The organism is Sellimonas caecigallum (assembly GCF_019754295.1).
Taxonomy (GTDB): Bacteria; Bacillota; Clostridia; order Lachnospirales; family Lachnospiraceae; genus Sellimonas; species Sellimonas caecigallum.
In genome coordinates this window covers 57,672-115,342 of the sequence record NZ_VIRV01000006.1, presented here as the reverse complement: position 1 = coordinate 115,342, position 57,671 = coordinate 57,672, and the positions used below count along the sequence as shown (strand labels likewise).

53 protein-coding genes and 5 tRNA genes (2 of these 58 cut by a window edge) are annotated in these 57,671 nt (G+C 46.6%); 52 read left to right on the top strand and 6 right to left on the bottom strand.

The window, feature by feature from the left end; genetic code table 11:
- The 10 genes from FLB61_RS06115 to FLB61_RS06070 form a co-directional block, all read left to right on the top strand.
- Positions 1 to 575, top strand: partial view of a SufB/SufD family protein gene (locus FLB61_RS06115; protein ID WP_221919664.1) — the 3' portion only. It extends 349 nt beyond the left edge of the window; only the last 575 of its 924 coding nucleotides appear in the window; its start codon lies off the left edge, out of view; the stop codon is at positions 573 to 575.
- A 188-nt stretch (positions 576 to 763) separates the two neighbouring features.
- Positions 764 to 1,162, top strand: coding sequence for a metal-dependent transcriptional regulator (locus FLB61_RS06110; RefSeq protein ID WP_087198932.1), 399 nt, complete (start codon positions 764 to 766; stop codon positions 1,160 to 1,162).
- Positions 1,163 to 1,262: 100 nt separating this feature from the next.
- The gene (locus FLB61_RS06105; protein ID WP_221919663.1) at positions 1,263 to 2,444 is read left to right on the top strand and encodes an iron-containing alcohol dehydrogenase; all 1,182 of its coding nucleotides are present in this window, start codon (positions 1,263 to 1,265) and stop codon (positions 2,442 to 2,444) included.
- A gap of 130 nt (positions 2,445 to 2,574) precedes the next feature.
- Positions 2,575 to 2,952 carry a RidA family protein gene (locus tag FLB61_RS06100; RefSeq protein ID WP_087198934.1) on the top strand — a complete coding sequence of 126 codons (378 nt, stop codon included), beginning with the start codon at positions 2,575 to 2,577 and terminating at the stop codon, positions 2,950 to 2,952.
- A gap of 11 nt (positions 2,953 to 2,963) precedes the next feature.
- Entirely contained in the window at positions 2,964 to 3,812 is an 849-nt protein-coding gene (locus FLB61_RS06095; protein WP_221919662.1) for an Mrp/NBP35 family ATP-binding protein, read from the top strand.
- Positions 3,809 to 4,264 (top strand): GAF domain-containing protein, encoded by a 456-nt coding sequence (locus FLB61_RS06090; protein ID WP_087198936.1) that lies wholly within the window; start codon positions 3,809 to 3,811, stop codon positions 4,262 to 4,264. The genes FLB61_RS06095 and FLB61_RS06090 overlap by 4 nt, the downstream gene beginning before the upstream one ends.
- Before the next feature lie 103 nt (positions 4,265 to 4,367).
- Positions 4,368 to 5,690, top strand: a complete 1,323-nt coding sequence (locus FLB61_RS06085) for a putative DNA modification/repair radical SAM protein (protein WP_087198937.1) — start codon at positions 4,368 to 4,370, stop codon at positions 5,688 to 5,690.
- A 7-nt stretch (positions 5,691 to 5,697) separates the two neighbouring features.
- Positions 5,698 to 6,471: a TIGR03915 family putative DNA repair protein gene (locus FLB61_RS06080; RefSeq protein ID WP_087198938.1), complete on the top strand. Its 774-nt coding sequence runs from the start codon at positions 5,698 to 5,700 to the stop codon at positions 6,469 to 6,471.
- Positions 6,472 to 6,603: 132 nt separating this feature from the next.
- Entirely contained in the window at positions 6,604 to 6,831 is a 228-nt protein-coding gene (locus FLB61_RS06075) for an HPr family phosphocarrier protein (protein ID WP_087198939.1), read from the top strand.
- A 113-nt stretch (positions 6,832 to 6,944) separates the two neighbouring features.
- Positions 6,945 to 9,317 (top strand): ATP-dependent DNA helicase, encoded by a 2,373-nt coding sequence (locus FLB61_RS06070; RefSeq protein ID WP_221919661.1) that lies wholly within the window; start codon positions 6,945 to 6,947, stop codon positions 9,315 to 9,317.
- A 48-nt stretch (positions 9,318 to 9,365) separates the two neighbouring features.
- Here the strand turns inward: FLB61_RS06070 and FLB61_RS06065 are convergent, their stop codons facing one another.
- Entirely contained in the window at positions 9,366 to 10,238 is an 873-nt protein-coding gene (locus FLB61_RS06065) for a LysR family transcriptional regulator (RefSeq protein ID WP_204244025.1), read from the bottom strand.
- 89 nt (positions 10,239 to 10,327) lie between these two features.
- Between FLB61_RS06065 and FLB61_RS06060 the strand changes: the two genes are divergently transcribed.
- The 9 genes from FLB61_RS06060 to FLB61_RS06020 all read left to right on the top strand — a co-directional run bounded on the left by FLB61_RS06060 (position 10,328) and on the right by FLB61_RS06020 (position 18,833).
- Positions 10,328 to 11,041, top strand: coding sequence for a TIGR01906 family membrane protein (locus tag FLB61_RS06060; RefSeq protein ID WP_221919660.1), 714 nt, complete (start codon positions 10,328 to 10,330; stop codon positions 11,039 to 11,041).
- 93 nt (positions 11,042 to 11,134) lie between these two features.
- Complete coding sequence (locus FLB61_RS06055) at positions 11,135 to 14,896, top strand: phosphoribosylformylglycinamidine synthase (protein WP_087198943.1); 3,762 nt, start codon at positions 11,135 to 11,137, stop codon at positions 14,894 to 14,896.
- Between the two features lie 180 nt (positions 14,897 to 15,076).
- Positions 15,077 to 15,526 carry a MarR family winged helix-turn-helix transcriptional regulator gene (locus FLB61_RS06050; RefSeq protein WP_087210470.1) on the top strand — a complete coding sequence of 150 codons (450 nt, stop codon included), beginning with the start codon at positions 15,077 to 15,079 and terminating at the stop codon, positions 15,524 to 15,526.
- A 1-nt stretch (position 15,527) separates the two neighbouring features.
- Positions 15,528 to 16,961 carry an MATE family efflux transporter gene (locus FLB61_RS06045; protein WP_221919659.1) on the top strand — a complete coding sequence of 478 codons (1,434 nt, stop codon included), beginning with the start codon at positions 15,528 to 15,530 and terminating at the stop codon, positions 16,959 to 16,961.
- A gap of 99 nt (positions 16,962 to 17,060) precedes the next feature.
- The gene (gene gdhA / locus FLB61_RS06040) at positions 17,061 to 18,395 is read left to right on the top strand and encodes an NADP-specific glutamate dehydrogenase (protein WP_087198946.1); all 1,335 of its coding nucleotides are present in this window, start codon (positions 17,061 to 17,063) and stop codon (positions 18,393 to 18,395) included.
- 84 nt (positions 18,396 to 18,479) lie between these two features.
- Positions 18,480 to 18,552 (top strand) — tRNA-Val (locus tag FLB61_RS06035).
- Positions 18,553 to 18,579: 27 nt separating this feature from the next.
- A tRNA-Met gene (locus tag FLB61_RS06030) sits at positions 18,580 to 18,653 on the top strand.
- A gap of 5 nt (positions 18,654 to 18,658) precedes the next feature.
- Positions 18,659 to 18,731: transfer RNA gene (locus FLB61_RS06025), tRNA-Val, on the top strand.
- Between the two features lie 28 nt (positions 18,732 to 18,759).
- Positions 18,760 to 18,833 (top strand) — tRNA-Met (locus tag FLB61_RS06020).
- A 44-nt stretch (positions 18,834 to 18,877) separates the two neighbouring features.
- Here the strand turns inward: FLB61_RS06020 and FLB61_RS06015 are convergent.
- Positions 18,878 to 19,513, bottom strand: a complete 636-nt coding sequence (locus FLB61_RS06015) for a TetR/AcrR family transcriptional regulator (protein ID WP_221919658.1) — start codon at positions 19,511 to 19,513, stop codon at positions 18,878 to 18,880.
- 239 nt (positions 19,514 to 19,752) lie between these two features.
- On the opposite strand from FLB61_RS06015, the gene FLB61_RS06010 reads away from it, so the two are divergent.
- The 24 genes from FLB61_RS06010 (at position 19,753) to FLB61_RS05895 (ending at position 45,221) form a co-directional block, all read left to right on the top strand.
- Positions 19,753 to 20,082, top strand: coding sequence for an SCP2 sterol-binding domain-containing protein (locus FLB61_RS06010; RefSeq protein WP_087198987.1), 330 nt, complete (start codon positions 19,753 to 19,755; stop codon positions 20,080 to 20,082).
- Positions 20,083 to 20,133: 51 nt separating this feature from the next.
- Positions 20,134 to 21,072: an alpha/beta hydrolase gene (locus tag FLB61_RS06005; protein ID WP_221919657.1), complete on the top strand. Its 939-nt coding sequence runs from the start codon at positions 20,134 to 20,136 to the stop codon at positions 21,070 to 21,072.
- Positions 21,072 to 22,472 (top strand): condensation domain-containing protein, encoded by a 1,401-nt coding sequence (locus FLB61_RS06000; protein ID WP_221919676.1) that lies wholly within the window; start codon positions 21,072 to 21,074, stop codon positions 22,470 to 22,472. Before FLB61_RS06005 ends, FLB61_RS06000 begins: the two co-directional genes overlap by 1 nt.
- Positions 22,473 to 22,486: 14 nt before the next feature.
- Positions 22,487 to 22,717 (top strand): acyl carrier protein, encoded by a 231-nt coding sequence (locus FLB61_RS05995; protein ID WP_087198989.1) that lies wholly within the window; start codon positions 22,487 to 22,489, stop codon positions 22,715 to 22,717.
- A gap of 11 nt (positions 22,718 to 22,728) precedes the next feature.
- Positions 22,729 to 24,237, top strand: a complete 1,509-nt coding sequence (locus tag FLB61_RS05990) for an AMP-binding protein (RefSeq protein ID WP_221919656.1) — start codon at positions 22,729 to 22,731, stop codon at positions 24,235 to 24,237.
- A gap of 106 nt (positions 24,238 to 24,343) precedes the next feature.
- A complete protein-coding gene (locus FLB61_RS05985) occupies positions 24,344 to 25,057 on the top strand; it encodes an ABC transporter ATP-binding protein (protein WP_087198991.1) in 714 nt (237 codons plus the stop codon).
- Positions 25,050 to 26,666 carry a hypothetical protein gene (locus FLB61_RS05980; RefSeq protein WP_221919655.1) on the top strand — a complete coding sequence of 539 codons (1,617 nt, stop codon included), beginning with the start codon at positions 25,050 to 25,052 and terminating at the stop codon, positions 26,664 to 26,666. Before FLB61_RS05985 ends, FLB61_RS05980 begins: the two co-directional genes overlap by 8 nt.
- A gap of 96 nt (positions 26,667 to 26,762) precedes the next feature.
- Positions 26,763 to 27,110, top strand: a complete 348-nt coding sequence (locus FLB61_RS05975) for a hypothetical protein (protein ID WP_221919654.1) — start codon at positions 26,763 to 26,765, stop codon at positions 27,108 to 27,110.
- Positions 27,107 to 27,655: a 2-C-methyl-D-erythritol 2,4-cyclodiphosphate synthase gene (gene ispF, locus FLB61_RS05970; protein WP_330625516.1), complete on the top strand. Its 549-nt coding sequence runs from the start codon at positions 27,107 to 27,109 to the stop codon at positions 27,653 to 27,655. Before FLB61_RS05975 ends, ispF begins: the two co-directional genes overlap by 4 nt.
- 4 nt (positions 27,656 to 27,659) lie before the next feature.
- Complete coding sequence (locus FLB61_RS05965) at positions 27,660 to 28,811, top strand: GNAT family N-acetyltransferase (RefSeq protein WP_221919653.1); 1,152 nt, start codon at positions 27,660 to 27,662, stop codon at positions 28,809 to 28,811.
- Positions 28,812 to 28,848: 37 nt separating this feature from the next.
- Complete coding sequence (gene cysS / locus FLB61_RS05960) at positions 28,849 to 30,255, top strand: cysteine--tRNA ligase (protein WP_087198996.1); 1,407 nt, start codon at positions 28,849 to 28,851, stop codon at positions 30,253 to 30,255.
- On the top strand, positions 30,240 to 30,692 hold the full coding sequence (locus FLB61_RS05955) for a Mini-ribonuclease 3 (RefSeq protein WP_087198997.1): 453 nt from the start codon (positions 30,240 to 30,242) through the stop codon (positions 30,690 to 30,692). Before cysS ends, FLB61_RS05955 begins: the two co-directional genes overlap by 16 nt.
- 1 nt (position 30,693) lies before the next feature.
- Positions 30,694 to 31,446 carry a 23S rRNA (guanosine(2251)-2'-O)-methyltransferase RlmB gene (gene rlmB, locus FLB61_RS05950; RefSeq protein ID WP_087198998.1) on the top strand — a complete coding sequence of 251 codons (753 nt, stop codon included), beginning with the start codon at positions 30,694 to 30,696 and terminating at the stop codon, positions 31,444 to 31,446.
- Between the two features lie 17 nt (positions 31,447 to 31,463).
- Positions 31,464 to 32,075 (top strand): sigma-70 family RNA polymerase sigma factor, encoded by a 612-nt coding sequence (locus tag FLB61_RS05945; protein ID WP_087198999.1) that lies wholly within the window; start codon positions 31,464 to 31,466, stop codon positions 32,073 to 32,075.
- 188 nt (positions 32,076 to 32,263) lie between these two features.
- Complete coding sequence (locus tag FLB61_RS05940; protein WP_246599131.1) at positions 32,264 to 34,840, top strand: M64 family metallopeptidase; 2,577 nt, start codon at positions 32,264 to 32,266, stop codon at positions 34,838 to 34,840.
- 293 nt (positions 34,841 to 35,133) lie between these two features.
- Complete coding sequence (rbsK, locus tag FLB61_RS05935) at positions 35,134 to 36,024, top strand: ribokinase (RefSeq protein WP_087199001.1); 891 nt, start codon at positions 35,134 to 35,136, stop codon at positions 36,022 to 36,024.
- A 1-nt stretch (position 36,025) separates the two neighbouring features.
- Positions 36,026 to 36,436 carry a D-ribose pyranase gene (rbsD, locus tag FLB61_RS05930; protein WP_087199002.1) on the top strand — a complete coding sequence of 137 codons (411 nt, stop codon included), beginning with the start codon at positions 36,026 to 36,028 and terminating at the stop codon, positions 36,434 to 36,436.
- Between the two features lie 13 nt (positions 36,437 to 36,449).
- Complete coding sequence (locus FLB61_RS05925) at positions 36,450 to 37,940, top strand: sugar ABC transporter ATP-binding protein (RefSeq protein ID WP_221919652.1); 1,491 nt, start codon at positions 36,450 to 36,452, stop codon at positions 37,938 to 37,940.
- On the top strand, positions 37,933 to 38,868 hold the full coding sequence (locus FLB61_RS05920) for an ABC transporter permease (RefSeq protein WP_221919651.1): 936 nt from the start codon (positions 37,933 to 37,935) through the stop codon (positions 38,866 to 38,868). Before FLB61_RS05925 ends, FLB61_RS05920 begins: the two co-directional genes overlap by 8 nt.
- Before the next feature lie 18 nt (positions 38,869 to 38,886).
- Positions 38,887 to 39,810: a D-ribose ABC transporter substrate-binding protein gene (locus FLB61_RS05915; RefSeq protein WP_221919650.1), complete on the top strand. Its 924-nt coding sequence runs from the start codon at positions 38,887 to 38,889 to the stop codon at positions 39,808 to 39,810.
- 132 nt (positions 39,811 to 39,942) lie between these two features.
- On the top strand, positions 39,943 to 40,941 hold the full coding sequence (locus FLB61_RS05910; protein ID WP_221919674.1) for a LacI family DNA-binding transcriptional regulator: 999 nt from the start codon (positions 39,943 to 39,945) through the stop codon (positions 40,939 to 40,941).
- Between the two features lie 180 nt (positions 40,942 to 41,121).
- The gene (locus tag FLB61_RS05905) at positions 41,122 to 41,622 is read left to right on the top strand and encodes a MarR family winged helix-turn-helix transcriptional regulator (RefSeq protein WP_087210435.1); all 501 of its coding nucleotides are present in this window, start codon (positions 41,122 to 41,124) and stop codon (positions 41,620 to 41,622) included.
- A complete protein-coding gene (locus FLB61_RS05900) occupies positions 41,603 to 43,336 on the top strand; it encodes an ABC transporter ATP-binding protein (protein ID WP_221919649.1) in 1,734 nt (577 codons plus the stop codon). Before FLB61_RS05905 ends, FLB61_RS05900 begins: the two co-directional genes overlap by 20 nt.
- On the top strand, positions 43,329 to 45,221 hold the full coding sequence (locus FLB61_RS05895) for an ABC transporter ATP-binding protein (RefSeq protein ID WP_087199009.1): 1,893 nt from the start codon (positions 43,329 to 43,331) through the stop codon (positions 45,219 to 45,221). The genes FLB61_RS05900 and FLB61_RS05895 overlap by 8 nt, the downstream gene beginning before the upstream one ends.
- A gap of 94 nt (positions 45,222 to 45,315) precedes the next feature.
- Here FLB61_RS05895 and FLB61_RS05890 read toward each other — a convergent pair whose 3' ends face one another.
- From FLB61_RS05890 to FLB61_RS05880, 3 genes are all read right to left on the bottom strand, one after another.
- Positions 45,316 to 45,819, bottom strand: a complete 504-nt coding sequence (locus FLB61_RS05890; protein ID WP_221919648.1) for a DUF6512 family protein — start codon at positions 45,817 to 45,819, stop codon at positions 45,316 to 45,318.
- 122 nt (positions 45,820 to 45,941) lie between these two features.
- Positions 45,942 to 46,014 (bottom strand) — tRNA-Thr (locus FLB61_RS05885).
- A gap of 101 nt (positions 46,015 to 46,115) precedes the next feature.
- Entirely contained in the window at positions 46,116 to 47,162 is a 1,047-nt protein-coding gene (locus FLB61_RS05880; RefSeq protein WP_221919647.1) for an alcohol dehydrogenase, read from the bottom strand.
- 568 nt (positions 47,163 to 47,730) lie between these two features.
- Here FLB61_RS05880 and FLB61_RS05875 point away from each other — a divergent pair.
- From FLB61_RS05875 to ilvC, 7 genes are all read left to right on the top strand, one after another.
- Positions 47,731 to 49,392 (top strand): glutamine--tRNA ligase/YqeY domain fusion protein, encoded by a 1,662-nt coding sequence (locus FLB61_RS05875; protein ID WP_087199015.1) that lies wholly within the window; start codon positions 47,731 to 47,733, stop codon positions 49,390 to 49,392.
- Positions 49,393 to 49,400: 8 nt separating this feature from the next.
- Entirely contained in the window at positions 49,401 to 50,798 is a 1,398-nt protein-coding gene (gene pdxR, locus FLB61_RS05870; RefSeq protein ID WP_221919646.1) for a MocR-like pyridoxine biosynthesis transcription factor PdxR, read from the top strand.
- A gap of 111 nt (positions 50,799 to 50,909) precedes the next feature.
- On the top strand, positions 50,910 to 51,134 hold the full coding sequence (locus FLB61_RS05865; RefSeq protein WP_087199019.1) for a hypothetical protein: 225 nt from the start codon (positions 50,910 to 50,912) through the stop codon (positions 51,132 to 51,134).
- A gap of 189 nt (positions 51,135 to 51,323) precedes the next feature.
- A complete protein-coding gene (locus FLB61_RS05860) occupies positions 51,324 to 52,058 on the top strand; it encodes an SIR2 family NAD-dependent protein deacylase (RefSeq protein WP_221919645.1) in 735 nt (244 codons plus the stop codon).
- 78 nt (positions 52,059 to 52,136) lie between these two features.
- Entirely contained in the window at positions 52,137 to 53,945 is a 1,809-nt protein-coding gene (locus FLB61_RS05855) for an ABC-F family ATP-binding cassette domain-containing protein (protein ID WP_221919644.1), read from the top strand.
- A gap of 111 nt (positions 53,946 to 54,056) precedes the next feature.
- Positions 54,057 to 54,593: an acetolactate synthase small subunit gene (ilvN, locus tag FLB61_RS05850; protein WP_087199026.1), complete on the top strand. Its 537-nt coding sequence runs from the start codon at positions 54,057 to 54,059 to the stop codon at positions 54,591 to 54,593.
- A gap of 74 nt (positions 54,594 to 54,667) precedes the next feature.
- Positions 54,668 to 55,684: a ketol-acid reductoisomerase gene (ilvC, locus tag FLB61_RS05845; protein WP_087199028.1), complete on the top strand. Its 1,017-nt coding sequence runs from the start codon at positions 54,668 to 54,670 to the stop codon at positions 55,682 to 55,684.
- 135 nt (positions 55,685 to 55,819) lie between these two features.
- Here the strand turns inward: ilvC and rpsT are convergent, their stop codons facing one another.
- Positions 55,820 to 56,083, bottom strand: a complete 264-nt coding sequence (rpsT, locus tag FLB61_RS05840; RefSeq protein WP_087199031.1) for a 30S ribosomal protein S20 — start codon at positions 56,081 to 56,083, stop codon at positions 55,820 to 55,822.
- 175 nt (positions 56,084 to 56,258) lie between these two features.
- On the opposite strand from rpsT, the gene gpr reads away from it, so the two are divergent.
- Complete coding sequence (gpr, locus tag FLB61_RS05835) at positions 56,259 to 57,245, top strand: GPR endopeptidase (RefSeq protein ID WP_221919643.1); 987 nt, start codon at positions 56,259 to 56,261, stop codon at positions 57,243 to 57,245.
- Between the two features lie 79 nt (positions 57,246 to 57,324).
- On the top strand, positions 57,325 to 57,671 hold the beginning of the coding sequence (gene spoIIP / locus FLB61_RS05830; protein ID WP_221919673.1) for a stage II sporulation protein P. It continues 823 nt past the right edge of the window; 347 of the gene's 1,170 nt are visible here — the first part of the coding sequence; the start codon lies at positions 57,325 to 57,327; the stop codon falls past the right edge of the window.

Here is a 57,671-nt window from a genome sequence, read left to right as displayed (position 1 = left end):
TCCACATCGGGAAAAACGCGGTCGTGCGCTACGAAGAAAAGCATTACGGCGAAGGGGAAGGAACCGGCGCAAAAGTGCTCAACCCAGTGACAGACATCCACATCGGAGAAGGATCCACCTTTATCATGGACACGGTGCAGATCAAAGGGGTTGATTCCACCGTCCGGGAGACGAACATCTCCATGGAAGCAGAAAGCAAACTCCACGTGACAGAGAAACTCATGACACACGACCAGCAAGAAGCAGTATCCAATATGACAGTCACAATGGACGGAGACGGAACCTCCGCACAGATCATCTCCAGATCCGTCGGAAAAGGGACATCCAGACAGACATTCCACCCGATAGCTGTCGGAAAAGCTGCCTGCCACGCACATATCCAGTGCGACTCCATCATCATGGATCAGGCGCAGGTACGCTCCATACCAGAAATCGATGCCCGGAATGTAGACGCACAAATCATACACGAAGCAGCCATCGGCCGCATCAACAACGAACAGCTCCTGAAACTCCAGACATTCGGAATGAATGAAGAAGAAGCAGAAGCTGTTATCATCGAAAACTTCCTGAACTAAACAAATTTGATAAAGGGGGACGGGTTCCGGCTAACCGGAACCCGTCCCCTAATCTTTCACGAAGGACTTTCGTATGTGGGGAGGTCATCCGGTCGAGATAAAACAGAGCATTTTTGTTTGAACTCCGACTCCGTATATGGTATCCTAGTATCATATCAAGATTAAGATTGCAGAAGGGAGGCGTCTCAGTGAAAATACAGAAATCTGCGGAGGACTATCTTGAAACAATCCTGATGCTGGGGAAGAAAAAAGGGAATGTCCGTTCCATTGATATCGCCACTGCTCTTTCTTTTTCAAAGCCAAGTGTCAGTGTTGCCATGAAGAACCTGCGTGAAAACGGCTACATTTTGATGGACAGGGACGGTTTTATCGCACTGACAGAAAAGGGGCATGAGATCGCTGAAAAAATATATGAGAGACATACCTTGCTTTCCAGTTTTCTGATGTATCTTGGAGTGCCAAAAGAGATTGCGGCAGAGGATGCATGCAGACTGGAACATGTGATCAGTGAAGAAAGCTTCGAGGCGTTAAAAAAACATGTATATACGCACAAAGAAGTGATGGAATTGAAAGATGAAAAAGAATGAAGTTAAGATGGAAAGGGTGGCAGCTGTATGAAAGCTGGCATCCTTTTCTTTATATCCATATCCGCACATGACTGCGGGTGTGGGAGAAAGGAGAGAACACATGCAGAATTTTACTTATTGTGTACCGACGGAGATCCTTTTTGGAAAGGACACGGAAAAAGAGTGTGCAAAAGAGATACGAAAACACGGTGGCAGCCGTGTCATGATCGTGTACGGAAAAGGCAGCGTCGTGAGAAGCGGTCTGCTCCAGCGGATCAAGGACGCACTCAAAGAGGAGGAGCTTTTCTTTACAGAACTTTCCGGTGTCAGGCCGAATCCGAGGCTTGCTTTGGCGGAAGAAGGTGTGAAAAAAGGAATCGCGGAAAGGGTGGACTTCATCCTGGCAGCAGGGGGAGGAAGCGCCATTGATACGGCGAAAGCCGTAGCCCATGGGATCGCCAATCCAAATGTCACGCTCTGGGATATATGGACGAAGAAAGTACCTCTTGAGAAGAGCCTGAAAGTGGGAGTGATTCTTACTATCGCCGCTGCCGGAAGCGAGACGAGCGATTCCGCAGTCCTGACAAATGAAGCCATTGGGAAAAAGATGGGACTTGGAACGGAGCTGAATCGTCCGGCCTTTGCCATCATGAACCCGGAGCTTACCTATACATTGCCGAAATATCAGATTGGCTGCGGGATCGTGGACATCATGATGCATACGCTGGAACGCTATTTCATCCCGGATCAGTCAAACCGGATGACCGACGAGATCGCAGAGGGACTTTTAAGGACGGTCATTGAAAGTGGAAAGAAAGCGATGGAAGACAGTACGGATTACGACGCCATGAGTGAGCTGATGTGGTGCGGAAGTCTGTCTCACAGCAATCTGACCGGACTTGGAAGAGCGAAAGACTTTTCCGTCCACAAACTGGGACACGCATTGAGTGCACGGTTTGACTGTGCCCACGGGGCCAGCCTTTCAGCCGTGTGGGGATCCTGGGCCGAGTATGTGTATGAGAAAGACAAGGGCCGGTTTGCGCATTACGCGAAAGCGGTCTGGGGGATCGTTGCGGAAGATGAGGACAAGGCTGCAAAAGCCGGTATCCAGGCAACTATCGATTATTTCCGCAGTATCGGAATGCCGACCTCCTTGCCGGAACTTGGGATTGGTATCCAGGCGGAGAGTGTCCTGGAAGAGCTTTCCCAGGATGCGACTATGGGGGACACGGTCCGCCTTTCCCTGCTCCGCCCTCTCGATGCGGAAGATGTGTGCAGGATATTCAGAATGGCAAACCGGTAACGGAATGAGAAAGATGGCATTTTCGGCATCGTGATTTTGGAAAGAGAATTGCAAAATGACCGGGAAAAGTGTTATACTATAGCAAGATACAGCAATGCTGTAAAATGGACAGAAAAAGGAGAGATAGAAGATGAAAGTAGTATCTACAGAAAAAGCACCAAAAGCATTAGGACCGTATTCACAGGGATATGTTCACAATGGAATGTTCTACTCAGCAGGACAGATCGGTATCAACCCAGAGACAGACGCTGTGGAATCCGATACGATCGAAGGACAGACAGAACAGGTCTGCAAAAACCTGGCGGCTCTTCTGGAAGCAGCAGGAACAGATTTTGATCACGTTGTGAAGACGACATGTTTCCTGAGCGATATGGGAAATTTTGCAGCTTTCAATGAAGTATATGCGAAATATTTCACATCCAAACCGGCAAGAAGCTGTGTTGCAGTGAAGACACTGCCGAAAAATCTCCTCTGTGAAGTCGAACTGATCGCAGTGGTAGAAGAATAGAGGTCTTGACAATGACGGAAGAAATGAAACAGGAACAGGAAGGCTGCCCTTCAGAAGGCTGTGCTGGATGCTCTCACGCATCTACATGCAAGAGCGCGAAAAAAGATTTTAAGAAGCCGGCCAACCAATATTCAGCCATTAGAAAAGTGATCGGAGTCATCAGTGGGAAAGGCGGAGTCGGAAAATCCATGGTTACGGCTTCTCTGGCCCGGATGGCCATTGAAAAAGGATATACGGCGGGGATTCTGGATGCAGATATTACCGGCCCGTCAATTCCGAAAATGTACGGAATCCATGAACAGGCGCTTGGAAATGAAGAGGGAATGCTCCCGTGTGTGGCGCAGGATGGAACGAAGATCATGTCAGTCAATCTTCTCCTTGAGAAGGAGGATACCCCGGTCATATGGAGAGGACCGATCATTGCCGGTGTAGTGACACAGTTCTGGACGGACGTTATGTGGGGAGATGTGGATTACCTCTTTGTGGACATGCCGCCGGGAACCGGAGACGTGCCGATTACCGTCTTCCAGTCTCTTCCGGTGGACGGAGTTGTCATCGTGACATCGCCGCAGGATCTGGTAAGCATGATCGTAAAGAAAGCATATCATATGGCAAAAGACATGGATATCCCGGTACTTGGCATTGTGGAAAACTTCAGTTATCTTGAATGCCCGGACTGCGGACGAAAGATCGAAGTGTTTGGAAAGAGCCACATTGAAGAGATTGCAAAAGAGCTTTCCATCCCGGTACTCGGAAAGATGCCGATCGATCCGAAGCTTGCCGAGGCGGTAGAAAAAGAAGCGTTTTACAGCGTGAAGAACGAATATTTGAATGGTGCAGAGAAGGTTTTGGAATCATGACAAATTATGATTTGCTCAAAGAGCAGCTTCAGGCACTGACCGGTTCAGAAAGACATCCGATCCCAAATCTGGCCAACGCATCGGCGCTCATCTATCATGCCCTTCCGGATCTTAACTGGGCGGGATTTTATCTCATGGATAATGAAGAGCTTCTGCTCGGGCCATTCCAGGGAAAGACGGCGTGTATCCGCATTCCGAAAGGAAGAGGGGTGTGTGGTACTGCTGTTTTGGAAGAACGGATTTTACGAGTGGATGATGTCCACACATTTGAGGGACATATCGCCTGTGATTCAGCGTCCCGTTCCGAGATCGTACTTCCGATCTTTGACGGAGAGAGAGTCGTCGGAGTTCTGGATATCGACAGTCCGAAAAAAGGACGGTTTTCCAAAGAAGATGAGGAAGGACTCTCAGAGCTTGTAAAAGTGCTGGAAAAGAACTGTATATGGACATAAAAAGTTTGCGTGAAAGCGCAAACTTTTTTTTCTTGCAAACATCGAACATATGTGCTATTCTATAATAAAAAAGAACGTATGTTCTGATTTGGGAGTGAGATAGATGCAAGGTGTCCGCATTCAGCAGGAGATGTCTCTTTTTGAAAAACTGAATATTTTGTCCGATGCCGCAAAGTATGACGTGGCCTGCACATCCAGCGGCACGGACCGCAGAGGAGACGGCAAGGGAATTGGAAACTGCAAGGCGGCGGGGATATGCCACAGTTTTTCAGCCGACGGCAGGTGTATCTCTCTTTTAAAGATCCTCTTTACCAATGAGTGTATTTTTGACTGCAAGTACTGTATCAACCGGGCGTCAAACGACGTGAAGAGGGCTTCTTTCACGCCGGATGAGGTCTGCAGACTGACTATTGAGTTTTACCGGAGAAACTATATAGAAGGGCTTTTCTTAAGTTCCGGTGTACTGAAAAGCCCCGATTACACGATGCGGCTGATTTACGAGACTTTATGGAAGCTGAGACAGGAGTATCATTTTCAGGGATATATCCATGTGAAAGCGATTCCGGGGGCCTCTCAGGAGCTCATCCAGATGACGGGCTTTCTGGCGGACAGGATGAGTGTAAATCTGGAGCTCCCAACGGCCGAGAGCCTCAGAAAACTGGCGCCTCACAAGAGCAGGAAGAACATTCTTGGGCCTATGCGGCTCGTCCAGAATAAAAGAGAGGAGAACAAGCAGGAGATCGCGGTATACAAACATGCGCCCCGGTTTGTCCCGGCAGGACAGAGCACGCAGATGATTATCGGAGCTACGCCGGAGAGTGATTACCAGATCATCCATGTGGCAGAGTCTTTGTATCAGAAATTTCAGTTAAAAAGAGTATTCTATTCGGCCTTCATCCATGTGAATGAGGATGCAAGTCTTCCGGCCAGAACCGATGAAGGCCCGCCCCTTTTGAGAGAGCACAGACTATATCAGGCGGACTGGCTGCTTCGTTACTATCATTTTTCCGCGTCGGAGCTTTTGTCGGAAAAGCAGCCGAATTTCAATGTGCTTCTGGATCCAAAGTGCGACTGGGCGATACGCCATCTGGAGTGGTTTCCGGTGGAGGTCAATCGTGCGGATTATCAGGTACTTCTTCGGGTTCCGGGAATCGGGTATACGTCAGCCAGGAGGATCGTGAAGGCCCGAAAGTTTGGAAGCCTCGACTTTGAGGATCTCAGGAAGATGGGGGTTGTCTTAAAGCGAGCACTCTATTTTATCACGTGTAAAGGGCGGATGATGTATCCGGTTAAGATGGAGCAGGACTATATTCTTCGGAATATCCTGGATCCGAGGGAAAAGCTCCCAGGAGGACTCGGGGAGATGGGATATCGGCAGCTGTCCCTGTTTGACGATGTGAATTTTCGGGAGGTAAAGGCAGAGTGAGTGGAAGATGTTAAAAAGAAGATTTATCTGTACTGACACGACAATTGGAATACTGTCTGCGATTTACGATGCATGGAAGATGGACCGTACAGATACGGAGGCAGGGATTCCATTGTGGGGGACTGTTCAGCACGAGATGTTCTGCGAGTATTATGAGGTGGAGGAGAATGAGCGAAAGGCCGGGGCGGTCAGAAAGCTGATCAGAGAGAGGCTTGGAAAACAGGCTTATTCGGATATCAGCTACGCGATTCTTTCTAAAGACGAAGACAAAGGGACGGCGATCCTTCAGACGATGGTTGCGGCAAGGGAGCTTGCGGACAGTCACAGGATCATGGAACATTTGTCACATCCGGCGGTGCGCAGAGTCTTTGAGATGAGCCGGAATGTGGGGCGGGAAGCACACTACTGGGAGGAGTTCCTTCGTTTCCGGGAGATGAAACCGAAGATTCTGTATGCGGAGATAACCCCTCAGAATCAGGTGCTTCCAGCTATTGCAGATCATTTTGCGGACAGATTTCCGCTGGAGGATTTTGTGATCTATGACAAAAATCATGCGTCGTATATGATCCATCCTAGACAGAAAAAATGGATGTTTATGACGGATCACGAACAAAAGTGGGAGGCGGCAAAGGAGCTTTCTGAAGAGGAAGAGGCGTGGTGTACTCTGTGGAAAGGATTTCGGAAGAGCATTTCTATAAAGGACAGGGAGAACAAAAAACTACAGACACAGAATATGCCTCTTCGCTACAGGGGAGATATGCCGGAGTACGGGAAGTCTTGAAACTGGCTGCTTTTGAACGAATTTGACAAAAAGAAGGCCAAACGGATGGAAAATCTTGGTGGATTAGAAGATTGATTTTACGATTTCCTGATGGCATAATACATGTAACACAGGAAAGGAGTGAAAGAAAGCATGGAACATAAACGTGAGATACGCCTGACTGCAAGTGATGTGAAAGAGTTCGTTACATCTGCTGAAAAATGCGATTTTGATATCGATGTATTTTATAATCGTTTTATTGTGGATGCAAAATCGATCCTCGGTGTGTTAAGCCTGGATCTGACGAAAACTCTGACTGTGCAGTATGCAGGGATCAATCCGAATTTTGAGGCAACTTTGAATAAATTCTGTGTTGCATAGCAGCAAGTGAAACAGGAGAAGCTTTTGCAAAGTCACTGTTATAGTGGCAAGCAAAGGCTTCTTTTGTTATAATAAAAAAAGTGACTGAAAATATGCAGAGAGAATGAGATATCATGGATAAAGATGAAAAAAGACAAGAACGCGACTTTGTGAGGATCTCTGTGAGGAACCTCGTGGAATTTATTCTGAGAGAAGGAGATCTGGACAACCGTATGGGAGGGAAGACGGACAAGGATGCGATGCTCCTTGGAGCTAGGATCCACAGAAAGATCCAGCGGCAGATGGGATCTTCCTACCATGCAGAAGTACCGCTCAGGATCACAGTGCCATGCGGGAAGCTGGATATCGTTGTGGAGGGGCGTGCAGACGGGATCATGGATGAGGACGGAAAGATCGTCATCGATGAGATAAAAGGAATACTGAAGGAGCTTGAAAGTCTGGAAGATCCGGTCCCGATCCATCTTGCACAGGCGAAATGCTATGCGTACATTTATGGAAACGAAAAGCAGGCCAGAGAAGTAGATGTGCAGATGACCTACTGCCAGATGGAGACAGAAGAGATAAAAAGATACAGACAGACCTTTTCCTTGGAGGATTTGGAAGCGTGGTTTTTGGATCTTGTGCATCAGTACGAAAAGTGGGCGGTATTCCAGATAGAGTGGAGAAAGAAGAGAAATGCTTCTATTAAAAGAGTGGAATTTCCGTTCCCATATCGGGAGGGACAGAGAGATCTGGTTGTATCGGTCTACCGGTCTATCCTTCGGAAGAAGAAACTTTTTATCCAGGCGCCAACTGGTGTCGGTAAGACAATCGCTTCTATATTTCCTTCGGTCAAGGCAGTGGGGGAAGGATTGGCGGAGAAGATTTTTTACCTGACTGCAAAGACCATTACCCGGACAGTAGCCGAAAAGACCTTTCAGACATTGAAAGACCAGGGACTGGCATATAAAGTTATCACGTTGACGGCAAAGGAAAAGATCTGCTTTTGTGGGAAGGCAGAGTGCAATCCGGATGCATGCCCGTACGCCAAGGGACATTTCGATCGGGTCAATGATGCGGTATATGACATGCTTACACATACCGATGATATGAGCCGCTCAGCCCTAGAGGAGTATGCAAGGCGCTACGATGTGTGCCCTTTTGAGATGTCACTTGATCTGGCTACATGGGTAGATGCTGTCATCTGTGACTATAATTATGTATTTGATCCGAATGCCCACCTGAAACGTTTTTTCGGGGAAGGGGGAAAGAAAGAGTACCTGTTTCTCATCGACGAAGCCCACAATCTTGTAGAGCGCGGGAGAGCTATGTACAGCGCTTTTGTCTGCAAGGAGGATTTCCTGGAAGTGCGCAGGATAGTCCAGAAGAGAGATGAGAAGTTCTGCAAAGCTCTGAGCAGCTGCAATGAAACGCTGCTGGCTTTAAAGAGAGAGTGCGACCGGTATGCAGTGTACGAAAGTGTCTCCCACATCGTAGTCCGCTTGATGAATCTGTTGACGGAAGCAGAACGGTTCATGGAGGAATGTGGGGATGAAGAGGTGCTTGAGAAGGTAAGGGATCTGTATTTTTGTGTCAGGGACTTTCTCAGTATCCATGACCGGCTGGATGAGAACTATCTGATCTATACGGAGATTGCGGAGGACGGACGCTTTTATGTGAGGCTTTTCTGTGTGAATCCTGCAGTCTGCTTAAATGAATATCTGAACTACGGTGTGAGCACAGTGTATTTTTCTGCCACGCTGCTGCCCATCGGATACTATAAGAAGCTTCTGAGCACAGAGACGGACGATTATGCGGTATATGCCCACACGCCGTTTCCAGAGGAGAACCGGAGGGTGCTGATCGGGATGGATGTGACGACGAGATATACGAGGCGAAGCAAGGAGATGTACCGGAGATTTGCCGAATATATCTGGAAAACAGTAAAAGCACGACCTGGAAATTACATTGCTTTTTTCCCGTCATATCAGTTTCTGGAAGACGTGTACGAAGAGTTCCAAAACCTTGATGAGAAAGGGGAAGTATTCTGCGTCATCCAGGACTCTGGTATGAGCGAGGAGGAGAGGGAAGAGTTCCTTGCCTTTTTTGAAGAGGAGCGTACCGGAAGCCTGATCGGTTTCTGCGTGATGGGCGGCATTTTTTCAGAGGGGATTGACCTTACGGAGGAGCGGCTCATCGGTACATGGATCGTGGGGACAGGTCTTCCCCAAGTCTGCCTTGAACGGGAACTTCTGAAACAGTTTTTTGATGAAAAAGAGATGAACGGATTCGACTATGCGTACCTTTACCCGGGGATGAATAAGGTATTGCAGGCGGCGGGAAGGGTTATCCGCACGGACACGGACCGCGGGATGATCTACCTTTTGGATGACCGGTTCTGCCAAAACCACTATCGGAGTGTGTTTCCCAGGGAATGGAGATACGTCACAGCGTGTCGAGTGCGGGATGTGGAACGGGAAACGGCCGCATTTTGGCAGGATGCGTAAATGCGGCCGCTGGAAACGCCGGTGCAGGTGCACAACAACAGCACAGCGCTAAAAGTATTCAAGAAATGTTTTCACAGATTTCGGCATTGGGATCCGATCGTTATAAGCTACCAGGATCTGGCGTTCCGGGAGCTCTTCTTTCGTCTCCACAACGAAGAGTCCAGAGGAATCTTTTTCCAGACAGTAGTCCGGGATAAAGGCAATCCCAAGTCCGATTCGCGCCAGGTCGATGAGCAGGTCATTGCTGCTAAGCTCGATCTCCGGAACGAGGTCAAGCTGATATTTCTGGAACAGATTGTGCAGAAATTCGCTTGTCGTGCTTTTGCGGTCCAGCATCAGGATCGGCTGATCCAAAAGCTCCCGGAAGGAAAGTTTCTTCCCTTTCAAATGGGAGAAAGAATCATTTGCCACAAAGACATCGCGAAACGTCTTGATCCGTTTCATGGCAGAAAGATTGCTGATGTGCATGTTCGGATGGTTGATAAAGATCAGGTCCACCTGACCATTTTCCAGAAGATCCACGCATTTGATGGATGTCTGGTTTGTCACTTTGATGTGGGCGCCCGGGAATGACTCGTGGAACTGCCTCAGATAGTTTACAAGGTAATACCGGCAGATCGTGTCGCTGGCTCCGATGCGGATCTGGCCCCCTGTGGTGGAGGATTCCAAAAGCTGGGTCTCTCCGCGTTTGATCAGATTCATGGCTGGCTCCACGTGCCGGAGCAGGATTTCTCCTTCCGGTGTGAGCTGTACTTTTTTCGTGCTGCGGATAAAAAGAACCTGATCCAGTTTCTTTTCAAGCGCCTTGATGGACTGGCTTACTGCGGACTGAGAGATGTATAGCTGTTTGGATGCTTCAGAGAAGCTCAGTGTGGTCGCCACGTGGTAAAATACTTTATATAATTCATAATTAATATCCATCATTAGCCCTCCTTATAAATCTAATTTAATTATAAGTAAGGTTGGGGAAAATTACAAGAACAAATTGCGGAGAAAGGGGAAGGATAATTATGAGGAAAAAGAGATGGGCATCTGGTTTCTTCAGCGGGCTGTCTGCCCTTTCGCTGATCGTGATCCTGCTCATGACAGCATTTCAGATCGGCATGTACGGAGATTTCGGATTTTATGAGAAAGAGTATAAAAAGTATGAGATTCAGAATGATCTTCCGATGGAAATGGAGGACATCATGGATGTGACAAAACAGATGATGGCTTACCTGAAAGGGGACAAAAAGGAGCTTTCCGTCTATACAACCATCGGCGGGGAACGCCAGGATTTTTTTAATGAGCAGGATCGGTTCCACATGGGCGAAGTAAAGGAGCTCTTTCTGGGAGGATTTGCGCTGCGCAGATACGCGGCGGCAGTATTTGTGGTCTCCATCGTGGTTCTTGTTCTCATGAAAGCAGATCTAAGAAGGCTGCTTCCGAAAGCGTATGAGATCACGGTAGGTATTTTCCTTGGGCTTTCGGCTGCCTTCGGCGTCGCTATCGCCCTGAATTTTAATCGGTGCTTTGTGCTCTTTCATGAGATTTTCTTTGACAATGATCTGTGGATCTTCGACCCGGCGGAGGATTACATGATCCGGATGCTGCCGGAAGGATTTTTCTTTGACATGACACTGCGGATCGGAGGGCTCTTCATCGGCATGCTTTTCTTCTTCCTTTTGATCAGTGTCGCAGTTCAGGTGTACGACAGAAGAAAAATTAGAAAGTCTTATAAATAAATTTAATTATATTAATTATACTTATCAAGAAAAGTATGATAAACTAAAGACAGAAACGTGAATGAAAACAGTGGAAAAGAATGGAGGATATTCATGAGCGGTGTAAAACGTGTATATGCAGAAAAAAAGAAGGAATTTGCAGTACAGGCGAAAGAGCTTTGGCATGATATCAGAAGCTATCTCGGGATCCGGACCGTCACGAACGTGCGTGTGCTGATCCGTTATGATATCGAGAATCTTTCGGATGAAACTTTTGAAAAAGCGTTGGGCGGAGTGTTTGCAGAGCCGCCTGTAGACTGTTTATATAGAGAAGAGTTTCCGGTCAAAGATACAGAACGGGTATTTTCCGTGGAGTATCTTCCGGGACAGTTTGACCAGAGAGCGGACTCTGCAGTGCAGTGTGTGCAGTTTATCAATGCGGACGAAGAACCGGTCATCCGGACGGCGACGACATACGTCATCGAAGGAGAGGTCACAGACGAAGAGTTTGACGCCATCAAGGCACATTGTATCAACCCGGTGGATTCCAGAGAAACAGGCATGGAAAAGCCGGATACTCTCGTGACAAAATTTGACGAGCCGGAAGATGTGAAAATTTTTGATGGATTCAAAGATATGGCAGAAGATGTGCTGAAAGAATTGTACGATTCACTTGGACTTGCCATGACATTCAAAGATTTCCTGCACATCCAGAATTACTTCCGGACAGAGGAGAAAAGAGATCCGTCTATGACGGAGATCCGTGTGTTGGATACGTACTGGTCAGACCACTGCCGTCACACGACATTCTCCACAGAGCTTACAAATGTGACATTTGGAGACGGCGATTACAGAGAGCCGATGGAAGAAACATACAGGGAATATCTGAACACTCACAGCGAAATCTTTAAAGGCAGAGAGGACAAGTTTGTCTGTCTGATGGATCTGGCGCTGATGGCCATGAGAAAACTGAAAAAAGAAGGAAAGCTGGAAGATCAGGAAGAGTCCGAGGAGATCAATGCATGCAGTATCGTTGTTCCGATCAAAGTGGACGGCGTGGAAGAAGAATGGCTTGTCAATTTCAAAAATGAGACACACAACCATCCGACCGAGATCGAACCGTTCGGAGGGGCTGCAACCTGTCTTGGAGGCGCCATCCGTGACCCTCTGTCAGGACGTACTTATGTATATCAGGCGATGCGTGTGACAGGTGCTGCAGATCCGACAGTTTCTGTGAAAGATACAATGAAAGGAAAGCTGCCTCAGAAGAAACTCGTGAGAGGGGCGGCTCATGGATACAGCTCATACGGAAACCAGATCGGTCTTGCAACCGGAATGGTAAAAGAAATCTACCACCCGGATTATGTGGCAAAACGTATGGAGATCGGTGCAGTTCTTGGAGCAGCGCCGAGACGTGCGGTGATCCGTGAGACATCGGATCCGGGAGATATCATCATCCTTCTTGGCGGACGTACCGGACGTGACGGCTGCGGAGGTGCAACAGGATCTTCAAAAGTCCACACAGAAGAATCCATCGAAACATGCGGAGCGGAAGTGCAGAAAGGAAATGCGCCGACAGAGCGTAAAATCCAGAGAATGTTCCGCAGAGAGGAAGTCAGCAGACTGATCAAAAAATGTAATGACTTTGGAGCAGGCGGTGTTTCCGTTGCCATCGGAGAACTTGCAGCAGGTCTTAAGGTGGATCTGGACAAAGTGCCGAAGAAATATGCAGGTCTTGACGGGACAGAGATTGCCATTTCTGAATCTCAGGAGCGTATGGCAGTTGTCGTTGATCCGAAAGATGTAGAGGCATTTTTAAATTATGCAAAAGAAGAAAATCTGGAAGCAGTGGAAGTGGCTGTTGTGACGGAAGAACCACGTCTTGTCCTGTCATGGAGAGGAAAAGAGATCGTAAATATTTCACGTGCATTCCTGGATACAAACGGAGCACACCAGGAGACGGAAGTCTTTGTGGAGATTCCGGATAAAGCTGGCTGCATGTTCGCCTGCAGGGAAGACATCCCGGATGTGAAAGAAAAGTGGCTGAACACGCTGAAAGATCTGAATGTATGCTCACAGAAAGGACTTGTGGAAATGTTCGACGGTTCTATCGGGGCAGGATCTGTATTTATGCCGCACGGCGGAAAGTACCAGATGACAGAGACACAGACGATGGTGGCAAAACTTCCGGTGCTTACTGGAAAATGTGATACTGTATCCATGATGAGCTTTGGGTTTGATCCGTATCTGTCAAGCTGGAGCCCGTACCATGGAGCAGTGTACGCAGTGACAGAATCGATCGCAAAAATCGTAGCTTCCGGCGGAGATTACAGCAAGATCCGCTTTACTTTCCAGGAATATTTCCGCCGTATGACAGAAGATCCAAAGAGATGGAGCCAGCCGTTTGCAGCGCTTCTTGGAGCATACAAAGCACAGATGGGATACGGACTGCCTTCCATCGGAGGAAAAGACAGTATGTCCGGTACATTCCAGGATATCGATGTGCCGCCGACTCTTGTATCCTTTGCAGTCGATATCGCGCAGATCGGAGATATCATCACTCCGGAACTGAAAAAAGCAGGCAATAAGCTTGTGTGGATGCGGATCGAAAAAGACGGATATGATCTTCCGGTATACGAAAAAGTCATGGAACAGTACGGAAAATTCCGCGAAGACATCCAGGAGGGAAGGATTGTATCCGCATATGCCCTTGACCGTCATGGCGTCGCTGCGGCAGTCAGCAAGATGGCATTTGGAAATGGCATGGGTCTGAAGATCGAGCACAATGTAGATCCGAGAGACTTCTTTGCACCGGCGTTCGGAGATCTTGTTGCGGAAGTACCGGCGGACAAGGTGGGAAGCCTGGCTATCAGTTACACGGTCATCGGAGAAGTGACAGAAGACGGAAGATTCTCCTACGGAAATACAGAAATTACCCTTGCCGAGGCTGAGGAAGCATGGAAGGGAACACTGGAAAAAGTGTTCGCTACCGTATCCGGCGAAAACGAAGACAAAGCTCCGGTTTCATCCGAATGCTTTGACACAAAAGATATCTATATCTGTGAACATAAGATCGCACAGCCGACCGTATTCATCCCGGTATTTCCTGGTACAAACTGTGAATACGACAGCACGAAAGCGTTTGAGCGCGCGGGGGCAAAAGTTGTGACAAAAGTATTCCGCAATCTTGATGCTTCTGATATCCGTGATTCTGTGGCAGAGTTTGAAAAAGTTATTGGACAGTCTCAGATCATCATGTTCCCGGGAGGATTCTCCGCCGGAGACGAACCGGACGGATCTGCCAAATTCTTTGCGACTGCATTCCAGAACGCGAAGCTGAAAGAGGCAGTAGAAAAACTATTAAATGAGAGAGACGGACTCGTGCTTGGTATCTGCAACGGATTCCAGACACTGATCAAACTGGGACTTGTGCCATACGGAAAAATTGTCGGACAGACGGAGGATTCCCCTACGCTGACATTCAACACGATCGGCCGCCATATCTCCAAGATGGTGTATACAAAAGTTGTCACAAACAAATCCCCATGGCTTCAGGGAGCAGAGCTTGGAGGAGTTTATACAAACCCGGCTTCCCATGGGGAAGGACGTTTTGTCGCCAGCGAAGAGTGGCTTGACAAATTGTTTGCAAACGGTCAGGTTGCAACACAGTACTGTGATCTCGCAGGGAATGTGACGATGGATGAAGAGTGGAATGTAAACGGATCTTACCGTTCCATCGAAGGAATCACAAGCCCGGACGGAAGGGTACTCGGAAAGATGGCCCACTCAGAACGGCGCAGCGACGGCGTAGCTATCAATATCTACGGAGAACAGGATCTGAAGATCTTTGAATCCGGTGTAAATTACTTTAAATAAAAGGCAAGAACAAAAGGGATGTGTTCCGGTCAAAGGACACATCCTTTCTCTTGCCCCAATCTGTAAACGTTGCTTGACAAGTCAAGAGGTTGCGCTTTATAATTTAGCGATAGAAAAGCCCGACAGACAACCCGTGGTATTTTTTCAGACAGGGCGGAAAGAATGGAAAGGAGCTTTTTTATGGCAGCCAGACAGATTGGAAAATATATATCGATATTGAACCGACAAGCTCAGCGCTATCTCCACGATGTGGTCAGCAAGTATGGGATTGGGTATTCAAGCTATTTTTTTGTCATGTACATCGGAGCGAATCCAAAGTGCAGTCAAAGAGAGATGTGTGAATCCATCGTGATGGACGAGGCGATGGCGACCCGGGAGATGCGCAAACTTTTGAAAAGCGGTTACATTGTGCGGCAGAGAAGAGCCGGGGATGCAAAGACGTATGAGATTTCTTTGTCCGAATCGGGAAAGGAGCTTTATGAAAAACTAAAAGAAAAGCTTCTGGAATGGTGGGGAACCCTCAGTGCGGAGAGCGGAGTGGATCCGGAGCTTCTCACAGAACAGCTCGGGGCGATGGCGAGAGTCGCCCACGAAAAGCTGATAGAACACAAGATGGAAGGAAACGGATAAAATGGAAAATATACAGACAGAAGAGCGGATACAGGAAAATCCTCTTGGGACGGAGCCGATCGGAAAGATTCTTGTGAGGTTCGCAGTGCCGAGCATCATTGCCATGATGGTCAGCGCCCTCTACAATATGGTAGATCAGTTTTTCATTGGAAGAAGTGTGGGGATGCTCGGAAATGCGGCGACCAACGTGGCCTTTCCTCTAACCATTACATGTACGGCCATTTCCCTTTTGTGCGGTGTGGGCGGAGCAGCGAATTTTAACCTTTCCCTTGGGCGGAAGGAAAAAGACGAGGCAGAACGTTTCGCTGGAGCGGCGGTCGGCATGGCGGTACTCGCAGGGATCATTCTGTGTGTTATCGTCCGTATTTTTCTGGAACCTCTTATCCGCGCATTTGGTGCCACAGACCAGATCCTTACATACTCTCTTACATATACAGGGATCACTTCTTTTGGCTTCCCGTTTTTGATACTGACAACCGCCGGGAGCAATCTTATCAGGGCTGATGGAAGTCCGAAGTTTTCGATGATGTGTACACTGATCGGGGCCATCATCAACACAGTTCTGGACCCGCTTTTTATATTCGGATTTGATATGGGGATGGCCGGCGCGGCATGGGCCACTGTCCTTGGACAGGTAGTGTCCGCTTGCCTTGTTATCTGGTATCTTCTGCGTTTTAAGACTGTAAAGATCCGGCTTAGGAACATGATTCCGTCCAGAAAATACTATGCGGCCATATTTTCTCTTGGCATTTCTCCGTTTTGCAATCAGCTGGCCATGATGGTCGTACAGATTGTGATGAACAATACGCTGACATATTATGGGGCAAGCTCTTCCTACGGGAGCGAGATTCCTCTTGCGTGTGCAGGGATCATCGCAAAAGTCAATATGATCTTCTTTTCGATCGTCATCGGTATCTCGCAAGGGATGCAGCCTATCGTTAGTTTCAATTACGGAGCCAAAAACTATAACCGTGTCAGAGAGACGTACAAAAAAGCGCTTACATCGGCGCTTCTTATATCTATGTGTTCCTTTTTGAGCTTTCAGATTTTTCCACGCCAGATCATCGGATTTTTTGGAAGTGGCTCGGAAGAATATTTTCATTTTGCGGAACAGTATTTTCGGATTTTTCTCTTTTTCACATTCCTGAATGGAATCCAGCCTATCACGGCTAACTTTTTTACATCTATCGGCAAGGCAGTCAAAGGGGTTTTTCTCTCACTTACGCGACAGATTATTTTTCTGCTTCCGCTGATTCTGATCCTGCCAATTTTTCTTGGGATCGACGGTGTCATGTACTCTGCGCCCATCGCGGATTTCGTTGCGGCGGTGCTGGCAGTGCTGTTTGTCAAACGGGAATTTGTGCATATGAGACGAGAAGAAGCGCTCAGAAATCAGATGGAAAGTCAAAACGCCAAAATCGAAAAAACGAAATGAAAAATTCTTGACATTGGATGTAAAATGCTTTACAGTGTTAAAGAAGAAAAGCGCCTTGCGTTTTGCTTTAAACAGTTTAGAGTATAGGAGGAAAAAACGATGTCATATGTAGATGAAGTCATTGACCTGGTAGTGCAGAAAAACCCGGGCGAACCGGAATTCCATCAGGCAGTTAAAGAAGTGCTGGAATCCTTAAGGGTTGTGATCGAGGCAAATGAAGAAAAATACAGGAAAGAAGCATTGCTTGAAAGAATTACAGAACCGGAAAGACAGCTTCTTTTCCGCGTACCTTGGGTAGATGATAACGGACAGGTGCACGTAAACAAAGCATACCGCGTACAGTTCAACAGTGCGATCGGACCATACAAGGGAGGGCTTCGTCTCCATCCGTCCGTAAATCTTGGTATCATCAAATTCCTCGGTTTTGAGCAGATTTTCAAAAATTCCCTGACAGGACTTCCGATCGGCGGCGGAAAAGGCGGTTCCGACTTTGATCCGAAAGGAAAATCCGACAGAGAGATCATGGCGTTTTGCCAGAGCTTTATGACAGAGCTGTGCAAGTATATCGGAGCTGACACAGATGTTCCGGCCGGAGATATCGGTACAGGGGCAAGAGAGATCGGATATATGTTCGGCCAGTATAAGAGAATCCGCGGTGTATTCGAAGGCGTCCTCACAGGAAAAGGACTCACATACGGCGGTTCCCTCGTAAGGACAGAAGCGACCGGATACGGACTTTTGTACTTTACAGAAGAAATGCTGAAACTTGCAGGCAAAGATATGAACGGAAAAATCGTAGCCATCTCCGGAGCAGGAAACGTAGCAATCTACGCTGCAGAAAAAGCAATGCAGATGGGAGCGAAGGTCGTGACTATGAGCGACTCCACAGGATGGATCTACGATGCAGAAGGAATCGATCTTGATGCTATCAAGGAAATCAAAGAAGTAAAACGTGCAAGGCTTACAGAATATAAAAACTACCGCCCGAATGCCGAGTACCATGAAGGCAAGGGAGTATGGTCAGTGAAATGCGACGTTGCTCTTCCGTGCGCGACACAGAATGAACTCCACCTGGAAGATGCAAAACAGCTTGTGGCAAACGGCTGTATCGCAGTGGCAGAAGGAGCAAACATGCCGACTACAATGGAAGCGACAGAATACTTGCAGGAAAATGGAGTGCTGTTTGCACCTGGAAAAGCGTCCAATGCCGGCGGTGTTGCCACATCTGCGCTGGAAATGTCACAGAACAGCGAACGCTTAAGCTGGTCATTTGAAGAAGTGGACGCAAAACTGAAAAATATCATGGTTAATATCTGCCACAACGCCGCAGATGCTGCAAAGAGATACGGATTCGAAGGAAACTATGTCGTAGGGGCAAATATTGCAGGATTTGAAAAAGTTGCAGCAGCCATGGAAGCGCAGGGAATTGTATAAAAAAAGTTAAAAAAAGTGTTGACATTTGACAGACAATGATAGTATAATAATTAAGCGGGTTGCGGAAAGCGACCCGCGGAATATGGGATCTTAGCTCAGCTGGGAGAGCATCTGCCTTACAAGCAGAGGGTCATAGGTTCGAGCCCTATAGGTCCCATTTTGTAAGAAATTGCAAAATTTATATGGCGGGATAGCTCAGTTGGCTAGAGCATACGGTTCATACCCGTAGTGTCGCTGGTTCGAATCCAGTTCCCGCTATTGATGGGGTCTTAGCTCAGCTGGGAGAGCATCTGCCTTACAAGCAGAGGGTCATAGGTTCGAGCCCTATAGGCCCCATTGATCAGAAAAGATCACAACTTCATATGGCGGGATAGCTCAGTTGGCTAGAGCATACGGTTCATACCCGTAGTGTCGCTGGTTCGAATCCAGTTCCCGCTACTTTAAAACCAGAGTCGCTTGACTCTGGTTTTTTTGTATCTTTATCACATAGTGTCGTCGAAGCTCATCAGGAAATTCAGGGAGCCTGCTGGGTTGCCGGTTCCTTTTTCCAGGAGGGAGATAAGTCCCACAATCGTCTCTTCGATCTCTTCAGGTGCAGATGGGATCAGCGTATTGTCCAGCTTGACTGTGAGGACGATAAGGACGATTTCCGCCAATGCAGATGGATAGGAAAAATGGATCTGGCCATTTGTGATTCCCTGGCTGATGATATCCGAAAGGATCGGTTTCAATTCTGTGATCAGATGGTTCAGATATTTTTGGTGGAGAAACGATTTCTCCTGTGCGTTGGAGTTTGCGGACAGATGTTCGTTCGTCTCCTGCCTTAAAAACTCAGAAGAAGAGCTTCGGCACGCCTGAAAGATCATGGCCATCCGGGTAAATGGAGAGATGTCTGTCTGTTTTGCCAAAGTTTTTGCCGTCTCAAGAGGTTTCTCGTAGCGTCTTTTTACAAGGGCTTCTAAAATGGCATCTTTTGACGGGAAGTAATAGTAAATGCTCCCCTTTCCGATTCCGGCTGTGGCGGCGATCTCGCTCACAGAGATCGTCTGAATCGTCCGATTCTCCAAAAGTTTCTGGAGGGAATCCAGAATAAGATTATATTTTGACTGATTTGGCATGGTAGGCCGCCTTTCTAACTTTCTAAAATGAATGCTGCATAGAATAAGTTACAATCCAGTATAGCACAGGAACGAAACTGTGAACAGTGAAAATCCATGCCAATTTCGTCTGTTTGCTTTCAGCTTTACCGGACTGTAAAATTTGGGTAAATGCTATTGACCAACAGTCGAAAAAGTGATATGTTACGGTTGAAATCAATTCGACCGACGGTCGAAAAATGTAGAATGGAGGATATGGGATGAATTATGCGGAAATGTTTTCAAAAGTAAAAGGAATGCTTGTTCAGGCGGATGTAAGCGATATTCACGAACATTTGGCATACCAGTTCAATATTACCGGGGAAGCGGAAGGAATATTCTACGTGGAAGTGAAAGAAGGAAAACTGTCCGTGGAACCGTATGAATATTTTGACCGGGATGCTATGTTTACATGTACGGCCGACACACTGATGAAAATCGCGTCCGGTAAACTCAATCCGATTATGGCGGTAACTCTTCAGAAGCTGAAAGTAGAAGGAAATATCGATAAAGCGCTGAAACTGAAAGATCTTGTAGAGAGCCACAAATAGAAAGGAATTTCCTAGAGTGGCCGAATTCAGAATGGAGATGGGCTGGATAGTATGAAGAAGAGAATCCTTGGTGTCGGACTGTTTTTGCTGGCAGCAGCGGAGGCGGGAGGCACTGCTTATTTTTACCGCAGGACGATGAAACGAAGCAAAGTGAAAGTCGAGCGAACGATGAAGATGGCAGGGACGGACTGGAACCAGTATATTCCTCTGATGGAGAAACGAAAAGCCGCCATGCTTGAGAGCAGGCATGAGGACATTTTTGAGAAGGCGGATGGCGGGCTTTTGCTTCATGCCACATGGTTTCCCCAGAATGACAAAAAGAAAGTTGTTATCTGTTTTCACGGGTATACAAGCCAGGGAATGAGCGATTTTATCGGCCTTTCAGACTACTATATGAGGAATGGATACAGTATGCTCCTGGTTGATGAAAGGGCGCATGGCGAAAGCGAAGGAGAGTATGTAGGGTTTGGATGCAAAGACCGCTATGACGGAATGAAATGGATCGACTGGGTTATCCGGATATGCGGGGAAGACTGCAGGATCCTTCTGCATGGGATCTCCATGGGAGGCGCCACAGTATCCATGATGAGTGGTCTTTCCCTGCCGGGGCAGGTCAAGGGAATCATATCCGACTGCGCCTTTACTTCGGCAAAACACGTCTTTACTCATGTGCTGCATACGATGTATCATCTCCCGGCATTTCCGATGATACCTGCCGCGGATCTTATCAATAAGAAACGTGCTGGCTACGGGCTGGATGAGTGCAATGCGGCGCGGGAAGTAAGGAAAGCGAAAGTACCGATTCTTTTTATACATGGAGAAAAAGATACATTTGTTCCGTGCAGGATGTGCTACGAGCTTTATGAGAATTGTGCGTCAAGAAAAATGCGGCTGATCGTCAAAGGCGCGGCACATGCGGAAAGTTATTACAAAGATACAAAAGCATACGAAAAAGCGATGGATTTATTCACAGGAGGAATAATGAAATGATGAGAAAAAGGAAAGGGTACAAAGTTTACCCACTGACTGCGGCGCAGAGGCTGCATTTCTTCTATCAGAAGTATTGCCCGAAAAAACAGGTCCTGAATATCGGGACGAGTCTTACGATCGGAACGGAACTTGACTGGGAAGTGCTCAGGCAGTCTATCTACAAAGCTTACGAGCGATGTGAATCCATGAGACTCCGGTTTGCGCAGGACAAAGAGGGAACTTGCTATCAGTATGTCGTGGACAGGGAAGAACGAGAGATTGAGTTTGTGGATTTCTCTGGAAAGACGATGGAGGAGGCGGAAGACATTATGAAAACCTGGTCTTCTGTGCCGTTCAAGAGGAACGATTCCCCGATGAACCGGATTGTCATGATCCATATGCCGGATGGATTTAATGGGATCTATCTCCTGGTAGACCATATGACAATGGACGCCCAGTCCCTGATCTGTTTCATGAAGGACATTATTGAGATTTATTGTAATGCGAAATACGAAGGGGTGCCGTATCCGAAGGATATGACGTCCTACATCGAACAGCTTGAGAAAGATCTTGCCTACGAGGCAGGATGTAAGGCAAAAGAAAGAGATGAGGCTTTTTTCAAAGGCCTGATCGAACATTCGGAGCCGATGTTCAACGGTATTGAGGGGCCGCAGGTGCTTGAGGAAGCGAGAGAAAAATACAAGGATCCGGATCTTCGTGCCGCTACATATTTGTCACAGTCTGTGGACTCCACAGTGGATGTGTTCCACCTGGAGGAAGAGCCTACAAAAAGGCTCATGGATTTCTGTGAAAAATACCATGTCTCTCTCGTGTGCCTGCTTATGATGGGACTTCGGACATACCTCCAGAAGGTGAACGGAAATGACGACGTCTCCATCAATACAACTATCGCAAGGCGCGCCACAGTGAAAGAAAAGAAATGTGGTGGAACGAGGATCCATACATTTCCGTTTCGGACTGTTATCCCGGAAGAAAAGACATTTCTGGAAGGAATCTATGAGATACGTGACTGTCAGAATGCCATGTTCATGCATGCGAATTATGATTCAGTCGACTTTTTTGCCAGGAGAGGAAAATGCTATCCGCATCCGGACGGGCTGACATATGAGCCGATTTCCCTGACGTACCAGCCGATGACGCTGCAGGAAAAGGGGCTTGATAAACTTGGGGATATCAAATATAAGACAAAATGGTATCCAAACGGAGCGGCGGCACAGGCGCTTTATCTGACTGTGATGCACAGACCGGAAGACAATGGGCTTGACTTTAATTTTGAACACTGGATCCAGGCGATGCCGATAGAAAAATTGGAATATCTTTATTATTATCTTTGCAGGATCATGTTCAAAGGTGTGGAAAATCCGGATCTGACAATAGGAGAGATTATCAAACTGGTATAGTGGAGGGAAGAGATATGTACGAAAAACTGAAAGAAATGATCTGCAATTATGTGGAGGTAGAGCAAGATTCCATCAAACCGGAATCCCGCTTTATGGAGGATCTTGGATTTACATCGTTTGATTTTATGAGTATGCTTGGAGAAATCGAGGATGAATTCGATATTGAGATCGATCAGCACGAGGCGGCCGACATCCGTACTGTGCAGGAAGCAGCCGACTATCTTGAAAGACTTAGCGTAAAATAAGGAGTGAGCATATGATTTCCAGCACGATCAGAGAGATACTGTGTAAGACAGAAGAAAAATATGGGGATGGAGATGCCGTTCGCTACAAAATAGGAAAAGATAAGATCGAGTCAAGGACATATTTCCAGCTTCGCAGGGACAGCGAGAGCTTCTCGAGAGCTCTGGAAAGTCTTGGGGAGAGGGAAAATCATATTGCGCTCATCGGAGCCACCTCTTATCCTTGGATCGTCTCCTACCTTGGTATTGTAAACGGCGGCGGAATCGCAGTTCCGCTGGATGTGTCTCTCCCGGCGGAAGAGATCTGTGAGCTTCTTACCCGGGCGGACGTCACAGTGCTTGTGATGGATGAGATCAGAAAAGATGTAGGGGAGATGGCAAAACGTCTCTGCCCGAAATTAAAATATATTATTTCCATGCAGAAAGAGGAGGATGAGGGAGACGTGCTTTCTTTTCGAACCCTTCTCAAAGAGCATGAGGGGAGATTTGACTATACACCGGATCCGGACAGTCTCTGTACGATCATGTTTACATCTGGGACGACGGGAAAGAGTAAGGGGGTCATGCTTACCCACAGAAATCTGGCGGAAAATGCCACCTGTCTGGACATGAAGATACCGGAGCGGATCGTGATCCTTTCCGTCCTGCCGATCCATCATGCATACTGTCTGAGTATGGATTTTTTGAAAGGAATGTCTCTCGGGGCGGTAATCTGCATGAACGATTCGCTCATGCGGGTGGCGAAAAATATCAAGCTTTTCAAACCGGAGATGATTCTCATGGTTCCCCTTATGATCGAGACCATGGCTAAGAAGCTGGAAGATACGAAGGGACTTCCGAAAAAGCTTGTAAAGAAGATGGTGTTTGGCGAACAGTTCCGTACCATTTGCAGCGGAGGGGCTTACTTAAACCCGGCTTACATTGATCTTTTTGAAAGTTATGGCATCACGATACAGCAAGGTTACGGTATGACGGAGTGCTCTCCGGTCATCAGTACGTCCCAAAGCTGGGATATCCGGAAAGAATCCGTAGGACAGCTCCTCCCAAACTGTCAGGCAAAAGTCGTGGACGGAGAATTATGGGTTCGTGGATCCAGCGTCATGCAGGGGTATTATAAGATGCCAAAAGAGACGGAAGAGACACTCTGTGACGGATGGCTTCGGACGGGAGATCTGGGCTACGTAGATGACGAAGGATTTGTCTACCTGACAGGAAGAAAGAAAAACCTGATCATTTTGAAAAACGGGGAGAATGTATCTCCGGAAGAGTTGGAAAACCGGCTTTCGGAAAACCGGCTTGTCCAGGAAGTGCTCGTAAGAGAAATGGGCGATGTGATGGAGGCGGAGATCTTTCCGGACTATGATTATGCAAAGAAAAAGAAGGTACGTGATATCCGACAGGCGCTTCAGGAGATCATTGACGAGTACAACCGCAGTGTGCCTGCATATAAGAAGATTTATTCATTGAAGGTGCGGGAAACGGAATTTGAAAAAACAACTTCCAGAAAAATAAAAAGATATTGATAAGTGACAAGAAAGGATGCTATATTTTTAGAATAGAGCATCCTTTTTATGAAGGGGAAAAGAAATTCAATGAAGATAGAGTCAGGCAAGGAGAAAGGGGAAAAGTATGGAATTAAGACTGGAGAAGATCCAAAAATCATTTGGTGCCAAAACGGTGCTGAAAGACTGTACATTTACATTTGAAAAAGGAAAGATCTATGGGCTGCTTGGGCGAAACGGCGCCGGAAAGACGACGCTTTTCAACTGCCTGAGCGATGAAATCCAACCGGACTTTGGGGAGGCATTCTTAAGTACGGGGGAAGATGAAAAGAGGACGCTTTTTCCGGACGACGTAGGATATGTGCTCTCCGTCCCGATCCTTCCGGATTTTCTTACCGGGGAAGAGTTTGTCCGGTTTTTCATGGACATCAATCAGGACAAGATTTCAAAAGATCTCACAATGGAGGAGTGCTTTGATATCGTACAGATCGCTCCGGAGGATCGGAAACGTCTGATCAAAGGATATTCCCACGGAATGAAAAACAAGATCCAGATGATCTGTTTTATGATCGCGAAACCTCCGGTTATCCTTCTGGATGAACCGCTGACTTCTTTTGACGTCGTCGTGGCGCTGGAGATGAAACAGCTTCTTCGCAGTATGAAGAAAGATCACGTCATCATTTTTTCCACCCACATCCTGCAGCTTGCGACGGACTTATGTGATGAGATTGTCGTGCTGAGTGAAGGCCACTTAAGCCTTTTGGACCACGAAATGCTGAAAAGCAAAGATTTTGAGGAACAGATCATAGAATTACTGAAAGATGAGGAAAGCCATGGTTAGAACATTACGTCAGCTGATTAGCATGAGGGCGGCCATCAATGCGAATGTCTTTCTTTATTATCTGAGCCGCCTTTGGATCATAGGGAAGAAAATCCCGGAAAGTGTATACGGAAAGAAAGAGTTAAAACAGATCGTTGCAGTGTTTACGATGATCATAGGTCAGCTTACAAAGCTGGCCGGAAAGATCCTTTATATGATGATTTTTGTCATCCTTCCGATTGTTTTGTTAGATCAAAAGATGCCGGATGGAACAGAGTTTGACAGTGTGGTCAGCATTGTGTTTTTCCTGAACTGTATACTTGGCGGGACGGACAGCGTGGTTTTTAAAGTGACAAGGGAAAAATACACGTGTCTGATCTACATGAAGATGGATCCGCTGAACTATGTCAGATCCTATCTCGTGTATATTTATGTACCGTTTTTCGTATATTTTTTGCCATGTTTTCTCGTGTGTGCGTGGTTGTTTCACGCACCTTTGTACAAAGGTGCGCTGTTGTGGTTTGTCCTTATGATGTTCCGGGCTATGGCGGAAGCATTCCAAGTAGTGCTGTACGATAAAAAAGAGTTCTTTGTGAGCAGATCTACAAAGATCAGCTGGATCATGATACTCCTCTGCGTGCCGGCGGCATATGGCCCTCTGGCATCCGGTATCGTCCCGGTTCCGGCTTCCATCCTGCTGCACCCGGCGGTTCTGCTTGTTCTGCTGATACTGGGTGCCGGATCTCTTTGGTATGTTCTGAAAGGCTACAAAGGGTATCGGATGAAGATGCACCGGACGATAGATCCAAAATGGATCACATCAGAACTGATGAAATCTGCAGGCAACCAGTCTGCCGCGAAAGAAGTGGGAATGAAAGAGAAGGATCTCCAGATCGATCACACAAAAGATCTGAGAAAGCAGGGCCTGACAGGGTATGCTTATTTCAACGCACTGTTTTTTGCAAGACACAGAAGGCAGCTTATCAGGCCTGTGTATTATCGCCTGGCGATCATCTTCGTGTTGTTTGCATGTATGGTAGGACTACGGGTGGCAAATCCTGCCGTGGCTGCTTACATCTGTCGGCAAATCACGAGTATGCTGCCGCTTCTTGTGTTTATCATGTACGCTGTGACGGTGGCGGAAAAGGCCTGCAAGGCCATGTTCTACAACTGCGATAAAAGTATGCTGAAATTTGGCTTTTACAGAAATCCGGAAGTGATTCTGAAAAATTTTAAAATCCGGCTTATAAGAATCTCAGTCTACAACCTTATCGTGGGGGCGGCCATCAGCGCTGCGGCCATCGTACTGCGCGCAATATGCGGACTTGCTCCTTTGAATCCGGAGACTGTGCTTTTTGCGGCGGCGGTTTTGATGCTGTCAGTATTTTTTACAGTGCATCATCTGTTTATGTACTATGTATTTCAGCCGTACTCAGAGGAAATGAATATAAAGAACCCATTTTTCCGGGCGATCAATCTGGCAATGTATGTGATAAGCTACATCTGCCTGCAAGTGCAGACAGGAGGACTTGCTTTTACGGCAGGAGTTTTGATAGTGACAGTCGCCTACACAGTCATCGCGCTTGTGCTTGTCTACCGTTATGCTCCGAAGACATTCCGGGTAAAATAAGTGCATTTTTCATACAGATGTGTTAAAATGGCAGTATTGGGATAAAATCCGGTATGATTTTCCGGATGGAAAGAAACTATCAGGAGGAAAAGACAAATGATCGATAACAAGGTAAGAAGGATTCTGATGATTGTCGTGGGAGGATACCTGGCATATTTGGGATTTGGACTTGCAAAAGATGTATGGGGAAGCGGAGAGAAAAATACGGTGCTGTTCCTGTGCTGTGCGGTACTGTTTCTTGCGATCGGCGTTTTTGCCATCGTCATGAATATAAAAGGTCTGATCCGTGAGGAGGAAGAGGCGGAAGAGGCAGCAGAAGAAGCAAGGAGAGAAGAAGAAAACAGAAGTCTCGTGCAGGAAGAGGAATTCGAGTCTGAGACAGAAAAGGGTACGGAAGAAGAGAAAGCGGAGACGGGAGAAATGAAGGAGGACGAAATTCTGTGAGAGTAGGAATGGGTTATGACGTGCACAGACTGGTGGAAGACCGGGATCTGATCATCGGAGGAGTCATGATTCCTTATGAAAAAGGACTTTTGGGACATTCGGATGCGGATGTACTTTTGCATGCCATCATGGATGCTCTTCTGGGGGCGGCGGCTCTCGGAGATATCGGGAAACATTTCCCGGATACAGATGAAAAATACAGAGGAATCTCCAGCGTCAGGCTGCTGGAACATGTAGGAGAACTTCTGGAAGAAAATCTTTATATTATAGAAAACATCGATGCTACCATCATCGCGCAGAAGCCGAAGATGCGGCCTTATATCGAAGAGATGCGGGAAAATATTGCCAGAGCCCTCCAGATTGATACAGACCAGGTCAATGTGAAGGCGACCACGGAAGAAGGCCTTGGATTTACCGGAACAGGAGAAGGGATTTCTGCCCAGGCAATCTGCTGCCTGGAAAAGGCTATGAACCGAAGTTTTGATGTGACGCAGTCTTCCGGCGGATGCAGCGGATGTCCAGGGTGTGGTGCAAGGCAGGAATAGGGCTATGAAGCAGAGAAGATTGTCAAAGGAAGAGCATTTCGCCACAAGGCCGCTCTGGGAAGAAATTTTTACGGAGGATGACAAACAGTTTCTCGATTATTATTATTATTGTAAGACGAAGGAAAATGAGATCTATGTCGTCGAGGAGGAAGAGAAACTTTGCTCTATGCTTCATCTGAATCCATATATGATATCAGTCAATAATAAAGAAAAGATGCTTCATTATATTGTCGCTGTTGCCACAAAGCAAGCGTACAGAGGGCGCGGATATATGGCTGCGCTTTTGAAATGCTCGGCCGGAGAAATGTATCAAAGGCAAGAGCCGTTTACCTTTTTGATGCCGGCGGCAGAAGCAATCTATGCACCCCATGGTTTTCGGTTCATATATCGCCAGACTGTATACGATGTTCCCGAAGAAGAAATCCAGGAGGTCAAATATCCGGGAAAGACAACGATCCGGTATGCCAGGGAGGAAGAATGCGGCAAGATGGCAGCGTTTGCGGAGAAGCTTCTGGGAAAAGAAGATATGGTCCGGGCCAAACGGACGGATGCCTATTATCAGATGCTTCTGGAGGAGCAGCAAAGCGAAAACGGAGGAATCCTTCTTTTTGAGGAGGAAGGAAGTCTTGCGGGGATGGTACTGGTGGCTTCCGATGGAAGACGGATGGAAGTGAGGGAGCCGCTTTTTGAGCGGCCGGAACTTTTGAGCGGCCTGTTTTTCTGGATGAAAGAAAAGAATGTCCGGGAAGCAAAGATCTCCGGTATACCAAAACACATCGATGAGTGGATGCAGGTAAATTTGAAAAAGGCCGGACGAAGGCAGATTCCTGTGATCATGGCACGGATCATCCACCTGAAGACATTTTTGGAGTGCCTTACGGCAGAGGTGGATTTCACAGAGGTCTTTCAGGTAAAAGACAGGATGCTCCAGGAAAATACCGGGACATGGAAGTTAACCGGCAAGGAGAATTCATATATAAGAGCAGAGAAAATAAGTGAAGAGGCGGGGGACGATGCATATGGGATCGAAGATCTCACAGTGCGATGCTTCGGCTGTCGGGCGGAAGAGACAGAAGGCACCAAAGAAAAAAAGGAAAATTTGTTTTTAAGAAATATTCGTCCGCTGTGCCCGGTCTTTTTAAATGAGATTGTATAGACAAACAGAGTACAAAACAAAAGGAGGAAGAAGTCGGATGAAATTATACAACACAATGACAAGACAGAAAGAAGAGTTCGTACCGTTGGAAGAAGGAAAGGTCAAGATGTATGTGTGCGGACCGACGGTATACAATTTTATCCACATCGGAAATGCAAGGCCGATGATCGTCTTTGACACCGTGAGAAGATATTTTGAATACAAAGGATACGAAGTGAATTTTGTCTCCAATTTTACCGATGTGGATGACAAGATCATCAAAAAAGCGATGGAAGAAGGTGTGACGGCCGATGAGATTGCCAGCCGTTATATCGAAGAATGCAAGAAGGATATGGCGGATATGAATGTAAAACCGGCCACAGTACATCCTCTTGCCACACAGGAGATTCCAGGAATGATCGCAATGATCCAGGAACTCATCGACAAAGGATACGCCTACGAAAAGAACGGCACCGTATATTATCGCACAAGGAAATTCAAAGATTATGGAAAGCTTTCCCACAAAAATCTGGATGACCTTCAGTCAGGGGGAAGAGAACTCCTCGTATCTGGTCAGGATGAAAAAGAAGATTCTCTTGATTTCGTCCTGTGGAAACCGAAGAAAGATGGAGAGCCATACTGGCAGTCTCCGTGGAGCAATGGCCGCCCAGGATGGCACATCGAATGCTCTGAGATGTCCAGAAAATATCTGGGCGAACAGATCGATATCCATGCGGGAGGGGAAGACCTTGTATTTCCGCACCATGAAAACGAGATCGCACAGTCCGAAGCATGCAATGGAGTAGAATTTGCACGCTACTGGCTGCACAATGGATTCTTAAATATTGACAATAAAAAAATGTCCAAGTCTCTTGGAAACTTCCGCACAGTCCGCGAGATCGGAAAGCAGTATGATCTCCAGGTTCTGAGATTTTTTATGCTGAGCGCTCATTACAGAAGCCCGCTGAATTTCAGCGCGGATCTGATGGAAGCATCCAAGAATGGCCTCGAACGGATTGTCAATGCAGTGGATAATCTGAAATATCTCCGTTCTCTTGCAAAGACTGAAGAGATGAGCGATGAAGAAAAAGCACAGGCAGAGAAGACAGAAGAATATGTAAAAGCATTCGAGGAAGCGATGGATGATGACTTTAACACGGCGGATGCAGTGACAGCTATCTTTGAACTTGTAAAGTATGCCAACACAACGGCAGGCGAGGAAAGTTCCGCAGCATACCTGAACGTACTTTTTGATCAGATCGTGAAACTTTCCGATGTGCTCGGTCTGATTGTCGACAAGAAAGAAGAGATGCTTGATGACGACATCGAAGCACTGATCGAGGAACGCCAGCAGGCAAGAAAAGAAAAGAACTTCAAACGTGCAGATGAGATTCGTGATGAACTGCTTGCAAAAGGGATCATTTTAAAGGATACGCGAGAAGGAGTACAATGGAAACGAGCATAAGATTTGAACTGGATTCTTATATGAAGGAAGTGCTTGAGATGGGAGAGGTGGATATCAGGAGTTATTCGCCTCTCACACTGGCCTTTATTGGGGATTGCATCTTTGACCTGGTTATCAAAACGATGATCGTAAGAAAGGGCAATCAGCCGGTTAACCAGATGCAGAAAGAGACGAGCCGTTATGTGCAGGCGGCAGCTCAGTCTTACATGATGCGCTTTATGCAGGAGCATCTTACTGAGGAGGAGCGTGCAGTATACCGCAGGGGAAGGAATGCAAAATCGGTGTCTCCAGCCAAGAACCAGTCTATCACAGACTACCGCAGGGCTACCGGGTTTGAAGCGCTTCTGGGGTATCTCTATCTGAAAAAGGAATACAGACGAATGATCGATCTGATAAAAATCGGCCTGGATGGCTTAAATGAGAAAGAAGAGGAATAGGATGAAGGAACAAAAAGAACGAAACGAACTGTTGATTGAAGGAAGAAATGCGGTTCTCGAGGCATTTCGCTCCGGAAAACCGATTGATAAAGTATTCATCCTCGATGGATGTCAGGACGGACCAATCCGCAGCATTGTCAGGGAAGCAAAAAAGCACGATACAATTCTGAATTTCGTTGCAAAAGAACGGCTTTCCCAGCTCTCCGAGACAGGAAAACACCAGGGAGTCATTGCCTTCGCTGCAGCCTACGAATACGCAGATATCGAAGATATGTTTGAACTGGCTAAAGAAAGAGGGGAGGATCCATTTCTGTTGATTTTGGACAATATCGAAGATCCTCACAATCTTGGGGCGATCATCCGTACAGCGAATCTGGCGGGAGCCCACGGCGTCATCATCCCGAAACGCCGGGCAGCAGGACTTACATCCACGGTTGCAAAGACGTCCGCAGGTGCGCTAAACTACACGCCGGTGGCAAAAGTGACCAATCTGGTAAAGACGATGGAGGAACTAAAAGAAAGAGGATTGTGGTTCGTCTGCGCTGATATGGATGGAGAGACAATGTACCGCGTCAATCTGAAGGGGCCAATCGGCCTCGTGATCGGAAACGAAGGGGAAGGTGTCTCAAGACTTGTCAAAGAAGCCTGCGACTTTACCGCTTCGATACCGATGAAAGGGGATATCGACTCACTGAATGCCTCTGTGGCGGCGGGGGTACTGGCATATGAGATTGTCCGCCAGAGAACAATGTAAAAGAAGGAATGTCCGATATGTCTGATTACGGATCTATCACAGACGAAGAACTGATCAGGAGACTTCGCGGCGGCGAATGTGAGATCATGGATTTTATCATGGAAAAGTACAAATCCATGGTAAAGAAAAAGGCAAAAGCGATGTATTTGCTGGGCGGTGACAGTGACGACCTGATCCAGGAAGGGATGATCGGCCTGTTCAAGGCGGTGCAGGATTATGACGAAAAGATGGAGACTACATTTGCAGGATTTGCCCAGGTCTGCGTGACCCGTCAGCTTTATACTGCCATCCGGGCTTCCCGGAGAAAGAAACATCTCCCGCTGAATTCTTATGTTTCCCTCTATGACAATGTGGAGATTACTGAAGAAAAAGAGGCGGAGATGCTGGGAAGACAGGATTTGAGTCTCAATAACAACCCGGAAGAGCTGCTCATCGGAAAAGAGCAGGAAGACTCTTTCATGAAAAAGCTGGAAGACAAGCTAAGTGATCTGGAAAATAGAGTACTCTGCCTGCATCTGCTTGGGACAGACTACAAGACGATCGCAAACCTGCTTGGAAAAAGTCCAAAGACAATTGATAACGCATTGCAGAGAATCAAAGCAAAAGCAGGAGAACTGCTGGATGAATAATACGGACTGCATGAGTAAGTGGGAAGACCTGCAGCCCTTCCAAGAGAAGGGAGGCGGGTCTTTTTGTATAAAATAACGAAAAAAACAAGTAAAAACCGTTGAGTTTCGACACTTTGATCATATAGATGTTGTATCGCCCGATTTTATGTGATACGATAAAAATAGAAATAAGGAAGGAGGAAAACGGAATGAAAAGGAGTGTGAAGAAAGGAATTGCAGTAATGCTGACACTTGTTTTGGGAGTATTGGCGGGAGTTTCACAGACACCTTTGCTTCATGTCCAGGCGGAGGAAACAGGAGGAAACGAATCACAAAATCCTGCAGTTCCGGATCCGAATCCACATTTGGTGTATGGAGATCCGGATTTGCCGGATGAAGACGCGTTTGTATTGCTGATTCTGGGAGATGGATTTACAGCAGATCAGCAGCAGACATTTTTTGATGAAGCCCAAAAGACAGCGGACTATGTCATGGCTACCTCTCCGTGGGATGAATTTACAGATACGATAAAGATCTATGCGCTTGGAGTGGTATCGAATGAATCAGGAGCAAAAGGGGACAAGGCTATCAACCAGGAGCAGGCAGATGCGGATACGAGAGATACATATTTCGGCTCTGCATATTGGTCCGGCGGAATGCAGAGGCTGCTTACTATCAGTGAGGAGGGATCCAGGAGGGCAAAAGAACTTACGGAAGCTTACCTTCCGAATGCAGATTACAATGTGGTAATCGTCAACGCAACAACTTATGGAGGAAGCGGAGGAAATACGTGTGTCGCTTCTCTGAACAGCGAGTCATTGGAAATGATGCTCCACGAGCTGGGACATACAACAGCAAAGCTTGCAGATGAATATTTCGCAGGGGAAAGCTATGCGGGAGAATATGCAAACATGACGGCCGAGTCCGATCCGGAAAAGGTAAAGTGGAGCAGATTTATCGGGAAAAATGGAGTAGGAGTGTACGAGTACGATAATGGAGGAGATGGATGGTATCGACCGCATGAAAACTGTAAGATGAGATTCCTTGGGAAACAATATGCGTTCTGTGAAGTCTGTAAAGAACAGATACGAAAGACATTTTGCCAGGATTCCAATGTGACGAAGCTGTTCTATCAGCAATATGCAGATGTGATCTATGAACAGCCTGAGGGACAGGGAACGGATATGCGGCAGTACTTTATTCTCCGGAAAGGAGATAATGAGATTACCGGGGATCAGCTTGGAGACGCACTCTCTCTTGTGTACAAAGATGAGGCAGGAAATGTAGTTTCAGGAATCCCGTACGCTCAGGGGACATATACGATAGAAGCTTCTTTTGCGGGAAATGACACATACGATGCCTGCACACAGTCAGCTGTGTATACCATCGAGCCACAGGATTTGTTTAATCTGACAGTGGAATCAAAAGTGTATGACGGAAAACCGGCCAAACTTGATTACACGCTGGATTACGATGGGGAATATACGGTAGAGGCCCATTATACCGGAACAATCCCGTATGCGGCAGAGATCACATACGATTATGACAGTGAGGAAGCTCCGATCAAACCAGGACGTTATCAGGTTGTATTGTCAGCTTACGACAAAGAAACAGGGAATCTGATCAGCAGGACAAGCAGAGATTTCTCTATTTCTTTCAAAGCAACGGCAGTTTCCAATCATGATACGGGAGAATATCCGGGAGCAATGCCGTATTACAACAATAAGACGATTGTGTTTACAGGAGAAGGCTATACGGCAGAAGAGCAGGATGCGTTCGAAAAGAAGGCAAATGAATTCATCGGATATTTCAGGAACACAGAACCATATAAAGAAGCAGATACTTATATGAACTATCATACAGTGGAAGCGGTATCTGAACAGTCCGGTATCGGAACGGAGGAGAAAGACACTTATTTTCGACTCACATATGATGAAAACGGAACTGTTGTCCCGACAGATTATAGTACAAACGGGGCAATGTACATCGGAAATAATGTAGTGACCTCCTACTATAAAGCAACGATCGTTCTCATCAACGATGAAAATGTAAAAAAAGGCGCCACAGTCACAAACAAACGTTTCACTGTATATACGACAGCTGATGAGGCAGGGATGGAATACGCAGCCATGGAACTCCTGAACTATTTCACAGGAAAGGAAGAAGGCTACCGTGCGTCAGATGATCAGCAGAAGGATTCCCAGAGGACAGAGTTCCTAAAAGCGCTCTATTACACATGGTATGGATGGGACTATGCTCCTGTTCTGAGCAGAGCTTATGAGGAAGAATTTGTGGAAAACGGCACGGCATTCGATCTTGCGCCATATTTCCACACTTATGTTCTTGGTAAGGAAGTGCCAGGAATGACTTACCGAATGACTTATTTTGAAGACGAAAACGGACAGCCTGGAAAAGAACTTTCCCAGGCACCTTCCGAGGCAGGCATATACCACGTCAGGGCAGAATTGGTTCCTCCTGAAGGGCAGGACACGACGGAAGTGGTGCTGGACGGTACTACATATCATCTTCCTCTGGCGCGTGGGTGGACAACTTATGAAATCCAAAAAGCCGGGGAAACGGATCCCGGAAAAGATCCTCAGGACACCAGTAAACCTCAGGATACGAACGAACCTCAGGGTACAGACAAAACTTCCGATCCTAGCAAAGGAGAAGAAGAGGCAATCAAGACCGGGGATACTGCCCAGGCAAGTTTATGGATCTATAGTGGAATAGCAGCGCTTTTGGTAATAGCAGCAACGATTGTTTATAGAAGAAAAAGAAGATAAGAATGCCAGTGTAGCAGAAAAAAGATAGTTTCAATAAGATGTACAAGGGATTCCATGCTGACCTTTGTACATCTTTTTGTTAAAAATACACAAAAATGAAAAAGAAAAGTTTGTATTAATGACGAAAAGGTGCAAAGGGGATTGACATACAGAGACGGCGGAACTATAATATGACCAGGATTTGAAACCGGTTTCAAGAAGAAACTGAAAAAGAAGATCAAGGATCTCAAAATAGAGATCTTTATTTAGGAAATGATTTGAAACCGGTTTCACAAAGAAAGGAGAACAAGGGAATGAAAATTGCGGTAGTGGGAAGCATCAACATGGATATGACAGTGACGGCAGAGAGGATTCCTTTGAAAGGAGAGACGCTGCGAGGGGACAATGTCCGTTTGATTCCGGGAGGGAAAGGAGCGAACCAGGCAGTCGCCATGGCAAGACTTGGGGCGGAAGTAGAAATGTTTGGCTGTGTGGGCGATGACGATAATGGGAGAAAGCTTCTGGATAATCTGAAAGAGTCCGGAGTAAAGACAGACCACATCCATGTGCTGAAAGGTGTTCCGACAGGGATTGCCTTGATCACAGTAGGGGAAAATGATAATACGATCGTTGTTGTCCCAGGAGCAAACGGAAAAGCAGACAAAACATATGCAGAAAGCATCTGCAGGGAACTGGAAGGATATGATATGGTCGTTTTTCAGCATGAAATTCCCCTGGAAACAGTGCATTATCTTATAAAATGGTGCTATGAAAAAGGGATACCTACTGTGTTGAATCCGGCTCCTGCAGCGAAGGTGCCGACAGATATCGTGGAAATGGTCAGCTATCTTACGCCAAATGAACATGAAGCGCGTCTGATTTTTGGAGAAGAGACAAAAACCGAGGAAATGCTGAAAAAGTATCCGGAAAAACTGGTTATCACTCAGGGATCAGAAGGTGTGGTTACCTGTATGAAAAGCGGACAGATTCTTCACGTGCCGGCAAGAAAGAGCAGTGTAGTGGATACGACCGGTGCAGGTGACACATTAAATGGTGCATTTTCGGTAAGGATATGCCAGGGCGACGATATCGAACAGGCTCTTTTGTATGCCAATACAGCCGCAGGGCTTTCGACAGAAAAATTCGGAGCACAGAGCGGAATGCCGCTGGCAGAAGAAGTGGAAAAAGAACTGGAGGAGAAGTAAGGTGAAGAAAAAAGGAATATTAAACAGTGACATTTCAGCGGTTCTTTCCTATATGGGACACACGGACCGGATCTGTATCGGAGACTGTGGTCTTCCTGTGCCGGAAGGTCCGGAGCGGATCGACCTGGCTGTCAAGTTTGGCCTTCCATCTTTTATGGAAGTTCTGAAGGCTGTGGGGGATGACATGAAAATTGAAAAAGTTGTCCTGGCAGAAGAGATCAAAGAAAAGAGCCAGGACTTGCTGGAGGAAGTCACAGAGTATCTGAAAGAAAACGGACTGGAGGGTAATCGGATCGAATTCGTGCCTCACAGTGACTTGAAACTGATGACAAAAGAATGCAAGGCGGTCATCCGCACAGGGGAAACGACGCCGTATGCAAATATCATCCTGCAGTCGGGGTGTATATTTTAAAGGAGGGAGAGACATGCAGATTGAAATGCGGGGCATTAACAAATCGTTTGGCGGAAATGCGGTTTTAAAAAATGCTGGTTTTCTGCTGGATCATGGCGAGATACATGCATTGATGGGGGAAAACGGAGCTGGTAAATCCACTTTGATGAAAATACTGACAGGCGTGTACACAAAAGACGCAGGTCAGGTCATTGTAGACGGACAGGAAGTATGCTACAAAAACCCTCAGGAGGCGGAAAAAGCGGGAATTGTATTTATTCACCAGGAACTGAATGTCCTTTTTGATCTGACAGTGGAAGAAAACATGTTTTTGGGGAAAGAAATCCGAAATCGGTTTGGGATTTGTGATAAGAAAGCCATGCGCGCGGAAGTAAAAAAAATCCTGGACAGACTGGGCGTGAAAATCTCCCCGGAACAGAAGATGAGCGAGTTGTCTGTGGGACAGCAGCAGATGATTGAGATCGCAAAGGCACTGATGGTAGACGCCAAGGTAATCATTATGGATGAGCCGACAGCCGCACTCACGCAAAGTGAGACGGAGGTACTTTTTCAGGTCATCAATTCATTGAGAAAAAAAGGAGTTTCAATCGTATACATATCACACAGGATGGAGGAAATCTTCCAGCTTTGCGACAGGATCACAGTCCTGAGGGACGGAGCCTACATTGATACAAAGCGTATAGCGGACACGGATATGAACGACGTCGTCAAAATGATGATCGGACGGGAAATCGGCGAACGGTATCCATCCCGGAATGTCAAGATTGGCGAAGTTGCTCTTAAGGTAGAAAACCTGACTTGCCCGGGAGTATTTAAAAATGTGTCCTTCGAGGTACACGCCGGAGAAGTCCTCGGCGTATCCGGTCTGATGGGCGCCGGAAGAACTGAGATCATGCAGGCGATCTTCGGAAATATGCCCCATGTGACAGGAAAGATCTCTCTGTACGGAAAAGAGATACAAAACCACAGTCCGGAGCAGGCCATGAGAAACGGCCTTGGATTTATCACAGAAGACCGCAAGACAGAAGGGCTGATGCTGGAAGAAAGCATCCGGAAAAATATTTCCCTTGCAAATCTCGGCCGTATCTCCCGGCACGGAGTCATAAACAAAAAAGAAGAACAGGATCTTGTAAAGAAAGGGATCGAAGAACTGCACATCAAATGTTTTGGCCCGGAACACGAAAGCAATAATCTAAGCGGAGGAAACCAGCAGAAAGTCGTATTTGCGAAATGGATCTATACAGATCCAAAAGTGCTGATTTTGGACGAACCTACGAGGGGAGTAGACATTGGAGCGAAAAAGGAAATCTATCATATTATCAATGACCTTGCCGCAAAGGGAGTAGCTGTCATCATGGTGTCATCCGAATTGCCGGAGGTGCTTGGAATGGCAGACCGCATCATGGTTGTGAGGGAAGGTCTTGTCAGAGGCGTTTTAAGTAAGGAAGAGGCAAACCAGGAAAACATTATGATTCTGGCAACGGGAGGAAATTTAAATGAATAAGCAAAAAACCATCAATAAAATACAAGATATGGGCGCTTTGATCGCGCTGGTTCTTCTAGTCATCGTAATCGGGGTTATCAGTCCTGAATTCAGAACGGTTGGAAACTTTCTTTCTCTGCTGCGTCAGTCTTCCATTAACGGACTGATCGCATTTGGTATGACGGCGGTAATCCTGACAGGCGGTATTGATCTTTCTGTGGGATCTGTGTTGGCGCTGTCCACAGCACTCTGTGCCGGACTGATAGCAAACGGGATGCCGGTAGGAGCTGCCATGCTGCTGGCGCTTGTCATAGGAACAGGACTTGGTCTTATCAGTGGTATACTTGTGACAAAAGGAAGACTGCAGCCATTTATTGCCACACTCGTTACAATGACAGTATACAGAGGTCTGACAATGATCTACATGGATGGAAAGCCGATCTCCAATCTGGGAGACAGCTTTACATTGAAAGTCGTAGGAAAAGGAAATTTTTATCACATTCCGATCCCTGTTATCCTCTTTATCCTGATCTTCGTTCTTTTCATGTTCATCCTTGAAAAAACGACATTCGGAAGAAGAGTGTACGCTACAGGAAGCAATGCGCAGGCAGCCAGACTTGCCGGTGTGAACATTCAAAGGACAAAGATGGCAGTATATGCCATCTCTGGTGCAATGGCAGCGCTTTCAGGACTGATCCTTCTTTCCAGGCTTGGCTCTGCACAGCCAAATCTTGGAGACGGATATGAGCTGGATGCCATCGCGTCGGTAGCTCTTGGCGGGACAAGTATGAACGGAGGAAGAGGCCGGATCTGGGGAACGTTTGTGGGCGTTCTGATCATTGCGGTACTCAACAATGGTCTGAATATTCTGGGTGTATCTTCCTATTATCAGGATGTTGTAAAAGGTATTGTTATTCTTATCGCAGTTTTATCAGATAGAAAGCGTTAAAGAAAAGGAGAGAATATTATGTGGATCAAAAAGATAGCGGCAGTGATGCTGGCTGCATTTGTTGGATTTACCATGACAGGATGTAATGCTATTACCATCGATGGAGAAGAAGGGAGCCTTACAGCAGGAGAAAGCGGCGGAAATGGAAACATTGGATTTTCCGTTTCAACTTTGAATAACCCGTTCTTTGTGACATTGAGTGAAGGAGCAGAAGCAAAAGCAGAAAAAGAAGGCGTGGAACTGATCGTCGTGGATGCCGGAGACGATGCGGCGAAACAGACAAGCGACATTGAGGATTTGATTTCGAGGAATATCAGTGTTCTGATCGTCAACCCGGTCGATTCTGATGCAGTTGCACCTGCTGTGCAGGATGCAGTTTCAAGAGGGATCAAAGTTATCTCCGTAGATCGTGTTGTGAATGGAGTAGAAGTGGACTGTGCCATTGCATCGGACAATGTGGAAGGGGCAAGAATGGCCACTGAGTATATGGTAAGCCTGGTCGGAGAAGGAGCAAAAACGGCTGAGATCGAAGGTGTGCCGGGCGCCAGCGCTACCATCGACAGAGGGGAAGGATTCCACATCGTTGCCGATGAAAAGCTGGATGTCGTGTCCAGTCAGACAGCAAACTTCAGTCGATCTGAAGGAATGACAGTCATGGAAAACATGCTTCAGGCAGACTCAGACATCAAAGGAGTATTTGCACATAACGACGAGATGGCTTTAGGAGCAGTGGAAGCTATCGGAAACCGTGATATTGTTGTTGTGGGATTCGACGCTACAGACGATGCCCTTACTGCGATCAAGGAAGGACGAATGGCGGCTACAGTGGCTCAGAAACCAGACCTCATGGGAGAAACAGCAGTTGATACAGCCATCAAGCTGATCAACGGCGAGACGGTGGAAAAGGAAATCCCTGTAGAAGTGGAACTGATCACAAAATAGAAAACAGATAACGCAATACCCTGGCGATACACCGCCGGGGTATTGGCTTACCCCGGGTTGACAGAAAGCATGGAGAAAAATATAATGAAACATGAAACAGCTTTCAAGACCGGAAGGAGTAAGGATACATACATGACCAGTATAAGAGAAGTAGCAAAAATAGCAGGGGTGTCCCCCGCAACTGTATCCAGAGTAATGAATGGAACGGCAAATGTGGATGAGGAGAAGCGCCGAAGAGTGCTGGAAGCAATCCGTCAGACAGGATTTATGCCAAATGAGCTGGCACGGGCTCTGTACCAAAAATCATCAAAAATCATTGGCGTTATCGTACCGGATATTGAAAACCCTTTTTTCAGTGAGCTGGCCAAAGCGGTGGAAGAACAGACTTACCACGCAGGATACAAAATGCTGCTCTGCAATTCAGATGATGATCCGAAAAAAGAGATGATGAATATCCAGATGCTTGTTCAGATGCGTGCAGAAGGTATTATCATTACAACAAACTGCGACAGCACAAGCCGTGTGCTGAAAGACTGTCAGCTTCCGGTGGTTGTTGTGGATCGTAAGCTGACAGGTGTGAGCGGTACCGCTTTTATCGAGGCGAATCACTATAAAGGAGGCTGCCTGGCAGCAGAGCATCTGGTAAAGTGCGGGTGTAAAAACATTGTATGTCTTCGGGGGCCTCAGGCGTATTCAAGCGGTAAGCAGCGATATCAAGGATACCTTGATACCTGCAGAAAATATGGAATCAAAGAGCAGTGTGTGGACTGTACATATGATTATGAGGCCGGCAGACGCGCTGCAAAAGAAATACTTCGGAAATTTCCAAAGGCAGATGGGATTATCGCCTGCAATGATATGGTAGCGATTTCTGTCTATAAGGTGCTGACCGGTGTTGGGAGGCGTATACCCGAAGAAATACAGCTGATCGGATTTGATGACATACGGTTCAGCAGCCTGTGCACGCCGGAGATAACCACGGTGTCTCAGCCAATCCGGGAGATGGGATTTATGGCGGCAGGAATTATCATCCGGCATGTGGAAGGAGGAGAGTTCCAGCAGGAGAACATTTTTGATGTAAAACTTGTCGAGAGGGATACGACAAGAAAGAAGAGTCATCAGGCTCTGTAAAAAATAAAACTGTCAATTTTTATAAAGAGCAAAAGAAGATGCGGGCGGAGCTGGCAATTCCTTATTTCCTTAAGGAATTGCCAACTCCGCCTTTAAAAAAAGAAAAATACTTGACACATCAATTCATACCCGTTATAATCCTATTGTTAGGAAGCGAACAAATAAAAAAGGAGCGGAGAAATGGATGAAGAATTTGAGAAAACGCGGCAAAATCATGCCGGAAGATTGATCCATATGCTTTCCCATCAGCTGAAACGCCGCAGTGCGATGCCGGAGACCGGAACCGGGCTGACGCCGATGCAGAAACATGTCCTGACATACATTTTGTTTGAGACAATGGTAAGAGACATTTATCAGAAAGATATCGAAAAAGAATTCAAAATACGGAGATCCACAGCAAGCGGGATCCTCCAGCTGATGGAGAAAAATGGCTTTATTTACAGGCAGAGTGTGGAGAAAGATGCGCGTCTGAAGCGGATCCTTCCCACTGCCAAAGCGGAGAAAATCCGCATGGAGATTCTGACAAATATCAAGCAGACAGAAGCAAAATTAAAGGAAGGGATACCAAAAGAAAATTTTGAGGTATGCCTGAATGTGATGAGGCAAATGCTTGAAAATCTGTCGGAAAAGAGACAGGAAAATCAAAATTTGGGAGGTAGACATGAACAGGAAACTTTTTAAATCGATTCGAGAGTATAAAAGAGAATCTGTTCTGGCGCCGATTTTCGTCATTCTGGAGGTGTTCATGGAAGTGCTGATCCCTCTTCAGATGGCGAAGATCATTGATATCGGCATTGCCAAAGGCGATTTGGAATATATTGTCAAAATGGGCATTATCCTTGTTGTCATGGCAATGTTGGCCCTGATATTCGGCGCAAAGGCAGGAAATTATGCAGCCAGAGCAGGAGCAGGTTATGCGAAGAATTTAAGACATGATATTTTTTACAAGGTTCAGGAATTTTCTTTCAAAAACATCGACCATTTCTCCACATCCAGCCTTGTTACGAGAATGACAACAGATATCACCAACGTGCAGATGGCATACATGATGAGTATCCGTCTTTTGGCAAGAGCTCCGATCATGATCGTATTGTCGCTCATTATGACGCTGACGATCAGCAGACAGATCGCCCTCTTGTTCCTTATCGTCATTCCGCTTCTTGGAGGAGTGCTGATCTTTATTGCGAAGAAAGCACATCCGCACTTTATCAAAGTATTCGACGAGTATGACATACTGAATAACGGCGTTCAGGAAAACGTCAATGCCGCACGTGTTGTAAAAGCGTACGTGAGGGAAGACCATGAAATCGAGAAATTCCACAAGATTTCTCAAACGGTCTATGATCTCTTTACGAAAGCGGAGAAAATCGTTGCGTGGAATTCCCCGACCATGCAGTTTTTCATGTATTCCGTCATCCTTATCATGGTACTGATCGGCGGACGCAGCATCGTATTCCAGACGATGGAAACCGGGGAACTCACAAGTGTCATCGTCTATGCCATCCAGATCTTAAGTTCACTGATGATGGTATCTTTTGTGTTTGTTATGATTATGATCGCGGAGGCATCCAGTGACCGTATTGTGGAAGTCCTGGATGAAGTTCCGGAGATGCAGGACAAAGAAGACGCAGTCAAAGAAATCCCGGACGGAAGCATCGATTTCGATCATGTGGACTTCAGCTATGCAGGAGAAGGCGGAAATCTTTCTCTGAAAGATGTCAATATCCATATCAAATCAGGGCAGACTGTGGGGATCATCGGCGGTACAGGAAGTGCAAAATCCACGTTTGTCCAGCTTATTCCTAGGCTTTACGATGTGACGAAAGGATCTGTAAAAGTCGGAGGGATCGATGTAAGGGAATACAATCTGGAAGCACTCCGTGACCAGGTGTCCATGGTGCTTCAGAAAAACGTGCTCTTCTCAGGGACAATTTACGAAAATATCCGCTGGGGAGATGAAAATGCCAGCGACGAAGAAGTGCAGAGAGTATGTAAGCTTGCCCAGGCAGACGGGTTTGTACAGGAATTTCCAGCCAAGTACAACACGATGATCGTGCAGGGAGGAAACAACGTTTCCGGAGGGCAGAGACAGCGTCTTTGTATTGCCCGCGCACTTCTGAAGAACCCCAAAATCCTGATCCTCGACGATTCTACAAGTGCAGTTGACACAAAGACAGACGCTCTGATCCGAAAGGCATTCCGGGAAGAAATTCCGGATACGACCAAGATCATTATCGCCCAGAGAGTTTCATCTGTGGAGGATGCCGATGTGATCATCGTCATGGAAGACGGCCGCATTGATGGAATCGGCACATCCGAAGAACTCTTAAAGACAAATAAGATTTATCGGGAAGTTTACGAATCACAGGTTAAGGGAGGTGCAGACAATGAATAAGAAAGACGATAAAGTAAGGGTCTCAAGAAATACGATTAAGACCGGAAAACGACTTCTTGGATACGTGACAAGACGTTTTAAGCTGCAGTTTATCGCTGTGTTCATCTGCATTATCATCAGCTCCATAGCATCGATATCAGTGTCTTTGTCCCTGAAATTCCTGCTGGATGATTATATCATTCCGCTGATCGGGAAAAAGACGCCGGATTTTTCAGAACTTTACATGGCGCTGACCGTACTTGGAACCATCTTCCTGATGGGAATCCTGGCATCTTTCATCTACACAAGACTGATGGTTTATATTGGCCAGGGAGTGTTAAAAGAAGTCCGGGACGATATGTTTGAACATATGCAGAAACTGCCGATCCGGTATTTTGACCAGAACACAAACGGCTCTATCATGAGTCTTTATACCAACGACACCGACACTCTGCGACAGATGATCAACCAGTCCATCCCGCAGGTATTGATGTCCTCTATCACGATCGTTGTGACGTTCATATCTATGGTAGCACTAAGTCCGCTTCTCACAATTCTGGCTGTCGTGATGATATTCGTGCTGATCTTTGTGACAAAGAAGATCGGCGGAAACAGCGGAAAATATTTCTTAAGACAGCAGATCGCCCTCGCTGATGTGACCGGGTTTGTGGAGGAGAGAATGAATGGGCAGAGAGTCATCAAAGTGTTCAACCATGAACGGGTATCGGAAGAAGAGTTTGACAGGCTGAACGAACAGCTCTACGACAGCGCAGCCAATGCGAATACATTTGCAAACATGATGGGACCGATCATCGGAAATATCGGGAACCTGCAGTTTGTACTCACAGCAGTACTCGGAGGCTTTCTCTCCGTGGCAGGAGTAGGCGGAATCACGCTCGGCGTCATGGCGTCCTATCTCCAGTTTACAAAAAGCTTTACCCAGCCGTTTATGCAGGTGGCACAGCAGTTCAACTCCATTGTCATGGCACTTGCAGGTGCAGAACGGATCTTCAATATGATCGATGAGGAGCCGGAAGTGGATGAAGGTTATGTAACCCTTGTCAATGCGCGAAGAGACGAGGACGGCAACATTGTAGAGTGCAAAGAAAGAACCGGTATGTGGGCATGGAAACATCCGCACAAGGCGGAAGGTACAGTGACCTACACGGAATTAAAAGGAGATGTCCGTTTCTTTGATATGACATTTGGATATACGGATGAAAAGATGGTACTCCACGACGTGACACTTTATGCAAAGCCGGGACAGAAGCTGGCTTTCGTCGGATCGACAGGTGCGGGAAAAACAACCATTACCAACCTGATCAACCGTTTCTACGACGTGCAGGACGGAAAGATCCGGTACGATGGCATAAATATCAATAAGATCAAAAAGGCAGACCTGAGACGGTCTCTTGGCATCGTTCTTCAGGATACCCACCTGTTTACGGGAACGATCATGGAAAATATCCGATACGGTAAGCTTGATGCCACAGACGAAGAAGTATACGAAGCAGCACGGCTTGCACATGCAGACCAGTTTATCAGAATGCTGCCGGATGGATATAATACGAGACTGAGCGGAGACGGGGAAGAACTCTCCCAGGGACAGAGACAGCTTCTTGCCATAGCGAGGGCTGCGGTTGCCAATCCGCCGGTGCTTATCCTGGATGAAGCGACATCCAGCATCGATACCCGTACGGAAAGTATCGTACAGCAAGGTATGGATAACTTGATGAAAGGACGTACAGTCTTTGTTATCGCACACAGACTGTCAACAATCCGAAACAGCGACGCCATCATGGTGCTGGAACATGGACGCATCATCGAACGAGGCGACCACAAAGATCTTATCGCTCAGAAAGGAACATACTATCAGCTTTACACAGGAAAACTGGAACTGTCATAGACAAAACAGAAAAACGCTTTTTCCGGACAGAAATGCGCTGTCTGGGAAAAGCGTTTTTTGTGTTGTGTTTGTATAAAGGCGTATGGAGAAGGCATCAGGAAACCGGCGGATTTTGAAAGAGAGGGATATCAGGCGGAAAATACGTAAAGAGGGCAAAAAAGATGGCAAGAAGAACAACAAAAATGACAGAAGCCCTTCCGATTTTTCGATGATTTTCGATAAGCCGGTATGACAGGAAAAATGCGAAACCGACAGAAAGGATAAAAACACTGATATCCAGAAAAAGCGTGTGAAATCCCAGAATACCCGTGTAAGTGTAGAAAAGAACCGGAATAGCAAAAGTCCCGCCAAGGATTCCGACACATAGTATCGGGAGCAGATCGCGTTTGACCTTCCTATACTTCCAAGACCAAAAAAGGGAGTAGAGAAGCATGGGAAAAAAGAGCAGTTTCATATGTTCCCACGTTGATTCGTTGATCGGGAAGAAAAGGGCGACAATCGGATTGCTCCCGGACCATCCGTAGACAAAATGCCAGATGGAACCAGCAGCAGATACGAACAAAAATCCAAGAACCGAGTAAAACTTTACGTTTTTCATATGACCTCCCTCTCCTGAAGAACAGGATGCATTCAATAGATATAGGATATGCATTCGTGGAGAAGAATAGACGTCTATGTAAGAATAAAAAAGAACCTTTGATAATCAAAGGTTCCGATCAAAGCTGCCTAGGGGACTTGAACCCCCGACCTCCGCCTTACCAAGGCGACGCTCTACCGACTGAGCCAAGGCAGCACATCAACATGCCTATATATTGTATCTTGAAAATCGTAAGATGTCAAGATAAAAAGAGGAAATTCCTGCTGTTCTCACAGATGTTGATGGCTGCCGGTTTGTTAGTCTGGGTAGACAGCATATTTCAAAACACCATCTGCCTGTGCTTCAAAAACCTGATATGCATCCTGTATCTCGGACAGACGACACTTGTGTGTCAGAAGCGGTGTGGCGTCAAGTCTTCCCTCTTCGATGAGAGTCAGAATGTCGTCTAAATGGCAGGCGTCCACGCCGCCTGATTTCCATGTCAGGTTCTTTCCGTACATTTCCGGGAGCGGAAGGATCTGTGCTTTTTCGTACATGGCTACAAGGACGACGACTGCATTAGGACGCGCGATCCTCCATGCCATCTCGAACGTGTCAGACCCGCCTGCTGCTTCCAGAACTGCGTCCGCACCTCTGCCGGAAGTGAGGGAACGGATCTGGGCTTCCAGAGCAGAAATGTCCTGCGGGCAATATGTGACATCTGCCATGTGATGTTCTTTCGCAAAAGTCAATCGTTCCAAAGAGCGGTCGATGGCGATGATACACTCCGGTTCGTAGCGGCGGGCACAGAGCATCGTACAAAGTCCGGCCGGTCCGGCTCCGATGACGGCGATTGTGTCTCCCTTTTTGATTTCAGCCAGATCGGACGCCCAGTATCCAGTGGACAAAAGATCCCCGGTAAATAGTGCCGCTTCATCGGAGACGGCATCCGGGATTTTGGCAAGTCCTTGATCGGCATAAGGGATTCTTGCATATTCTGCCTGTCCCCCATCGATCCGGCAGCCCAAAGCCCATCCTCCGTCCGGATCCGTACAGTTATTGACATAGCCCCTCCTGCAGTAAAAACATTCTCCGCAGAATGTCTCCACATTGACAGCTACCCTGTCTCCGGGCGAGAACTTTTTTACGGAAGGACCGATCTCCTCCACAACGCCGACAAATTCATGGCCCAGAGTCACGCCCGGAACGGCCCGTGGCACGGCTCCGTGCAGAATATGGATATCGCTGGAACAGATCGTGGAAAGGGTCACCCGGACGATGGCATCTGTGGGGGAAAGAAGAGACGGGCGTGGTTTCTCCTCCAGTGCGATCGTTCGATTTCCTTTGTATACTAATGCTTTCATGATGGGCTAAAGCACCTCCTTGAATATGAATTTTGGATTTTTCTACTGTGTTTATTATAATTCCCGGAGGGAAGAAAAAGCAAGAAAAGGAAAAAACGTTTATGAAAGTAAAAAAAAGACGCGCAATTTTCCTTAAAATAATAATATAACAGATAACAATTGAATGGATAAAGGAAAAATTTTAAAATATGGATAATAAAAATGAAAAGTTGGATACAAGGAGGAAAAGGGATTATTCTCTTTGCAGTCTGGCTTGTTTTTTCCTATTATTTGATAGGAAGGCTGGACATTCCGAGAGAATTTCTCCCGCCTCAACAAATTCTGGATGTGAAATTTTATGCAGATGAAGTCCGGATGTTTTTTAGCGAAAATGTGTGGGGAGATCAAAAAATATATCAGCTTTTCAGAACGTGTTTCCAAAGAGAGCTTGTGCGTTATGGGTTTGTTGTGATAGGTGCGTGGGCTGTATCCCTTCTTTTTTGCTTGTCCTTATATCTTTTTTATGGTAAGATAAAAATTACGAAATTGCGCAAACAGCTATGAAAAATAAATCCTAGAGGAGGGCTTTATGGAGACAACGGAATCCAAAAATTTTATTGAACAGGAAATAGACAAAGATCTCAGGGAAGGAGTTTATGACCATGTGTGCACGAGGTTTCCGCCGGAGCCAAATGGGTACCTGCACATCGGCCATGCGAAATCCATTCTCCTGAATTATGGACTTGCAAAGAAATACAATGGCGAATTCCATATGCGTTTTGATGATACAAATCCGACAAAAGAGAGAATGGAATTCGTGGAATCTATCAAAGAAGATATCAAGTGGCTTGGAGCAGACTGGGAAGATCATTTATACTTTGCTTCCGATTATTTCGAACAGATGTATGAATGTGCTGTAAAGCTTATCAAGAAGGGAAAAGCGTATGTCTGTGACTTGACGCCGGATGAGATCAGAGAATACAGAGGGACACTCACAGAGCCGGGAAAAGAAAGTCCGTACAGGAACCGTTCTGTGGAGGAAAATCTGGAACTGTTTGAAAATATGAAAAACGGAGTGTACAAAGACGGAGAGAAAGTACTCCGGGCCAAGATCGATATGGCTTCCCCGAACATCAATATGAGGGACCCGATCCTGTACCGTGTGGCACATATGACACATCACAATACAGGAGACAAATGGTGCATCTACCCGATGTACGATTTTGCACATCCGATCGAAGATGCCGTGGAGAAGATCACGCACTCCATCTGTACGCTGGAATTTGAAGATCACCGCCCGCTGTATGACTGGGTTGTCAGAGAGTGTGAGTTTGACCATGGGCCGAGACAGATCGAGTTTGCAAAACTTTACCTTACAAATGTTGTGACTGGCAAGCGGTATATCAAAAAGCTGGTGGAAGAAGGCATCGTAGACGGATGGGATGATCCGCGTCTTGTATCTATCGCAGCTCTCAGAAGGAGGGGATTCACACCGGAATCCATCAAGATGTTCGTGGATTTGTGCGGGGTTTCCAAGGCCCAGAGCTCTGTGGATTACGCGATGCTTGAATACTGTATCCGCGAAGACCTCAAGCTGAAAAGACCACGTATGATGGCAGTGCTCGATCCGGTCAAACTGGTCATCGACAATTATCCGGAAGGGGAAGTGGAATATCTGGAAGCGGACAACAATCTGGAGAATCCGGAGCTGGGAAAAAGGAAGGTCCCATTCTGCAGGGAACTCTATATCGAGAGGGAAGACTTTATGGAAGAACCTCCGAAAAAGTATTTCCGTCTTTTCCCGGGAAATGAAGTCCGTCTCATGAACGCATATTTTGTGACCTGTACAGGATGTGAAAAAGATGAAGACGGAAATGTGACAGTCGTACACTGCACATATGATCCGGAGACAAAGTGCGGAAGCGGATTTACCGGACGGAAAGTAAAAGGAACGATTCACTGGGTACCGGCTCCGTACGCTGTGGAAGCCAAAGTGCGGCTTTATGAGAATCTCATAGACGAGGAAAAAGGCGTATACAATAAAGAAGACGGTTCATTAAATCTGAATCCGAATTCCCTGCAGACGAGAAAATGTTTTGTGGAACCGAATTTCCAGGGTGCGAAAGCATACGACAGCTTCCAGTTTGTACGCCAGGGATATTTCTGTGTGGATGCAAGAGATTCCAGGCCGGACGCTCTTGTGTTCAACCGTATCGTATCACTGAAAAGTTCTTTTAAACTGCCAAAATAGAAAGAATCATGAACGAATTGACTATTCATCTGGAGTCCCGTTCCGGGGCTCCTTTGTATGAACAGATTTATAACTATATCAAGAATGACATTCAGAGAGGACAGATCCCCGCAAGGGAAAAACTCCCTTCCACCCGTTCTCTTGCAAAATACCTGGAAGTCAGCAGAAGTACAGTGGAGCTTGCCTACGAGCAGCTTTTGTCGGAAGGCTATATCGAGTCCGTTCCGTACAAAGGATTTTTTGTTATGGAAGTGGAAGATCTCTACCAGATTCAGGCGATTCGGGAGCCTCGAAGGGAAGGCGGGGAGAAAAAGGAGACATGCATGTATGACTTTTCTCCCAACGGGGTCGATCTCAAGAAATTTCCTTATCATGTCTGGAGAAAGCTTTCCAAAGATGTGCTGTGCGAAGACAGGGCGGAATTATTCCGGCTTGGAGATCCACAGGGAGAATATGGACTCCGAAATGTGATCGCGGCTTACCTGCATCAGGCGCGGGGCGTCAACTGTACTCCTGAACAGATCATTGTGGGGGCTGGAAACGATTATATGCTGTTTCTTCTCCACGCTATTCTTGGAAATGGGCATAAAGCAGCTTTTGAAAATCCCACATACAAACAGGCTTACCGTCTCTTTGGGAGACTCGGCTATCCTGTCTGTACAGTAGACATGGACAAAAGCGGGATGGAAGTGGAAAAGCTTCGGAAGATGGATGCGGATATTGCCTACGTTATGCCTTCTCATCAGTATCCACTGGGAATCGTCATGCCGATCCGGCGGAGGATGGAACTGCTTTCCTGGGCAAAAGAGAAAGAAGGGCGCTTTATCATCGAGGATGACTATGACAGCGAATTCAGGTATAAAGGAAAACCAATCCCGGCGCTGAAAGGATTTGATATGGAGGAGAAGGTCATCTACCTTGGAACGTTCTCAAAATCCATTGCCCCTGCCATAAGGATGAGCTATATGGTTTTGCCGCTGCCGCTTTTGGAAGTTTATCGAGAAACGTGCCGGTTTATCAATCCAACAGTGTCCCGTGTGGATCAGATGATTCTTCAGAAATTTATAGAAGACGGACATTACGAAAGACATTTGAACCGGATGCGCGCTATTTATAAAAGCAGACACGATATACTCCTCGGATGTCTGAAACCTTTTTCACGGATCTGCAGGATCTCCGGGGAAAATGCAGGAGTTCATCTCCTTCTGACATTTGACGACGGACGAACTGAGGAGGAACTGATCAGACAGGCCAAAGAGCAGGGGATCCGAGTCTGCGGGCTGTCATCTTACGATGCCAGAGAGCAGAAAAGAGGGAAAGCATCTGTGATTTTAGGATATGCAAATCTGGAGGAAAAAAAGATTGTGGAAGCGGTGGAGATCCTGAAAAAGATTTGGATCCCATAATGTGCAAAAAAGATAAAAAATGGCTTTAAAAAACCACAGGAAAAGGGTATAATAACATGGCTGCACGATGTGCGGGACAGAATATATTAATAGATTCACAGGAGAAAAGCGATGAGAGAAGTATATGTAAGTATCAATTCTATGGAAAAGGCCAAAGGATTGAACAGCATCTTAAGACGTATGGACGGAGACTTTGATCTGATTCAGGGAAGAATGACGATCGACGGGAAATCGTTCCTTGGAATCCTGAGCCTGGATCTTTCCAAACCAATCAAGATGATCATGCACGATGCAGATGATACAGAAGTCAACGAGCTGAGTGAATATCTTGCGTAAATGGGAAAACACAGGATTTACTGTTGACACAAAGAACAAGGATGGCTTTGGCTGTCCTTTTTTGTATCGTATGTGAAAACAGAGACAAAAGAGGAAATCCAGCTTGTATCGCATAAATCCATATAGTATAATAAATAAAAAGGTCATCGGACATACGGATGGCCCGCATGGCCGAAAGGGAGGGGTTCCATGCAGGAGAAGAGCAAACTGGATATTTTGAAAGAAATTGTGGATCAAGGGCAGTATGTGGTTGTTCTTTGTGGTTCCGGAATGTTGGAAGAATGTGGCTTCCACTCTTTGAAGGATCAGAATGCGGCGTATGAGATTGAAGAAAAATACGGAAGATCACCGGAATATCTGTACACGGATGCATTTTTTAATACGAGGACAGAAATGTTTTTCGAGTTTTATAAAAATGAGATCCTTGTAGAACTTGAACCGACGGAATCCGTGAAAACCCTGGCAGCTATGGAAAAAGCAGGAAAGCTTAAATGCATTATAACAAGCAATATCTATGAACTGAGCGAGCGGGGCGGATGCAGAAATGTCATCGATCTGCATGGCAGCATTTACAGAAATAAATGCATGCGGTGCCATAAAGAATATTCGTTGGAATATATCAAGAATGCGCCGAAGATTCCGTATTGTGAAGACTGTCACGGAGTAGTACGGCCGGGAGTTTCGTTTTTCGGAGAGATGCTGGATAGTGATAAACTCTCGCGGACGCTGGAAGAGATCGAAAAGTGTGACGTGCTTCTTTTGCTTGGGACGTCGCTGAGTTCGGAAGTTTTTCACAATTACGTCCGTTGTTTTGAGGGCAGCAGGATTGTTGTCATACATACCAAACCAACCTTGATGGACGACAAGGCGGATCTGGTCATCTACGATGAGCCAAGGAACATCCTGCCTGAATTGGGATACTAAAAAAGTAAGTGGAGGAAGGCACTGTCAAATCAGTGCCTTCTTCTTTTGGAAAAAGCAATACAGACGAGGAGTAGTAACATGAATATCTTGAACTTGGAACATATCAGCAAACTATTTGGAGATAAAATGATTTTTGATGATGCGTCTTTTGGGGTGCAGGAAGGAGACAAGGTCGGGATCATCGGCATCAACGGGACAGGAAAATCTACGCTCCTTCGGATGATCGCAGGGGAAGAAGAGCCGGATGGAGGACAGATCGTAAGGCAGAATGGACTGAAGATCGCCTACCTTTCCCAGAGCCCGGTATTTGAACCGGAGGATACCGTGCTTACCTATGCCTCCGATGGGAAGGAAGATGCCTGGATCGTGCAGAGCAATCTGACTCGCCTTGGGATCATGGATTTTCAGGCAAAGATGAAAACTTTATCCGGAGGACAGAGAAGAAGGGCAGCCCTTGCCAAAGTGCTTGCGGAAGATTTCGATCTGCTTCTTCTGGACGAACCGACGAACCATCTGGATGATGAGATGATCGTGTGGCTGGAAAACTATTTGAAAAATTACAGAGGAGTTATACTCATGGTTACACATGACCGCTATTTTCTCGATAAAGTGTCAAACCGCATCTTGGAGATCAGCCGGGGGCAGTTTTACAGCTATGAGGCCAACTATTCACGATTCCTGGAGCTCAAGGCGGAGCGTGAAGAAAGAGAGCTTGCCTCAGAACGGAAACGCCAGAGTATCCTTCGTATGGAAATGGAGTGGGCAAAAAGAGGATGCCGTGCCAGAACTACCAAACAGAGGGCAAGGCTTGACAGGCTGGAGGCTTTGAAGAACGGCAGAGCTCCACTGGCAGATCAGGCGGTGGAGATGGATGCGGCAGAGACGAGGATGGGAAAGAAGACGATTGAGCTGAAGCATATCACAAAAAGTTACGGGGACAGAACAGTCATAAACGATTTTGATTATATCGTTCTTAGAAATCAGCGTCTGGGGATTATCGGTCCGAACGGATGCGGCAAATCTACCCTCCTTCGGATGATCGCAGGGGAGATAGCACCTGACAGCGGAGAAGTGGATATTGGGGAAACGATAAAAATCGGATATTTTGCCCAGGAAGTTCCAGATATGGATGAAGACAAAAGAGTGATCGATTACATACGGGATATCGGAGAGTACGTCCAGACAAAAGAAGGCAGAATCAGTGCCTCCCAGATGTTGGAACGGTTTTTATTTACGCCGGAGATGCAGTACACACCGGTGTCGAAGCTGTCAGGAGGGGAGAAAAGAAGGCTTTATCTTTTGAGCATCCTGATACGTCAGGTCAATGTCCTCCTCCTCGATGAACCATCCAACGATCTGGATATACCGACCCTCACAATTCTGGAAGACTACCTGAATTCATTTTCCGGCATTGTCATCGCCGTGTCCCACGACCGGTATTTTCTGGACAATATCGCGGACCGTATTTTTGAGATTGGAGATGGAGGGCATCTTGTTCAGTACGAAGGAGGGTATACCGACTATCTGGAAGCCAGGGAAAAGAGAAGCACCTGGAAGGCCGAGGCTGAAAAGGAAGGAGAAAAACAAGGACAAAAAGAAAAGAAAGACAGTGTAAAAACGTGGAAACAGAATCGCCCGGCCAAGCTGAAATTTACATTCAAAGAGCAAAAAGAGTACGAGACGATCGATGGAGACATCGCCAATCTCGAAGAAAAAATCCAGCAGATCGATCAGGATATGATGGCAAATGCCACCAATTCCCTCCGTCTGTCCGAGCTTTCCAAAGAGAAAGAAAAGGCAGAGCAGGCACTGGAAGAAAAAATGGAGCGCTGGGTCTACCTGAATGACCTGGCGGAGAAAATAGAGAGACAGAAAGAAGAAAAATAAAAGAAAAGTTTGTTTTTTCTTTATTTCTTTACTTGACAAAAGTGTGATTCGTTGTTACAATAAAAAAACAGAACGCACTCTGTTTTTGAAAATGAAAGTGGAGGTAAGTTTATGAGGAAACAGGTTTATTCTTTGCTGGTGGATAATACACCGGGTGTATTGAGCCGGATCGCCGGGCTGTTCAGCAGACGTGGGTACAGTATTGACAGTATCACGGCGGGTGTCACGGCGGATGACCGTTTTACAAGAATTACGGTTGTGGCAAGCGGAGATGAAATGATTCTTTCACAGATTGAGAAGCAGGTAAGAAAGCTGGAGGATGTGATCGAAATCAAGCTTCTGAAAGATGAGGAATCGGTATACAGAGAGCTGATTCTCGTAAAGATCAAAGCGGATGCGGCGATGCGTCCGGGAATCATCGCTACAGCGGACGTTTTCCGTGCTAAGATTATCGATGTGGAGAAGGAATCCCTCATCATCGAGCTTACCGGGGCTCAGTCAAAGATCGAAGCATTTTTGAATCTTCTGGATGGGTATGAGATCCTGGAACTTGCAAGGACCGGAATTACCGGACTCTCCAGAGGAAGCCAGGATGTGACGGACGCTGATGAGATCATGAGGAAGAAAGCAGAGTATGAAGGACTGTAGACTGTAATATGCAGCAAAGCTGAAGGGGAAGCCCTTTGACGAATATAATTTCAGAAATCAGGAGGAGATTAGAAATGAACAAACCAAAAATTTACTATCAGGAAGACTGCAATTTATCTTTGCTGGAAGGAAAAAAGATCGCTGTGATCGGATACGGAAGCCAGGGGCATGCACATGCATTAAACCTGCAGGAATCCGGATGTGATGTGGCTGTCGGCCTTTATGAAGGAAGTAAATCAAAAGCCAAAGCAGAAGCACAGGGCGTCAAAGTCATGACAAATCAGGAAGCTGCAAAATGGGCTGATATCATCATGATCCTGATCAACGATGAACTGCAGGCTGATATGTATAAAAAAGATATCGAGCCAAATTTGGAAGAAGGCAAGATGCTCATGTTTGCGCATGGCTTTGCCGTACATTTCGGACAGATTAAACCTCCGGCAAATGTGGATGTTGCCATGATCGCACCGAAAGCTCCGGGCCACACAGTAAGAAGTACATATGTGGACGGACAGGGCGTTCCGGCTCTTGTATGTGTAGAACAGGATGCCACAGGCAAAGCTCTTGATCTCGCTTTGGCATACGGTGCTGCCATCGGATGTGCGAGAGCAGGTCTTCTTACAAGTACATTCCAGATCGAGACAGAGACAGACCTCTTCGGAGAACAGGCAGTTCTCTGTGGTGGTGTATCTGCCCTTATGCAGGCTGGATTTGAGACTTTGGTGGAAGCAGGATATCCGGCAGAAAATGCATACTTTGAATGTATCCATGAAATGAAACTTATCGTTGATCTGATCTACCAGAGCGGATTTGCAGGAATGAGATACTCTATCTCCAACACAGCGGAATATGGCGATTACATTACAGGACCGAAGATTATCACAGAAGATACAAAGAAAGCGATGAAGAAGATTCTTGCAGATATCCAGGATGGAACATTTGCAAAAGACTGGCTGCTGGAAAACAAGATTGGGGCACCTCACTTCCATGCTATGAGAGCAAAAGGCGCTCAGCATGAATCTGAAGTCGTAGGAGCTGAACTGAGGAAACTTTACAGCTGGGCTGAAGATGACAAGCTGATCAACAACTAACAGAAAGAAATAAGATGATAAAGCCAGGCGCAGAAGACAACGTTGCTTCTGCGCCTGTTTACCATCAAAAAAAGAACAGGCTCTGACGGTTTGAGACTGTTCTTTCTTTTTTGTCATACTATATCACTATATGGATTACGCGATAGAGTTAACAGCTTTTGTGAGACGGGAAATCTTTCTTCCACATGTATTTTTGTGGTATACTCCTTTTCCGCCAGCTTTGTTGATTTCAGAAATTGCAACGCTCAGTGCTTCTTTTGCAGCAGCAGCATCATTCTTAGCAACAGCTGTTTCCACTTTTTTCACGCAAGTTTTTACTTTAGATTTGATAGCTTTATTTCTGGCAGTTCTAGTTTCAGCAACTAAAATTCTTTTCTTTGCGGATTTAATGTTAGCCATGACCTACACCTCCAACCTTGGCAAATTCGTTTCTCGTTCTCGTCAGGTCCGGACACGGACGTCCTGACGAAGCATACTCATTCATTTTAGTCCAGGAAATATATTATGTCAATACATATTTCCATTTTTTTTTGAGAAACTAAGGGGAAATGAAAAAAGTAAGCGAGGGAATATCATGGTTGAAAAGTACAGTATCCGGACGGATCTTGCATTGGAGGACAAGGAACGGTTTGAAGAAGAAAACGTGGAGGTACAGGGAGTTGTCCTGGAAGAAGAATATGACGAAGAATGGGAAGTGAAGACGACGACTGTGCGGATCCAGACGGAAAACGGGGCAAAGACGATGGGCAAGCCGGCAGGGACATATATCACGATGGAAGCGCCGAATATGGCGGTGCCGGATGAAGAGTATCACAGTGAGATTTCCGAAAAGATCGCAGACTGTATAAAGAAACTGATGAACGGAAAAAACTGTAAAAAAAGAGGGGAAGACTGGTCTGTTCTGATCATCGGTCTTGGAAACCGGAATGTGACGCCGGATGCCCTCGGGCCTTATGTGGCTGATAATCTCAACATCACAAGACATATCGTAAAGGAATACGGGAAATATGCCATGGGGAAAGAAGAAGTCACATTGATCAGTGCGCTGGTCCCTGGGGTAATGGCACAGACAGGAATGGAGACGGTGGAGATCATCAGGGGCGTTGTAAAAGAGACGGATCCGGATGTGATCATTGCGGTGGATGCCCTGGCGGCCAGAAACTCCAAACGCCTGAACAGGACGATCCAGATCGCGGACACCGGCATCAATCCGGGATCCGGAGTGGGTAATCACAGGAATGCTATCACACAGGAAAGCGTGGGAGTCCCGGTCATCGCCATCGGTGTTCCTACTGTGGTGGATGCGGCCACGATCGTCAATGACGCGATGGAAAATCTCATGGAAGAGATGGAGCACTCCGAAGCGTTAAAAGGAGTTGGCGTCGTCCTTCAGGGATATCATGCAGCTGAAAAGTATGAGCTTGTGAGAGAGCTGATATCTCCCCATCTCAATGGAATGTTTGTGACGCCAAAAGATATTGACGATACGGTAAAACGGATCAGTTTTACCATCTCAGAGGGGCTCAATATGCTTTTTGCAGGAAAGGAACCGGCGGAATAAAACGGAACAGCCGGACATATAGTGTTAAGACACGGAAAACATGGATACAGAAAGCGGAGTGAGGCGTTTGGATCGGAAAATGCGGTTTCATAATCTCCTCGTAGGAGGGGCATTGTGCGCAGTGAGCGGATATATCATCCTTGGCGGCAGCCAGAACGTATGGGATAATATGAGAGACAGGATAGGACGGGCAGCACAGGAGGGTGCGGAGAACATGGTTTTTCCGGCCCTCGTCTATTATGGAAAGCAAGGTGGGAGGGACATGAAAGAATGGGTCACAAGCCAGGCTATGCAGATGGTGCCTCTTGGGGATTATGTGAATGCAGAAGAAGTGACGGAGACAGAGATAGAGGATATGGAAACGTACGAGATGCTTCTGAAAAAAGAGGCGGAAGATGAAAATGAAGTAGATGAAAACGGAAAGCT

What these genes read in the sequence shown, in the direction of transcription:
- FLB61_RS05895 (WP_087199009.1), top strand. Translation starts at nt 43,329, where the DNA reads ATGAATAAGAAAGACGATAAAGTAAGGGTCTCAAGAAATACGATTAAG.
- FLB61_RS05880 (WP_221919647.1), bottom strand. Translation starts at nt 47,162, where the DNA reads ATGAAAGCATTAGTATACAAAGGAAATCGAACGATCGCACTGGAGGAG.
- FLB61_RS06105 (WP_221919663.1), top strand. Translation starts at nt 1,263, where the DNA reads ATGCAGAATTTTACTTATTGTGTACCGACGGAGATCCTTTTTGGAAAG.
- FLB61_RS06095 (WP_221919662.1), top strand. Translation starts at nt 2,964, where the DNA reads ATGACGGAAGAAATGAAACAGGAACAGGAAGGCTGCCCTTCAGAAGGC.
- FLB61_RS05860 (WP_221919645.1), top strand. Translation starts at nt 51,324, where the DNA reads ATGCAGGAGAAGAGCAAACTGGATATTTTGAAAGAAATTGTGGATCAA.
- FLB61_RS06055 (WP_087198943.1), top strand. Translation starts at nt 11,135, where the DNA reads ATGAGCGGTGTAAAACGTGTATATGCAGAAAAAAAGAAGGAATTTGCA.
- FLB61_RS05875 (WP_087199015.1), top strand. Translation starts at nt 47,731, where the DNA reads ATGGAGACAACGGAATCCAAAAATTTTATTGAACAGGAAATAGACAAA.
- rpsT (WP_087199031.1), bottom strand. Translation starts at nt 56,083, where the DNA reads ATGGCTAACATTAAATCCGCAAAGAAAAGAATTTTAGTTGCTGAAACT.
- FLB61_RS05940 (WP_246599131.1), top strand. Translation starts at nt 32,264, where the DNA reads ATGAAAAGGAGTGTGAAGAAAGGAATTGCAGTAATGCTGACACTTGTT.
- FLB61_RS05920 (WP_221919651.1), top strand. Translation starts at nt 37,933, where the DNA reads ATGAATAAGCAAAAAACCATCAATAAAATACAAGATATGGGCGCTTTG.
- FLB61_RS05975 (WP_221919654.1), top strand. Translation starts at nt 26,763, where the DNA reads ATGATCGATAACAAGGTAAGAAGGATTCTGATGATTGTCGTGGGAGGA.
- FLB61_RS06050 (WP_087210470.1), top strand. Translation starts at nt 15,077, where the DNA reads ATGGCAGCCAGACAGATTGGAAAATATATATCGATATTGAACCGACAA.
- ilvC (WP_087199028.1), top strand. Translation starts at nt 54,668, where the DNA reads ATGAACAAACCAAAAATTTACTATCAGGAAGACTGCAATTTATCTTTG.
- gpr (WP_221919643.1), top strand. Translation starts at nt 56,259, where the DNA reads ATGGTTGAAAAGTACAGTATCCGGACGGATCTTGCATTGGAGGACAAG.
- FLB61_RS06065 (WP_204244025.1), bottom strand. Translation starts at nt 10,238, where the DNA reads ATGGATATTAATTATGAATTATATAAAGTATTTTACCACGTGGCGACC.
- FLB61_RS06090 (WP_087198936.1), top strand. Translation starts at nt 3,809, where the DNA reads ATGACAAATTATGATTTGCTCAAAGAGCAGCTTCAGGCACTGACCGGT.
- FLB61_RS05905 (WP_087210435.1), top strand. Translation starts at nt 41,122, where the DNA reads ATGGATGAAGAATTTGAGAAAACGCGGCAAAATCATGCCGGAAGATTG.
- FLB61_RS05900 (WP_221919649.1), top strand. Translation starts at nt 41,603, where the DNA reads ATGAACAGGAAACTTTTTAAATCGATTCGAGAGTATAAAAGAGAATCT.
- FLB61_RS05915 (WP_221919650.1), top strand. Translation starts at nt 38,887, where the DNA reads ATGTGGATCAAAAAGATAGCGGCAGTGATGCTGGCTGCATTTGTTGGA.
- FLB61_RS05980 (WP_221919655.1), top strand. Translation starts at nt 25,050, where the DNA reads ATGGTTAGAACATTACGTCAGCTGATTAGCATGAGGGCGGCCATCAAT.
- FLB61_RS05985 (WP_087198991.1), top strand. Translation starts at nt 24,344, where the DNA reads ATGGAATTAAGACTGGAGAAGATCCAAAAATCATTTGGTGCCAAAACG.
- FLB61_RS06005 (WP_221919657.1), top strand. Translation starts at nt 20,134, where the DNA reads ATGAAGAAGAGAATCCTTGGTGTCGGACTGTTTTTGCTGGCAGCAGCG.
- FLB61_RS06060 (WP_221919660.1), top strand. Translation starts at nt 10,328, where the DNA reads ATGAGGAAAAAGAGATGGGCATCTGGTTTCTTCAGCGGGCTGTCTGCC.
- FLB61_RS05965 (WP_221919653.1), top strand. Translation starts at nt 27,660, where the DNA reads ATGAAGCAGAGAAGATTGTCAAAGGAAGAGCATTTCGCCACAAGGCCG.
- FLB61_RS06000 (WP_221919676.1), top strand. Translation starts at nt 21,072, where the DNA reads ATGAGAAAAAGGAAAGGGTACAAAGTTTACCCACTGACTGCGGCGCAG.
- FLB61_RS06010 (WP_087198987.1), top strand. Translation starts at nt 19,753, where the DNA reads ATGAATTATGCGGAAATGTTTTCAAAAGTAAAAGGAATGCTTGTTCAG.
- FLB61_RS06080 (WP_087198938.1), top strand. Translation starts at nt 5,698, where the DNA reads ATGTTAAAAAGAAGATTTATCTGTACTGACACGACAATTGGAATACTG.
- rbsK (WP_087199001.1), top strand. Translation starts at nt 35,134, where the DNA reads ATGAAAATTGCGGTAGTGGGAAGCATCAACATGGATATGACAGTGACG.
- FLB61_RS06085 (WP_087198937.1), top strand. Translation starts at nt 4,368, where the DNA reads ATGCAAGGTGTCCGCATTCAGCAGGAGATGTCTCTTTTTGAAAAACTG.
- FLB61_RS05865 (WP_087199019.1), top strand. Translation starts at nt 50,910, where the DNA reads ATGAGAGAAGTATATGTAAGTATCAATTCTATGGAAAAGGCCAAAGGA.
- FLB61_RS06015 (WP_221919658.1), bottom strand. Translation starts at nt 19,513, where the DNA reads ATGCCAAATCAGTCAAAATATAATCTTATTCTGGATTCCCTCCAGAAA.
- FLB61_RS05925 (WP_221919652.1), top strand. Translation starts at nt 36,450, where the DNA reads ATGCAGATTGAAATGCGGGGCATTAACAAATCGTTTGGCGGAAATGCG.
- FLB61_RS06045 (WP_221919659.1), top strand. Translation starts at nt 15,528, where the DNA reads ATGGAAAATATACAGACAGAAGAGCGGATACAGGAAAATCCTCTTGGG.
- cysS (WP_087198996.1), top strand. Translation starts at nt 28,849, where the DNA reads ATGAAATTATACAACACAATGACAAGACAGAAAGAAGAGTTCGTACCG.
- FLB61_RS05990 (WP_221919656.1), top strand. Translation starts at nt 22,729, where the DNA reads ATGATTTCCAGCACGATCAGAGAGATACTGTGTAAGACAGAAGAAAAA.
- pdxR (WP_221919646.1), top strand. Translation starts at nt 49,401, where the DNA reads ATGAACGAATTGACTATTCATCTGGAGTCCCGTTCCGGGGCTCCTTTG.
- gdhA (WP_087198946.1), top strand. Translation starts at nt 17,061, where the DNA reads ATGTCATATGTAGATGAAGTCATTGACCTGGTAGTGCAGAAAAACCCG.
- FLB61_RS06100 (WP_087198934.1), top strand. Translation starts at nt 2,575, where the DNA reads ATGAAAGTAGTATCTACAGAAAAAGCACCAAAAGCATTAGGACCGTAT.
- rlmB (WP_087198998.1), top strand. Translation starts at nt 30,694, where the DNA reads ATGAAGGAACAAAAAGAACGAAACGAACTGTTGATTGAAGGAAGAAAT.
- FLB61_RS05955 (WP_087198997.1), top strand. Translation starts at nt 30,240, where the DNA reads ATGGAAACGAGCATAAGATTTGAACTGGATTCTTATATGAAGGAAGTG.
- FLB61_RS05855 (WP_221919644.1), top strand. Translation starts at nt 52,137, where the DNA reads ATGAATATCTTGAACTTGGAACATATCAGCAAACTATTTGGAGATAAA.
- FLB61_RS05995 (WP_087198989.1), top strand. Translation starts at nt 22,487, where the DNA reads ATGTACGAAAAACTGAAAGAAATGATCTGCAATTATGTGGAGGTAGAG.
- FLB61_RS06070 (WP_221919661.1), top strand. Translation starts at nt 6,945, where the DNA reads ATGGATAAAGATGAAAAAAGACAAGAACGCGACTTTGTGAGGATCTCT.
- ilvN (WP_087199026.1), top strand. Translation starts at nt 54,057, where the DNA reads ATGAGGAAACAGGTTTATTCTTTGCTGGTGGATAATACACCGGGTGTA.
- FLB61_RS06075 (WP_087198939.1), top strand. Translation starts at nt 6,604, where the DNA reads ATGGAACATAAACGTGAGATACGCCTGACTGCAAGTGATGTGAAAGAG.
- FLB61_RS05890 (WP_221919648.1), bottom strand. Translation starts at nt 45,819, where the DNA reads ATGAAAAACGTAAAGTTTTACTCGGTTCTTGGATTTTTGTTCGTATCT.
- FLB61_RS05910 (WP_221919674.1), top strand. Translation starts at nt 39,943, where the DNA reads ATGACCAGTATAAGAGAAGTAGCAAAAATAGCAGGGGTGTCCCCCGCA.
- FLB61_RS05945 (WP_087198999.1), top strand. Translation starts at nt 31,464, where the DNA reads ATGTCTGATTACGGATCTATCACAGACGAAGAACTGATCAGGAGACTT.